General features: G+C 58.6%; 54 protein-coding genes and 1 tRNA gene. 29 read left to right on the plus strand and 26 right to left on the minus strand.

Features of this window, described 5'->3' with window-relative positions:
* Positions 1-27: 27 nt before the first annotated feature.
* From D8U61_RS01385 to puuE, 5 genes are all read right to left on the minus strand, one after another.
* A complete protein-coding gene (locus D8U61_RS01385) occupies positions 28-1,341 on the minus strand; it encodes a urate hydroxylase PuuD (protein ID WP_130902538.1) in 1,314 nt (437 codons plus the stop codon).
* A 51-nt stretch (positions 1,342-1,392) separates the two neighbouring features.
* On the minus strand, positions 1,393-1,896 hold the full coding sequence (locus tag D8U61_RS01390) for an ureidoglycolate lyase (protein ID WP_016773758.1): 504 nt from the start codon (positions 1,894-1,896) through the stop codon (positions 1,393-1,395).
* A 141-nt stretch (positions 1,897-2,037) separates the two neighbouring features.
* Positions 2,038-3,033 (minus strand): allantoicase, encoded by a 996-nt coding sequence (alc, locus tag D8U61_RS01400; protein WP_071171520.1) that lies wholly within the window; start codon positions 3,031-3,033, stop codon positions 2,038-2,040.
* A gap of 87 nt (positions 3,034-3,120) precedes the next feature.
* Positions 3,121-3,636 carry a 2-oxo-4-hydroxy-4-carboxy-5-ureidoimidazoline decarboxylase gene (gene uraD, locus D8U61_RS01405; protein ID WP_016773760.1) on the minus strand — a complete coding sequence of 172 codons (516 nt, stop codon included), beginning with the start codon at positions 3,634-3,636 and terminating at the stop codon, positions 3,121-3,123.
* Positions 3,633-4,559: an allantoinase PuuE gene (gene puuE, locus D8U61_RS01410; RefSeq protein WP_130926296.1), complete on the minus strand. Its 927-nt coding sequence runs from the start codon at positions 4,557-4,559 to the stop codon at positions 3,633-3,635. The genes uraD and puuE overlap by 4 nt, the downstream gene beginning before the upstream one ends.
* A 420-nt stretch (positions 4,560-4,979) precedes the next feature.
* On the opposite strand from puuE, the gene uraH reads away from it, so the two are divergent.
* Positions 4,980-5,333, plus strand: coding sequence for a hydroxyisourate hydrolase (gene uraH, locus D8U61_RS01420; protein ID WP_024012214.1), 354 nt, complete (start codon positions 4,980-4,982; stop codon positions 5,331-5,333).
* 127 nt (positions 5,334-5,460) lie between these two features.
* On the opposite strand, the gene D8U61_RS01425 is transcribed toward uraH, so the two are convergent.
* From D8U61_RS01425 to D8U61_RS01445, 5 genes are all read right to left on the minus strand, one after another.
* Complete coding sequence (locus D8U61_RS01425) at positions 5,461-7,314, minus strand: hypothetical protein (protein ID WP_130926298.1); 1,854 nt, start codon at positions 7,312-7,314, stop codon at positions 5,461-5,463.
* 95 nt (positions 7,315-7,409) lie between these two features.
* The gene (locus D8U61_RS01430; RefSeq protein ID WP_130926299.1) at positions 7,410-10,934 is read right to left on the minus strand and encodes a calcium-binding protein; all 3,525 of its coding nucleotides are present in this window, start codon (positions 10,932-10,934) and stop codon (positions 7,410-7,412) included.
* Between the two features lie 192 nt (positions 10,935-11,126).
* Complete coding sequence (locus D8U61_RS01435) at positions 11,127-11,756, minus strand: LysE family translocator (protein WP_016773765.1); 630 nt, start codon at positions 11,754-11,756, stop codon at positions 11,127-11,129.
* 85 nt (positions 11,757-11,841) lie between these two features.
* Positions 11,842-13,191, minus strand: a complete 1,350-nt coding sequence (locus tag D8U61_RS01440; RefSeq protein ID WP_024012217.1) for an NCS2 family permease — start codon at positions 13,189-13,191, stop codon at positions 11,842-11,844.
* Positions 13,192-13,482: 291 nt separating this feature from the next.
* Positions 13,483-13,929, minus strand: coding sequence for a MarR family transcriptional regulator (locus D8U61_RS01445; protein ID WP_130926300.1), 447 nt, complete (start codon positions 13,927-13,929; stop codon positions 13,483-13,485).
* A gap of 81 nt (positions 13,930-14,010) precedes the next feature.
* On the opposite strand from D8U61_RS01445, the gene D8U61_RS01450 reads away from it, so the two are divergent.
* Positions 14,011-15,177 (plus strand): PLP-dependent aminotransferase family protein, encoded by a 1,167-nt coding sequence (locus tag D8U61_RS01450; RefSeq protein ID WP_122747070.1) that lies wholly within the window; start codon positions 14,011-14,013, stop codon positions 15,175-15,177.
* A 137-nt stretch (positions 15,178-15,314) separates the two neighbouring features.
* Here the strand turns inward: D8U61_RS01450 and D8U61_RS01455 are convergent, their stop codons facing one another.
* From D8U61_RS01455 to D8U61_RS01475, 5 genes are all read right to left on the minus strand, one after another.
* Entirely contained in the window at positions 15,315-15,686 is a 372-nt protein-coding gene (locus D8U61_RS01455; protein WP_016773768.1) for a glutathione S-transferase N-terminal domain-containing protein, read from the minus strand.
* A 103-nt stretch (positions 15,687-15,789) separates the two neighbouring features.
* Positions 15,790-16,335 carry a GTP cyclohydrolase I FolE gene (folE, locus tag D8U61_RS01460; protein WP_016773769.1) on the minus strand — a complete coding sequence of 182 codons (546 nt, stop codon included), beginning with the start codon at positions 16,333-16,335 and terminating at the stop codon, positions 15,790-15,792.
* A 77-nt stretch (positions 16,336-16,412) separates the two neighbouring features.
* On the minus strand, positions 16,413-16,970 hold the full coding sequence (locus tag D8U61_RS01465) for a Smr/MutS family protein (protein WP_016773770.1): 558 nt from the start codon (positions 16,968-16,970) through the stop codon (positions 16,413-16,415).
* 74 nt (positions 16,971-17,044) lie between these two features.
* Complete coding sequence (locus D8U61_RS01470) at positions 17,045-17,365, minus strand: hypothetical protein (protein ID WP_016773771.1); 321 nt, start codon at positions 17,363-17,365, stop codon at positions 17,045-17,047.
* 131 nt (positions 17,366-17,496) lie between these two features.
* A complete protein-coding gene (locus tag D8U61_RS01475; protein ID WP_016773772.1) occupies positions 17,497-18,087 on the minus strand; it encodes a cysteine hydrolase family protein in 591 nt (196 codons plus the stop codon).
* A gap of 239 nt (positions 18,088-18,326) precedes the next feature.
* On the opposite strand from D8U61_RS01475, the gene prmB reads away from it, so the two are divergent.
* Positions 18,327-19,235, plus strand: coding sequence for a 50S ribosomal protein L3 N(5)-glutamine methyltransferase (gene prmB / locus D8U61_RS01480; protein WP_056784046.1), 909 nt, complete (start codon positions 18,327-18,329; stop codon positions 19,233-19,235).
* Positions 19,236-19,293: 58 nt separating this feature from the next.
* Here prmB and D8U61_RS01485 read toward each other — a convergent pair whose 3' ends face one another.
* Positions 19,294-20,085, minus strand: a complete 792-nt coding sequence (locus D8U61_RS01485) for a hypothetical protein (protein ID WP_110601262.1) — start codon at positions 20,083-20,085, stop codon at positions 19,294-19,296.
* A 99-nt stretch (positions 20,086-20,184) separates the two neighbouring features.
* Positions 20,185-21,138, minus strand: coding sequence for an alpha/beta fold hydrolase (locus D8U61_RS01490; RefSeq protein ID WP_130926301.1), 954 nt, complete (start codon positions 21,136-21,138; stop codon positions 20,185-20,187).
* Between the two features lie 130 nt (positions 21,139-21,268).
* Here D8U61_RS01490 and aroC point away from each other — a divergent pair, with 130 nt between their 5' ends.
* The 5 genes from aroC (at position 21,269) to mtnC (ending at position 25,489) form a co-directional block, all read left to right on the plus strand.
* Entirely contained in the window at positions 21,269-22,360 is a 1,092-nt protein-coding gene (aroC, locus tag D8U61_RS01495) for a chorismate synthase (RefSeq protein ID WP_024012223.1), read from the plus strand.
* Between the two features lie 34 nt (positions 22,361-22,394).
* Positions 22,395-23,540 carry an MFS transporter gene (locus D8U61_RS01500; protein ID WP_073472596.1) on the plus strand — a complete coding sequence of 382 codons (1,146 nt, stop codon included), beginning with the start codon at positions 22,395-22,397 and terminating at the stop codon, positions 23,538-23,540.
* Entirely contained in the window at positions 23,537-24,163 is a 627-nt protein-coding gene (locus D8U61_RS01505; RefSeq protein WP_016773777.1) for a methylthioribulose 1-phosphate dehydratase, read from the plus strand. The genes D8U61_RS01500 and D8U61_RS01505 overlap by 4 nt, the downstream gene beginning before the upstream one ends.
* A 92-nt stretch (positions 24,164-24,255) precedes the next feature.
* Positions 24,256-24,801, plus strand: coding sequence for an acireductone dioxygenase (locus D8U61_RS01510; protein WP_038861971.1), 546 nt, complete (start codon positions 24,256-24,258; stop codon positions 24,799-24,801).
* A gap of 4 nt (positions 24,802-24,805) precedes the next feature.
* Positions 24,806-25,489 (plus strand): acireductone synthase, encoded by a 684-nt coding sequence (mtnC, locus tag D8U61_RS01515; RefSeq protein WP_130926302.1) that lies wholly within the window; start codon positions 24,806-24,808, stop codon positions 25,487-25,489.
* 80 nt (positions 25,490-25,569) lie between these two features.
* On the opposite strand, the gene D8U61_RS01520 is transcribed toward mtnC, so the two are convergent.
* Positions 25,570-25,848 carry a DUF3509 domain-containing protein gene (locus tag D8U61_RS01520; RefSeq protein ID WP_016773780.1) on the minus strand — a complete coding sequence of 93 codons (279 nt, stop codon included), beginning with the start codon at positions 25,846-25,848 and terminating at the stop codon, positions 25,570-25,572.
* A gap of 385 nt (positions 25,849-26,233) precedes the next feature.
* On the opposite strand from D8U61_RS01520, the gene D8U61_RS01525 reads away from it, so the two are divergent.
* The 10 genes from D8U61_RS01525 (at position 26,234) to D8U61_RS01570 (ending at position 35,405) form a co-directional block, all read left to right on the plus strand.
* Positions 26,234-28,072: a long-chain-acyl-CoA synthetase gene (locus D8U61_RS01525; protein WP_130926303.1), complete on the plus strand. Its 1,839-nt coding sequence runs from the start codon at positions 26,234-26,236 to the stop codon at positions 28,070-28,072.
* Positions 28,073-28,167: 95 nt separating this feature from the next.
* Positions 28,168-28,686: an ankyrin repeat domain-containing protein gene (locus D8U61_RS01530; protein WP_016773782.1), complete on the plus strand. Its 519-nt coding sequence runs from the start codon at positions 28,168-28,170 to the stop codon at positions 28,684-28,686.
* 80 nt (positions 28,687-28,766) lie between these two features.
* Positions 28,767-29,297 carry a hypothetical protein gene (locus D8U61_RS01535; protein ID WP_122699014.1) on the plus strand — a complete coding sequence of 177 codons (531 nt, stop codon included), beginning with the start codon at positions 28,767-28,769 and terminating at the stop codon, positions 29,295-29,297.
* A gap of 71 nt (positions 29,298-29,368) precedes the next feature.
* The gene (locus D8U61_RS01540) at positions 29,369-29,560 is read left to right on the plus strand and encodes a PLDc N-terminal domain-containing protein (RefSeq protein ID WP_016773784.1); all 192 of its coding nucleotides are present in this window, start codon (positions 29,369-29,371) and stop codon (positions 29,558-29,560) included.
* A gap of 241 nt (positions 29,561-29,801) precedes the next feature.
* Positions 29,802-30,677, plus strand: a complete 876-nt coding sequence (gene speE, locus D8U61_RS01545) for a polyamine aminopropyltransferase (protein WP_016773785.1) — start codon at positions 29,802-29,804, stop codon at positions 30,675-30,677.
* A 288-nt stretch (positions 30,678-30,965) separates the two neighbouring features.
* On the plus strand, positions 30,966-31,199 hold the full coding sequence (locus D8U61_RS01550) for a hypothetical protein (RefSeq protein WP_024012230.1): 234 nt from the start codon (positions 30,966-30,968) through the stop codon (positions 31,197-31,199).
* Between the two features lie 209 nt (positions 31,200-31,408).
* Positions 31,409-31,756, plus strand: a complete 348-nt coding sequence (locus D8U61_RS01555) for a ribonuclease E inhibitor RraB (RefSeq protein ID WP_130926304.1) — start codon at positions 31,409-31,411, stop codon at positions 31,754-31,756.
* 476 nt (positions 31,757-32,232) lie between these two features.
* Positions 32,233-33,642 carry a circularly permuted type 2 ATP-grasp protein gene (locus D8U61_RS01560; RefSeq protein WP_130926305.1) on the plus strand — a complete coding sequence of 470 codons (1,410 nt, stop codon included), beginning with the start codon at positions 32,233-32,235 and terminating at the stop codon, positions 33,640-33,642.
* Positions 33,643-33,654: 12 nt separating this feature from the next.
* A complete protein-coding gene (locus tag D8U61_RS01565) occupies positions 33,655-34,605 on the plus strand; it encodes an alpha-E domain-containing protein (RefSeq protein WP_016773788.1) in 951 nt (316 codons plus the stop codon).
* A complete protein-coding gene (locus D8U61_RS01570; RefSeq protein WP_016773789.1) occupies positions 34,602-35,405 on the plus strand; it encodes a transglutaminase family protein in 804 nt (267 codons plus the stop codon). The genes D8U61_RS01565 and D8U61_RS01570 overlap by 4 nt, the downstream gene beginning before the upstream one ends.
* A gap of 120 nt (positions 35,406-35,525) precedes the next feature.
* On the opposite strand, the gene D8U61_RS01575 is transcribed toward D8U61_RS01570, so the two are convergent.
* Positions 35,526-36,347 (minus strand): cytochrome c, encoded by an 822-nt coding sequence (locus tag D8U61_RS01575; RefSeq protein ID WP_130926309.1) that lies wholly within the window; start codon positions 36,345-36,347, stop codon positions 35,526-35,528.
* Positions 36,348-36,924: 577 nt separating this feature from the next.
* On the opposite strand from D8U61_RS01575, the gene D8U61_RS01580 reads away from it, so the two are divergent.
* From D8U61_RS01580 to D8U61_RS01590, 3 genes are all read left to right on the plus strand, one after another.
* On the plus strand, positions 36,925-38,130 hold the full coding sequence (locus D8U61_RS01580) for an acetyl-CoA C-acetyltransferase (RefSeq protein ID WP_130926306.1): 1,206 nt from the start codon (positions 36,925-36,927) through the stop codon (positions 38,128-38,130).
* Positions 38,131-38,154: 24 nt separating this feature from the next.
* Positions 38,155-40,299, plus strand: coding sequence for a 3-hydroxyacyl-CoA dehydrogenase NAD-binding domain-containing protein (locus D8U61_RS01585; protein WP_130926307.1), 2,145 nt, complete (start codon positions 38,155-38,157; stop codon positions 40,297-40,299).
* Positions 40,300-40,391: 92 nt separating this feature from the next.
* A complete protein-coding gene (locus D8U61_RS01590) occupies positions 40,392-41,120 on the plus strand; it encodes an amidotransferase (protein WP_130926308.1) in 729 nt (242 codons plus the stop codon).
* Positions 41,121-41,189: 69 nt separating this feature from the next.
* Here D8U61_RS01590 and D8U61_RS01595 read toward each other — a convergent pair whose 3' ends face one another.
* The 3 genes from D8U61_RS01595 to D8U61_RS01605 form a co-directional block, all read right to left on the minus strand.
* A complete protein-coding gene (locus tag D8U61_RS01595; protein WP_016773794.1) occupies positions 41,190-42,161 on the minus strand; it encodes a magnesium and cobalt transport protein CorA in 972 nt (323 codons plus the stop codon).
* A 132-nt stretch (positions 42,162-42,293) separates the two neighbouring features.
* Positions 42,294-43,016 carry a 1-acylglycerol-3-phosphate O-acyltransferase gene (locus tag D8U61_RS01600; protein ID WP_024012238.1) on the minus strand — a complete coding sequence of 241 codons (723 nt, stop codon included), beginning with the start codon at positions 43,014-43,016 and terminating at the stop codon, positions 42,294-42,296.
* 220 nt (positions 43,017-43,236) lie between these two features.
* Positions 43,237-43,926 carry a crotonase/enoyl-CoA hydratase family protein gene (locus tag D8U61_RS01605; RefSeq protein ID WP_065615173.1) on the minus strand — a complete coding sequence of 230 codons (690 nt, stop codon included), beginning with the start codon at positions 43,924-43,926 and terminating at the stop codon, positions 43,237-43,239.
* Positions 43,927-44,222: 296 nt separating this feature from the next.
* Here D8U61_RS01605 and D8U61_RS01610 point away from each other — a divergent pair.
* The 4 genes from D8U61_RS01610 to D8U61_RS01625 all read left to right on the plus strand — a co-directional run bounded on the left by D8U61_RS01610 (position 44,223) and on the right by D8U61_RS01625 (position 46,650).
* Positions 44,223-44,312: transfer RNA gene (locus tag D8U61_RS01610), tRNA-Ser, on the plus strand.
* 250 nt (positions 44,313-44,562) lie between these two features.
* Positions 44,563-44,994 (plus strand): translesion error-prone DNA polymerase V autoproteolytic subunit, encoded by a 432-nt coding sequence (gene umuD, locus D8U61_RS01615; RefSeq protein WP_130887521.1) that lies wholly within the window; start codon positions 44,563-44,565, stop codon positions 44,992-44,994.
* A complete protein-coding gene (locus D8U61_RS01620) occupies positions 44,981-46,261 on the plus strand; it encodes a Y-family DNA polymerase (RefSeq protein WP_130902528.1) in 1,281 nt (426 codons plus the stop codon). The genes umuD and D8U61_RS01620 overlap by 14 nt, the downstream gene beginning before the upstream one ends.
* A 68-nt stretch (positions 46,262-46,329) precedes the next feature.
* The gene (locus D8U61_RS01625; protein ID WP_016773801.1) at positions 46,330-46,650 is read left to right on the plus strand and encodes a YbjQ family protein; all 321 of its coding nucleotides are present in this window, start codon (positions 46,330-46,332) and stop codon (positions 46,648-46,650) included.
* A gap of 57 nt (positions 46,651-46,707) precedes the next feature.
* Here D8U61_RS01625 and D8U61_RS01630 read toward each other — a convergent pair whose 3' ends face one another.
* The gene (locus D8U61_RS01630; protein WP_056784095.1) at positions 46,708-46,986 is read right to left on the minus strand and encodes a hypothetical protein; all 279 of its coding nucleotides are present in this window, start codon (positions 46,984-46,986) and stop codon (positions 46,708-46,710) included.
* 221 nt (positions 46,987-47,207) lie between these two features.
* Between D8U61_RS01630 and D8U61_RS01635 the strand changes: the two genes are divergently transcribed.
* The 4 genes from D8U61_RS01635 (at position 47,208) to D8U61_RS27735 (ending at position 48,909) form a co-directional block, all read left to right on the plus strand.
* Positions 47,208-47,396: a hypothetical protein gene (locus tag D8U61_RS01635; RefSeq protein ID WP_024012286.1), complete on the plus strand. Its 189-nt coding sequence runs from the start codon at positions 47,208-47,210 to the stop codon at positions 47,394-47,396.
* Between the two features lie 300 nt (positions 47,397-47,696).
* A complete protein-coding gene (locus D8U61_RS01640; protein ID WP_016773803.1) occupies positions 47,697-48,068 on the plus strand; it encodes a hypothetical protein in 372 nt (123 codons plus the stop codon).
* A 135-nt stretch (positions 48,069-48,203) separates the two neighbouring features.
* Complete coding sequence (locus D8U61_RS01645) at positions 48,204-48,623, plus strand: YMGG-like glycine zipper-containing protein (RefSeq protein ID WP_024012287.1); 420 nt, start codon at positions 48,204-48,206, stop codon at positions 48,621-48,623.
* 118 nt (positions 48,624-48,741) lie between these two features.
* The gene (locus D8U61_RS27735; RefSeq protein WP_016773805.1) at positions 48,742-48,909 is read left to right on the plus strand and encodes a hypothetical protein; all 168 of its coding nucleotides are present in this window, start codon (positions 48,742-48,744) and stop codon (positions 48,907-48,909) included.
* 52 nt (positions 48,910-48,961) lie between these two features.
* Here D8U61_RS27735 and D8U61_RS01650 read toward each other — a convergent pair whose 3' ends face one another.
* From D8U61_RS01650 to D8U61_RS01665, 3 genes are all read right to left on the minus strand, one after another.
* Positions 48,962-49,354, minus strand: coding sequence for a hypothetical protein (locus D8U61_RS01650; protein WP_130887520.1), 393 nt, complete (start codon positions 49,352-49,354; stop codon positions 48,962-48,964).
* A 473-nt stretch (positions 49,355-49,827) separates the two neighbouring features.
* On the minus strand, positions 49,828-50,223 hold the full coding sequence (locus D8U61_RS01660; RefSeq protein WP_130887519.1) for an Imm50 family immunity protein: 396 nt from the start codon (positions 50,221-50,223) through the stop codon (positions 49,828-49,830).
* On the minus strand, positions 50,220-53,281 hold a 3,062-nt coding region (locus D8U61_RS01665), incomplete at its 5' end, for an RHS repeat-associated core domain-containing protein (RefSeq protein WP_177433296.1). The genes D8U61_RS01665 and D8U61_RS01660, both read right to left, overlap by 4 nt.

The raw sequence follows: 53,281 nt of genomic DNA on the forward strand, positions 1-53,281 counted from the left end.
AGCGAGGTTGTTAGCGAAGGTGTGGGCTTAGTTGGTCTGCGCTCCCTGGGCAATCCAGGCACCGATCAGGTCACGTTCCTGCTGGGTCATCTGGGTGATGTTGCCCAGTGGCATGATCTGCGTAGTGATGGCTTGCGCCTGAATGCGCGCGGCGTTCTGGCGGATCTGCTCGGGGGTGTCGAACATCACACCGGCCGGGGCTGCGCTGAACAACGGGCTGGTCGGCTTGGACGAATGGCACACCGTGCAACGCTCTTGAATCACGTTGTGCACTTTGTCGAAACCGGGGCCGGCATTCGAGGCTTGCGCGGATGCCGCCGCAGGGGCTGCGGGTGCCGCAGGTTGCGCCGCTTCGGCCGGTTTCGCGCCACCGCCCAGTGCCGTCTCCGGCAGCGGTTGGTACTCGATTTTCGCCGGTGCCTTGGCCACTTCAGGTGCAGTCGACATCGGCGTCGGGCCGGTGACGTAGGCCAGGCAGATCATGCCCACCGCTGCCACCGGCAGGGTCCAGGCAAACTTGTGGCTGTCGTGACGGGTGTTGAAGTAGTGACGCACCAATACCGCCAACACCGCGATCCCGGCCAGGATCAACCAGTTGTACTGGCTGCCGTAAGTGCTCGGGAAGTGGTTGCTGATCATGATGAACAGCACTGGCAGGGTGAAGTAGTTGTTGTGACGCGAACGCAGCAGACCCTTGGCCGGCAGGGCCGGATCCGGCGTGCGGTTCTCGGCGATCGCCGCGACCAGTGCCCGTTGCGCCGGCATGATGATGCGGAACACGTTGCCGACCATGATGGTGCCGATGATCGCGCCGACGTGCAGGTACGCACCACGACCGCTGAACACTTTGCTGAAGCCATAGGCGGCGGCAATGATCAGGACGAACAGGATGAAGCCGAGCAGGGCGGGTTTCTTGCCCAGGGCCGAATCGCAGAGGAAGTCGTAGACGAACCAGCCGACGATCAGCGAGCCGATACCGATGGCCACGCCTTCAGGACCGCTGAGGCCACTGCCGGGTGCCACGAGGTAGAGCACGGGATTTGAGTAGAACACCACGCACAGCAGCGCGATCCCCGACATCCAGGTGAAGTAGGCTTCCCACTTGAACCAGTGCAGGTTGTCCGGCATGGACGGTGGGGCCAGTTTGTATTTTTCCAGGTGGTAGATGCCGCCGCCGTGGATTGCCCACAGATCACCGGCCAGACCGGTTTTCGGGTTGACGCGGTTGAGGTTGTTCTCCAGCCAGACGAAGTAGAACGACGCGCCGATCCAGGCCACGCCAGTGATCATGTGAACCCAGCGCACGCTCAGGTTCAGCCATTCCAACAGATGTGCTTCCACAGTCTTTACCTCTCGCCTGTCACTCTTGTTGTCGAGTGATCAGACCTTCTCTTATTGGTGGGGGGCGAGGATCAACCGCTCATCCTCTTTGAAAAAATGCTCATCGCAGTTATTGCCTGTGCCACTGCGATCAACCACCAGGAAGTCATCCCGCTTTTCGATCGTCAGCACCGGGTGGTGCCAGACGCCGCGATGGTAATTGATGCCCTGCCTGCCGTTGGTGACGAAGGCGCGGACCAAGCCTGATACAGGTTCATCGCCAACTGGCGCGACCACGATCAGAAAGGGGTTGCCGAGCAGCGGAATGAAAGCCTGGCTGCCCAGCGGATGGCGTTCCAGCATGCAAACGGTCAGCGGCATGTCCTGCGCGTCGGCGCGGAAAATACTGATGATTGCGTTGTCCTCAGGCGTCGCGGTTTCGACCGTCGCCAGTTTGTGGAAGCGCATGGTCGAACCGTTGTTGATCATGAAGTGATCGCTGCCGTCGGTTTCGATCACGTCACCGAAAGGGGCGAAGGCTTCTTTGGTCAGCGGTTCAATCGTCAGTGTGCGCATGCTGTTCTTCTTTTCGTTGAGTGATCGTTCCCACGCTCTGCGTGGGAGTGCAGCCCGTGACGCTCCGCGTCACATCCAAAGCGGACGCAGAGCGTCCATTGATGCATTCCCACGCAGAGCGTGGGAACGATCAGTGCGGTGTTATTTAGCAACCTTGCCCAATACACGCAGACGACTCACACCACCATCCGGGAACACGTTCAGGCGGATGTGGGTGATCGGGCCGAGTGCCTTGATCTGCTCGACGAAGGTGTGTTCGGCGTGCATTTCCAGCTTCTGGCTTGGCAGCAGTTCGCGCCAGAACAGCGACTGGGTTTCGATCTGGCTGTCGGTGCCGCCCTTGACGAACGCGCCCTGGATCGAGCAGGTGTCCGGGTAGTTGCCTTTGAAGTGCAGGGTGTCGACGACGATTTTTTCGATCTCGCCCGGATGACCCAGCGCGACGATCACCCAGTCATTGCCCGGTGTGCGACGACGCGCGGTTTCCCAGCCGTCGCCCATATTGATGCCACGGCCCGGGTTGAGGATGTTGCTCATGCGGCCGAAGTGTTCGTCGGAGCAGGCGAGGGCGCGGCCACCATTGAGGGCTGCTGCCAAGTCCACTTGCTCGTTGTCGCCCACAGCGGACCAGTCGCGGAACGGAATGCCGTATACGCGCAGACGGGCAACACCACCGTCCGGGTAGATGTTGAAGCGCAGGTGGCTGAACGCTTTGTCGTTGCTGATTTCGTGGTAGTGGTGGCTGTTGCCCTGCAACTCGACGGCCGACAGCACTTCGGTCCACTGGGTGTTTTCATCCGGCTCGCCCGAGGCCAGGAAGCACGCTTCCAGCGAGGCCGACGGCGGATAGTTGCCGGTGAAGAATGAAGTGTCGATGTCCACGCCTTTGATCGAACCCGGCACGCCCAGACGGATCACCGCGCTGTCGTAACCTTCGAAGCGCTTGCGGCGCGACTCCCAGCCGTCCATCCACTTGCCGTTGTCATCGAACACGCCCTCCTTCCATACGGCCGGGGTCGGTTGGAACAGACGATTGGCGTCTGCGAACCAGTCATCGGTGACCGAAATGATCTTGGTGCCCAGACGGGCGTCGGCCAGGTTGACGTATTTTTCGAAAGGTACGGCGTAAGCTTTCATTCTTCTTGTCTGCCTTTGATAAGTTGGCTGGGGATGCTCGCAGGGCCCTGGGCGTTTGCGCGTTCATTCACGCTCGGGCCAAGCTTGCTAAAGAGTCAGTAAACGGAACAGGGCAATCTTGTTGATCTCCGCCAGCGCGCATTTGAACTCGGCTTCCACCGAATTGTTGATGCGCGTTTCGAACGCCGCGAGGATCTGATGCCGGTTGCTGCCTTTTACCGCCATGATGAAGGGAAACTTGAACTTGGCTTTGTAGGCGTCGTTCAGCTCGGTGAAGCGCTGGAACTCTTCGGCCGTGCATTGGTGAATACCGGCGCCAGCCTGTTCATTGGTGCTGGCTTCGGTCAGTTGGCCCTGGACGGCAGCTTTGCCGGCCAGGTCCGGGTGAGCGTTGATCAGGGCCAGCTGGCTGGCATGATCGGCGCTCAACAGGATATCGCTCATGCGCTGATGCAGGGTTTCGATCTCGTCGATCGAAGCGTCCGCACCGAGGTCGTAGGCCTTTTCGGCCACCCATGGCGAATGTTCGTAGATGTCGGCGAAGGCTTTGACGAAAGCGTCGCGGCTCAGGGTCGACGGTTGCAGGGTTTGAAAGCGGCTCATTTTGCAGTCCCTTGGTACGGGTGGGTTTCTTGCCAGTGACGCGCGATGTCGACGCGACGGCTGAACCACACCTGTTCATGACTTTTGGCGTATTCGATAAAGCGCTTGAGCGAAGCGAGGCGACCAGGACGGCCGATCAGGCGGCAGTGCAGACCGATCGAAAGCATTTTCGGCGCTTCGGCACCTTCGGCGTAAAGCACGTCGAAGGCGTCTTTGAGGTATTCGAAGAAATCGTCACCCTTGTTGAAACCCTGCACTTGCGTGAAGCGCATGTCGTTGGTGTCGAGGGTGTAGGGGATCACCAGATGCGGCTTGCCGGTCGGGTTGTTCGGTTCCCAGTAGGGCAGGTCGTCGTCGTAGGTGTCGCAGTCGTAGAGGAAACCGCCTTCTTCCATGACCAGGCGACGGGTGTTCGGCCCGGTGCGGCCGGTGTACCAGCCCAGCGGACGTTCGCCGGTCAGTTCGGTGAGGATGCGGATCGCTTCGAGCATGTGCTCGCGTTCCTGCGCTTCATCCATGTACTGATAGTCGATCCAGCGGTAGCCATGGCTGCAGATTTCATGGCCGGCCTCGACCATCGCACGGATCACGTCCGGGTGACGCTGGGCGGCCATGGCCACGGCGAAGATGGTCAGCGGAATATCGAATTCCTTGAACAGCTTCAGAATCCGCCAGACGCCGGCGCGGCTGCCATACTCGTAAAGCGATTCCATGCTCATGTTGCGCGCGCCTTGCAGCGGCTGGGCAGCGACCATTTCGGAGAGGAAGGCTTCGGATTCCTTGTCGCCGTGCAGAATGTTGCGCTCGCCGCCTTCTTCGTAATTGAGCACGAAGGACAGGGCGATCCGGGCATTGCCCGGCCAGTGTGGGCGAGGAGGGTTACTGCCGTAACCGATCAGGTCGCGTGGGTAGTCAGCGCTCACTGCAGTCTTCCTTCTTGTACGTTGACAGATTGGTGTGGCGGCCTGGCAGGCTGGCGTCACAGCGATGGGCTGATTGTATACAACTTTATTTACATTTTGTAAGCCTGAATTTTCGCATTTTTCACCGGCTGTCATCTTTTTCTGCTAACGGTTCCAGCCTGCAAGAAACCTGCCTGACCAGTCAGCTAATGAATAGAAGGTTCAATGATCAGGCGCTTTGCCTGCGAATTGACGACAAAGGCCCGGATGGCGGGGGTGAAGCGAAAAATGTCGTTTTTATTGTGTACAATTTTTTTGAAAAGTGTCTTAATCAGTCGCTCGCCGCAGCGTTTCGTGCTCTGAAACGGTGCGGTCTCCTTTTCAACTGACTTCGGGAGGCGCGAAGTCTGACCGCTTGTTGCGGCCAGGCGCGCAGAATCAATGGGACGTTTGACAACACACGTTTTGGACGCTGCACACGGTTGCCCGGGCAGCTCGATCAAGGTCGAGCTGTACCGCGTTGAAGGATCGCAGCTGGAATTGGTCGCCAGTGCGACAACCAACAGTGATGGCCGGGTCGATGCGCCGTTGCTGCAAGGCGACGATTATCGCACTGGCGTTTATCAGGTGCAGTTCCATGCCGGCGATTACTACCGCGCCCGTGGCGTACAACTGCCCGAGCCGGCGTTTCTCGATGTCGTCGTACTGCGTTTCGGCATTTCCGCCGAGCAGGAGCACTATCACGTGCCCCTGCTGATTTCGCCTTACAGCTATTCCACGTATCGGGGCAGCTGACCCCCAAGCAGCTGCCCCCACCGGGAAGCGACTGCGCATATAGCTTCTTTGGTCTTTCGCCCGCTCACACTGCGGGCTTTTTTTATGCGTTTTTACGGCGCAACTGCCGGCGCAGTCGAGTCTCGGGTCAACGCTCGCGAATAATGAACACCGAGTCTGGCGTGGACGCGACCTTCAATACGCCTCCTATCAGCCATACCACCTTGTTCCGCGTCGCTGCATCGGTCAGTGCGGTGAAGGCGTCCTGACCGATTCTGGCGGGCAAGCTCGGTTCTGTCAGTTCGTTGCCAGGAACGTGAGTCAGGCCGGCTTGACTGATTGCCCCCAGTTTCAAAAAGAAGATTTGATCGTGACCGGCTCGTTTGAATACCAGCGTCGGCATTCTGTGTTCATAGGTCAGTGGAAACAGCTCGTAACCACAGCCGACCAGCAACGCGCCGAGCAATCGCCGCAGATTCAGATCCGATGGATAGGTCTTGTAATGATTCCAGGCGGAGGAGAAGTGCTGTGGATCAAAGGTCAGGCGTTGCAATTCGCTGTCGGTCTGGGAAGGCATCGGGATAAGCCGCTTGCCCCCCAGGTCGATGTCTGGCGCTATGGCGAGCATATTCAGCGGGTCGGCAAAATCAGGTGCTGTGGAAAATGGCAATTGCTTCCATTGATGCAAGACGGCCTGAACGTTGATCAGACCGGTGCCGGTAATCGTCGGGGAATGATCGGCGAGTTCGAATAACCTGCGGGCAACGGCTGTCGTTGTCGCTTGCGAAAAATCAGGGAACGCGCGAGCGACGGACGTTGCTATCGGCTCTTCGAAAAAGCGTTTGCCCGGATGGACTTCACCTGGATCGCTGCCGATTCGAAACGTCGCCACCGGCTGTTGCTCGGGGGCGTTTGTCAGCATGTTCTCGAAAGCGTCGAAACCGCTCGGGAAAAACTCGGGATGACATACGAAATACACGGTGGGCGCCGTATTCGAGCCAACCGGAACGATTGGATAATGCAGCCAGCCAAGCTGTACCGATTCGGTGTGCGCAGGTTTGTTCAGATGCCCCCAGGGAAGCCAGAAATACGGCGTCTGGTCGTTGTCAGAGGACGGATTGGCTGTCGCCGCGGTTAGCGTTTCTACGGCTTCGGCAAGTCGGGGACGCTTGCTCGGGCCAGGTGTTGCCTGATCGGTCTGTTCGCCTGGCTGGCTGGATTGGGCTGGCGTTTGCGATGGCTTCGCCCCTGGCGGTTTTTGTCGCCAGAAAACAGTGCCGGGGATTTGCTCGAAGAAAACGTCGGGTGCATTGCTCGTCGAGGCAAACGCTTGTTGGTATTCGCCATCCTTGTTTTTGCGCACCATGACCGTGCCGTCCACCGTCGTTACGAAGGTCTGCCTGAGTCTGTTGTATCGAAGGCCCTCCGTTGCCAGCTCAGGCTTGCTCAGCGTCATGGCGTCGGCAGGTGAGATGTATGAGGGCAGGTTGGGGGTGGCGGATGCAGGCCGGTTGGATAGCCTCTCGGGCCGCCGGATCTGCCAAGTCGTCTGACCCTCGAGGCGCGTCAGGGGCAGGCCGGGCACACCGGGTGCGAAGGTCAGAGGCACATGATAATTGCCTTGCGCGTCCTGCTCGACGACGAACTGGCCTTCATTAGCGATCTGAGCGTACGTGCGCTGATCCGGTCCGGTGAACAAACCTTCGTTCTGCGCCACGGGTACCAGTTCGTGGAAACGCTCTTGCGGCCAAGCGATTGCGTTACGAGTGGCGCTGAAGTTCTCCGTTGCATCCGGCAAGGCGTGAACAGTAACCGTGGGCAGTGTGCTGGCTGCGGCAGATGTGCTTGCCGCTTGACTGACGGCCGGTGAATCGATGCCCAGAAGCAGGGCGTCAGGCATGTCCAGGCCCATACGGCTGACGAGAGGCGGTGAGCCGGAATGTCCAGCATCGGGGGCATTGGGTGATTTTACTGCAGGGACTTTCTTGGGTGACTTGGCCATGGGGAATGCTCGGTAAAAGAGCGCGCAGACGCGTGCAAGTGCCGCGTAGACAGCAACGCTCGAAAAAATGGGTTTATTGACGAACGACCGGCGAATTACGCGGGAGGCACTTTCATCACAGAAACGGGGCCGAAAATGTTGGTTTGGTGGTTGCAGCGATTCACGACCCTTAAAGCAGACTTTTCGATGCGGGATTTGTCGGCACGCAATACCCAGCCATGCGCGGCAAAGTTGTAGCCCACGCGCGCGGTCTGGTCGTTAAGGCAGATAATGTTCCAGACTTTGACTTCGTCATTGGCCAATGCGGCAAGAGCTGGCGGGAGTGCTTTCGAGGCGTCGGGCTCTTCGAAAAAACGAGCATCGAGACCATCCAGATAGACACGGTCAAAGACCAGATCGACCGTATGCACAACTCCACCGGTGGTAATAACGCGGATCTGGTCTATCAAGTCCTCGCTTTCATAGACAGGCAGATAAAAAGTGGTAGTGCCGATGGAAAGCCGGTTTTCTTCGAGTTTTATATCGACCTCGCCGAGCTGCGTTGCATCAAGTTCCCAAGTGGATGAGTAGGGAAGCCGCTCTTTGGCATTGGCGAGCGCGCCAGGAGTCGAGAGTCTGATAGTCATGTCAGGCAGTACGTGGATGAGATAACTCGCACCCACTCCTTCATAGGCGTCCATGCTGGTTTGCACGGCCAGTGGTATCGGCATTGCGCAACTCCTCGTAGTGCCAAGCGAGTAACCCGCTTTCTCAGGCAGCGCATAAAAGCACTGTCGAGAACGACCCGTGAGTGGCACTTTCATCTGGGTTACCCAATGCCTCGAGACCGAGAAGTCAGTAAAGGCTGGCGGGATGTCGGTTTCCGTTGTAAGACCAGCGTTTGCAACGACACCGTCCCTGAAAATCAACACATAACGGCCGAACGGTCGAACGGCCATGGTTCGCAGGATCTTGGTGATATTGTCGTGATCGTCCTCGTTACGCGCAGCCGAGTAATAATTCAGCTTGATGGTCTTCGCGCCGAAGTGATAGACGAGATGGCAACCGACAGTCAGTCGGTATGACTTGGGTTTCTCGGAGAAAAAATGCGCCTCGGCTTTTGTCAGCTCATCACTGGTGAAGTCCAGATATATCCGGGTTATGACATCCGGACGTAAAACCGCGTAGAAAGTGTTGGCCTTGCCGGTTCTCGGTACGTAATAGCTCGCTTCCTTGCGATGTCGGATCCAGCATTCCGGCGCATAAATAATGATCGGTGTTACCGGTTTGCCACGTTTGACGAAAATTTCCGGTATATCAGCGGTGTGGCCATCCGGGATTGTTTCAGGCAGGTCAAGCCTGAAATGGCAATCATCACTGGTTATGAAAATCAGATTTTTGTTGCTCAGCTTTCTCGTGCCTTCGTATTTCTTGTAAACGTCATGAATGGTCAATACGTTTTTGGGATTGTCTTGAATTTCGAAGCCTGAGCGGATGACCAGGTCATTGCCCTCGATAGCCCAGGACTCAATCAGGTCCTTGCGCCAATTCATGACGATATAACTGGTCTGTTCACCATCATCGATGATGGAAAAACGACCAGCCACATGCGCAATGTAATATTGATCCGCACCGGCGCCTCCCGACGCTTTTGCTTTTTCGTGGGAGAGGAATATCTGATCGTCTCCGGCGCCAGCTTCAATGATGTCGCTGCCTCGTGATTTGATGACGTTGTTTTGCGCAGTGCCGGTTACTACGCTTGCTGCGCGATGGACTGTTTCAATATTTTCGATACTGTCCAGCAAACTGTGCAGGATGGATATCTTGTTATTCTCGGCATCGACATCGCTGGTGAGGATCTGCAATGTTCCGGCCAGCAAATCTATGTCATAGCCAGTTCTGTTCGTATCACGAGAGGAGTAATTGCCGCCAAGTACCAGTGTGTCATTTCCTGCGCCGCCGCTCAGCGTTGAATATTCTGCAACATGGCTGTCCTTTTCGAGGAAAGCGGCTGCGTTCTCAAACAGGAACTGGTCATTGCCTTCACCGCCCGACAGTTGTTTTTTTCCTGACTTGTAATAGAACGTGTTGGGCTTTTTTTCTACACCTTTGATCGAGTCGTTACCCTCGCTGAGAAACCAGAGAATGTTTTTGCCCTCTGCCGCAACTCCCAGTTCCGCGCCGGGTGTATCTTTTGTAACCCCTGCGCTTGCATCAATGATGTCATCGGTGCCTACCACTTCAGGGACATTGACCGACTCCCACGCATCCTGTTTGGTCCACCAGTTTCGTTTCCAGACCCGCGTCGGTTTCAGGCGTACATCAAACTTGCCATTGACGATGGCTTCGGTGCTCTCTTTCAAGGGGCCATCGAGTAGCGTTCTCGCGGTCTTTTTTAACTGCAATGAGTGTTGAAGTAGTGTTTTGGCCTTGATATAGCGGTTTTGAACGCTTTCGTCGACGTCCATCATGCAGAACGAAAACCATCCGCTACGCCACCGCTCATCAACGGTTAATTCGATGTAGTCATCTATGTCGTCAACGATCCGTACCGCACCGTAGACCTGCGAGCCAATGGCGAGAATCGCGCCGGCTGCAAGCCCGACGGGGCCGGCAAACGAGAAACCGGCCATCGCGGCAGTGCCGAGAATGACGGTCATGGCTGCACTGGTAATGCTCAGGCCAGCGCTGACGTAATGATCCATAGCCTCTTTGCCGGTGGCATTCTCAGCGGCGTTCATGGATCTCACGGCGGTAAAGATGTCGAAGGGCAGCGTCAGCATGCCGCCGACCAGACCGCCCGATCGACCCAGTCTGAGTGCGAAGCGTGTTCTGGCGAAGTCCCGGTAAGCATTCTGTCCGGCTGTGAGCATCTGCGTGGCTATTTTACTGACCGTGACATCGGCCGCGATGGAGGCCAGTTCCGATGCAATGCCCGCGCTGTTTATTGCTACTTCAGCACGGTTATCGGCTTTGATCGCATCGATTACGCCACGAATCCCCATGAAAATGCCGAAACCCTGGATGCCCAGGCTGGAGCCCAGCGTCGCGTAGCTTTTGGTCAATGCCGCCCAGCGGGGATGATGTCTGGGGACGTGCACATGTTGCAGATCGAGCGACTGTGCTGCGCTCAGAAGTTTTACCAGTTTGTCGCGGTAATTGCCGGCTACCTTTTCATTGGCATTGTTTTCCCTCAAGAGCTGAGGGGCGCCAAGCGGGCGCTGGCTGGCCATTTCAAACAGGAGCGTGGGTAACAAGTAGCTATCGCTGCCCGTTGAAGTTTTCAGAAAATGTTCAACTTTATTGGCGTCGAACTGCAGGCTATTGATAAAAGAAAGTTTGGGTCGGCGAAAGAAGCTGTTCTGGCCATTCAATGGCTGACCGTCAATCGTTGCGCCTAGTCCGTCGAGTGCGGTACGGGTAATCGAAATATCGCCAATTTCCAAAGGGCCGAACACTTCGTCCACCATTTGCAATTGACTCGATTTTCCATTGGTTTGGCCATGGTCGATGGTTGAAGGCTTGTATTCGTTGGACTCATAGCCCAAATCCATAATTATGACGGTATCGGAAACAGGTTGCGTGTCCGCATGTATTGCAGGGTCGGTTTGTGCAGTTGCTTCGCGTATGAGTGTGGCCATTAGAACTTCCTTGTTCCGGCAATTGTTGTTAAGGCCAAGGATATTACGTTGGCCTTTCGAGACCTGTATATCGATGGGTTGTTGCTATCTATTGCGTATCAGTGATTGGATGTTGCACTTAATTTATTCATGAACAACATGATCCTGCCCGAGATCCATTCCGGCAGGATAATCAATAGTGGCGCTTTTCAGTCAATGGCTGCCAAGCAAAGACGCCGCGCCAGCACCACCAAACAGTCCGGCACTCACCCGATTGAACCAACTCTGGCCTTTGCCGCTGCGCAAATAACGTGCGGCACCATTGGCACCCAGACCGTAAGCCAGTTTGCAGCACAGATCGAGCACTACCCAGGTCGCGATCATGATCAGTAATTGCGGCAGAAACGGTTGGTCTGCGCGGAGGAACTGTGGCAAAAACGCGGCGAAAAACAGTATGTCCTTAGGGTTGCTCGCGCCCAGTACAAAAGCGCGTCCGAACAATGTGCGAAAACGCGGCACCGGTGCGGCTTCGGGTACTTCGGCGCCCGTCGATGGCTGACGCGACTGTTGCCAGCTCTGCCAGGCGAGGTAAAAAAGGTACAGCGCACCGATGATTTTCAGCGCGCTGAACAACTGTTCCGAGGCCAGCAACAGAGCGCCAAGCCCCAGTGCCGAAGCGCTGAGCAGGCAGATCGAGGCGATCACGCCACCCAGGAACGCGGGGTACGACCGGCGCAAACCGTAATTCAGACTGTTGCTGATCATCAGCAATGACAGCGGTCCCGGGATCAGGATCACCACCAGCGCAGCGCCACTGAACAGCAGCCAGGTTTCCAGACTCATTGTATTGCTCCTTTGTTGTTATCGGGATGTGCAAAAGCCCCACCCGTGAGGGTGAGGCTGGTTTGAAGCTTGAACCGCGCAGCGTTTACAGGAAAATGAACTTGGCGATGAAGATCGCGCAGAGCACCCACAGGCTGACGGAAATTTCCTTGTACTTGCCGGTGCCGGCCTTCAACGCGACGTAGGTAATAAAGCCCAGCGCGATGCCGTCGGCGACGGAGAAGGTCAGCGGCATCATGATCGCCGTGACAATCGCCGGAATGGCGTCGGTCGCCTCGTCCCATTCGATGTGGGCCATGCCGCCCATCATCAGCATCGCCACGTAAATCAGGGCACCTGCCGTGGCATAAGCGGGAATCATGCCAGCCAGTGGTGCGAAAAACATGGCCGCTATAAATAGCACACCCACGGTGACGGCGGTAAGACCAGTCCGACCACCAGCGGCTACGCCGGCGGCGCTTTCCACGTAACTTGTGACCGGGGGCACGCCAACCACGGCGCCGAATACGCTGGAGGCGCTGTCGGCCTTCATGGCTCGTGAAAGGTTCTCGATGCGACCGTCAGCGGCGACAAGGTTGGCGCGCTGGGCCACGCCCATCAGCGTGCCGGCGGTGTCGAACATGTGCACGAAGAGGAACGCCAGCACTACGCTGATCATGCTGACGTTGAACACGCCGGCGACGTTCATTGCCATCCAGGTCGGCGCCAGGCTCGGCGGCGCGGACATGATGCCCTCGTAGTGGACGAGACCCAGGCCCCAACCGGCGAGGGTGACGGTGATGATGCTGATCAGGATCGCGCCGAATACGCGGTGGTAACTGAGGATCGCGATCATGAGGAAGCAGATCGCGGCGAGCAACGGGCCGGGTTCGCGCAGCGAGCCAAGTTTGATCAGCGTTGCCGGGCTGTCGACGACGATGCCGGCAGTCTTCAGCCCGATCAGGCCCAGAAACAGACCGACACCGGCGCCCATGGCAAACCGCAGGCTGACCGGAATGCTGTTGAGCAGCCACTCGCGAATCCGCGAAAAGGTCAGGAACATGAACAGCACGCCCGAGACGAACACTGCGCCGAGCGCGGTTTCCCAGTTGTAGCCCATGGTGCCGACCACGGTGTAAGTGAAGAAAGCATTGAGGCCCATGCCCGGCGCCAGGCCGACCGGCCAGTTGGCGTAGAGCCCCATCAACAGGCAGCCGAGCGCGGCGGCGATGCAGGTGGCGACGAAGGCTGCACCGTGATCGATGCCGGCATCGGCCATGATGTTCGGGTTGACGAAAATGATGTAAGCCATGGTGATGAAGGTTGTCAGACCGGCAATCAGCTCGGTCTTCACCGTGGTGCCATGCAAGCTGAGTTTGAACAGACGCTCCAGCAGGCCATTGCGTAATGGCGGCGTGAGCTCGAGCGGCGGTGCTTCGGATTTGCGGCTTTCCACAGCGAGTACTCCTCAAGAGTTTTATTGTTATTTCCAGGGCCGGACCCATGAGGGGTGGCAGCGGCCCTTTGAGGCATACGCGAATTTGTTGACCGTGTAGTCAGGAACTCGCACGCAGTGGATTATGCTTTTGTGTACAAATAAAGCAAATATTGTTTTGGTTTTTGTCGCCGATTTTTTTGCTGATAGGGATATATGGCCATCCTGGATGGCTTCGCGAGCAGGCTCGCTCCCACCTTTGTAAAGCGTTCCCATGTGGGAGCGAGCCTGCTCGCGAAGAGGACGGTCCTGTCAATCGAGATGCGTCTGGCTACCCCCGAGCGCCAGATTCACCGCCAACCACCCATTTACCGCCGCTTCCCCAGCCTCGGTAAACACCCGCTCAAGCAATTTCACCTGCTCACGGCGCAACGCCTGCTCGAACTTCGCGCCTTCCGCCGTCAGCTCAAGCAGACGCTTACGCTTGTCCGTCTGTGAAGCGACGCTGTCGACCAGATACATTTCCTGCAACTGGCGCAGGGGCATGTTCAACGCTTGTTTGCTCACGCCCAGCAGGGCCAGCAACTCTTTCACACTCAGGTTCGGATAGCGCGCGATGAAAAACACGATGCGCTGATGTACCCGCGAGAGTCCGCGGCGCTCGAGCATTTCATCCGCCTTGGCCGTGAACGCCTGATAGCCGAAGAAGAACGCTTCCATGGCCTGTTGCTGACTTGCGGGGTTTTTAAGGTCAAGCATGTTGACGTACTCGCTCAAGCTGTCGTAGTTTCAGTCAACCAGTTTGACTCATTTTTTACCTGCCTCGCTACGGTGACCACCATGGCTTTTTCCGAACGTGTCTCGCGCCTGAAAAGTTCTTTGATCCGAGAAATCCTCGCCGCCGCCCAGCGTCCAGAGGTGATGTCGTTTGCCGGCGGTTTGCCCGCTGAGACGATGTTGCCGAAGGTGGAATGGGACGAGATGCCGCTGTCGCTGGGGCAGTACGGCATGAGCGAAGGCGAGCCGGCCTTACGCGAGGCGCTGGCGGCAGAGGCGAGGGCGCTGGGCCTTGAATGCGAGGCGAGTCAGGTGCTGGTGGTCAGCGGCTCGCAGCAAACCCTGGATCTGGCGGCCAAGCTGTACATCGACAAGGGCACGGAAATTCTGTTGGAGGCGCCGACTTATCTGGCCGCGCTGCAAATCTTCCAGCTGTTCGGCGCCGACTGCCTGACTGTGGCGCAGGAAGCCGACGGCCCAAATCTGGCGCAATTGCGTAATCGTTTAGAGCAGCATCGCCCGGCGTTTATCTACCTGATCCCGACTTTCCAGAATCCTTCCGCCGTGCGCTACAGCGAGGCCAAGCGCGCCGCAGTCGCGGCATTGCTCGATGAATTTGGCGTCACGCTGATTGAAGATGAGCCATACCGCGAACTGACTTTCGATGGTGGCAGTGCCAAACCGATTGCCGCGCGTCTGAGAAAAGCCAGCTGGATCTACACCGGCACCGTCTCGAAAACCTTGCTCCCGGGTTTGCGTGTCGGTTACTTGATCGCCAGTCCGGATCTGTTCCCGCACCTGCTCAAACTCAAGCAATCGGCGGACCTGCACACCAATCGCATCGGCCAGTGGCAGGCGCTGCAATGGATCGGCTCGCAGAAGTATCAACAGCATTTGAGCGAGTTGCGGGATTTCTATCGGCAGCGGCGCGATGCGTTTCAGTTGGCGCTGGAAGAGCATTTTGCCGATCTGGCTGAGTGGAACATGCCCCAGGGCGGGCTGTTTTTTTGGCTGACGTTGAAACAACCGCTGGACACCCGGTCATTGCTCAATGAGGCGTTGGCCAATGATGTGGCATTCATGCCCGGTGAGCCGTTCTTTCCTGAGCCGGACAAGCATCATGGGCATTTGCGCTTGAACTTCAGCCACATTGATCCGGCGCGGCTGGATGAGGGGTTGAAGCGGTTGGCGGCGGTGGTGCGGCGGGCGCAGATGGAGAGGGCGGCCTAGCAAAAACGCCGGCTCAAGGGCCGGCGTTGTCAGTGCGGGCCTCTTCGCGAGCAGGCTCGCTCCCACAGGACGGGATGCGTTTCAAGGGTGGGAGCGAGCCTGCTCGCGAAAGCGGCTAGCGCTCCAACCCATTAACATCAGACCGCCGCAAACCGCTTATCCAGGTAATCGATAATCACCTTGGATTCATACATCCAGGTGGTTTGCCCATTCTCGTCGATACGCAGGCAAGGCACTTTGATTCGGCCACCCTGTTCCAGCAGAGTCTGGCGATCCTGCTCGTTGTTCTTCGCGTCTTTCAGTGCCACCGGCACATTCAGACGATGCAGGGCGCGGCGGGTTTTCACGCAGAAGGGGCAGGCGTGAAACTGATACAGCGTCAGATCTTTCGCGGCAGCGTCGACTTGCGCCTGAGCAGCAGCGGGGCGTTTTTTCTTGCCCGGGCGGGTGATGAAATCGATGAAGATAACCAGTTGGCCGAGGCCGACACGAAGCGCTTTGACGAACACGTTGAAAGCCTCACGGTGCAAATGAAGAAAGGCGCGCAGCTTACCCGATTTTTCACAGGCGAAAAAAAACCGGCGATCAACGCCGGTTCTTTTCTGTTGCGAATTACTTGATGAGGCTGAGGAATTCGCTACGGGTCGCCGCGTTTTCACGGAATTCACCGAGCATCACCGAAGTGATCATCGACGAATTCTGCTTTTCGACGCCGCGCATCATCATGCACATGTGCTTGGCTTCGATCACCACGGCCACGCCCAGCGCGCCGGTCACTTGCATCACGGCATCGGCGATCTGACGGCTGAGGTTTTCCTGAATCTGCAGGCGGCGCGCGTACATATCGACGATCCGCGCAACCTTCGACAGGCCCAGCACTTTGCCGCTCGGGATATAGGCGACATGCGCCTTGCCGATGAACGGCAGCAGGTGGTGTTCGCACAACGAATACAGCTCGATGTCCTTGACCAGCACCATTTCGCTGTTGTCGGAGCTGAACAGGGCACCATTGGTGACCTCTTCGAGCGTCTGTGCATAACCACGGCAGAGGTACTGCATGGCTTTGGCGGCACGCTTTGGCGTGTCGAGCAGGCCCTCGCGGGACACGTCCTCGCCCAATTGGCCGAGAATCGCGGTGTAATTCTGTTCCAGGGACATGAAACTACCTGTGGGGATTTTCGCAAAGGGCAAGGGTACGGTGGCGGACACAACCCTGCAAGTTCGGTGTGACGGCTTTATTCGTCGCGGCCTTCCATCATCGTCCGTTTCAGCATCACATAAACCGCGCCGGCGCCGCCGTGGCGGGCCTGGCAGGAGCAGAAACCGAGCACTTGCGCATGCTGGCGCAGCCAGGTGTTGACGTGGCTTTTGATCATCGGCCGCTTGCCATCCAGGCGCACAGCCTTGCCGTGCGTCACGCGCACGCAGCGGATTTCGAATTTGGTCGCTTCGGCGAGAAAGGCCCAAAGTGTTTCCCGGGCTTTTTCTACGCTCATGCCATGCAGGTCGAGGCTGCCTTCGAACGGGATCTGCCCGACCTTGAGCTTGCGCATCTGGCTTTCCTGCACGCCATCGCGGGACCACATCAGCTCGTCTTCCGGGCCGACGTCGATCACGAACTGGTCGGACAAGCCGTCAATGATGGTGGTGTCGCTGCGCACGGTGGCGGACTGACGCAGCTTGGCGATCTGCGCGCGGTCAGCCTTGGGTTTGCCGGTGTCGGCGCGGTCGTGCTTGATCGGCTTGACGCCCTGGATGGCACTTTTGAACAGAGAAAAATCGTCGTCTTGCATGTCAGCCTCCGCGAAGGGCGGCCAGTTTACCCAAGTCGACAGAAAACGGCCCGGCAAAAAGCCAGGCCGTTGGGTCAGTCGTGTTTTTTCATCAGATGCGGGGACATGTTCAGTTCCCGCGATTGCCGTGCGCGACGGCGGCAGCGGCGCCACAGAGCAACGCCGAAGTACAGAAACAGCAAGCCGACGGCAAGCATGATTGCCGAGCCCAGCGGTGATGCGTTCAGGTCACCCAGCGCCGGCGGGCGGCCGAGCAGGCTGGCGGCGCCGGCCATCGCCAGCAGCACGCCGAACGTCGCCAGAATGGCCGAGATCGCCGCGCCAAATCGAAAACGCCAGTTGCTTTGGCCTTTGGGCCGCAAACGGCGTGCGTCAAATCCATCGGATAACTTCATTCCGACCTTCCTCAATGGTATCGGCCCTTCGACCGGGAGTTGACCGGGTTGTTCCTGAGGCTATTGCATTTGCGGCAAATCAGCGGATATAGCGGATGAGCGGCGCCAACGCACCGCTCACAAGGGCAGGATCAGATCAGGTCCTGAGTCTTGGCCAGCGTGGCGAAGTTGTCGGCCATGATCGCCATTTCCGCTTCCTGCACGCGTTCGGCGCTGAGCACGCCGCCCTTGAACGGCAGATCGCGGGTCGCGCAGGCGTCTTCGACCAGGGTGCAGCGGAAACCGAGGTTCTTTGCCGCGCGCACGGTGGTGCTGACGCTGGAGTGACTCATGAAGCCGCAAACGATCAGGTCCAGCGAGCCGAGGTTCTGCAGGCGCTCGAGCAGTTCGGTGCCATGGAACGCGCTCGGCAGCAGTTTGCCGATAATGGTTTCATCGCCTTGCGGTTCGAGACCGGGGATGAATTCGCCGCGTTCGCCCTGCGGGTCGAACAGGCCACCAACGGTGCCGAGATGACGCACGTGCACGATCGGCCGACCGGCGGCACGGGCTGCGGCAACCACTTGTTTGATGTTCGCGACGGCCGCGTCCATGCCGCTCAGGGCCAGCGGGCCACTGAGGTATTCCTTCTGGGCATCGATGATGACCACGGTGGCATGGCTCAGGGTGGCCGCTGCGTAACCGCGACCGCTGAGTTGAAACATCGTTTTTGGAACGGACATTCTGGGGCTCCTCGGGGTGGGGCTTTTGCGACATTGTCCTCTGGCTGAGCGGTTCTGTGAATCGCTACCATCGTAGGCGCCGTCGTTCTTGACCTGCAGCCTTGTCAAGTTACACGTTCCGTTCAATGCCTGATGCAAAAAAAAGAAAACTCCTACCGGAACCGCGTGGTTTTTCCTGCGTCGTCGTCGCGCGTTTTGGCTGCTAGAATCGCCAGTCGTTTTTTCTGGAGTTCTACGCCGTGATCACTTCCCGACTTCGTACCCTGCGCGACCACATCCGTTGGGCCGTCAGCCGCTTCCATGGGGAGGATCTGTTTTTCGGTCATGGCACCGACAACGCCTGGGACGAGGCGCGCCAGTTGGTGCTGGGCGCTTTGCACCTGCCTTGGGAAATCGCCGACAGCTATCTTGATTGCGCGCTGGAAGATGACGAACTGGTCAATCTGCAGCGCTTGCTCAAGCGCCGCATCGAGGATCGCGTTCCCACCGCCTATCTGCTCGGCGAGGCGTGGTTCTGCGGCATGTCGTTCATCGTCGACCAGCGCGTGTTGATCCCGCGTTCGCCGATTGGTGAACTGATCGAAAACCGCTTTGCGCCATGGATCGGCAACGAACCGGCGCGGATTCTCGACCTGTGCACGGGTTCCGGCTGCATCGGCATTGCCTGTGCTTACGAGTTTCAGAATGCCGAGGTAGTGCTCGCGGACCTGTCGTTCGAAGCGCTGGAAGTGGCCAACCAGAACATCGAGCGCCATGGCGTCGATGAGCGCGTCTATACCGTGCAGGGTGATGGCTTCGATGGCTTGCCGGGTCAGCGTTTCGACCTGATCGTGTCGAACCCGCCCTACGTCGATGCGGAAGATTTCGCCGACATGCCGGACGAGTATCAGCACGAGCCTGAACTCGGTCTTGCCTGCGGTGATGATGGTCTGAATCTGGTCCGGCGCATGCTCGCCGAAGCGGCGGATCACCTGACCGAGAAAGGTTTGTTGATTGTCGAGGTAGGCAACAGCCAGGTGCACGTCGAGGCGTTGTACCCGGAAGTCGATTTCGCCTGGCTGGAGTTCCAGCGCGGCGGGCATGGCGTGTTCATGCTGACAGCCGAGCAGTGCCGCGCGCATCAGGCCCTGTTCGCGTCCCGCGTCTAAGGTTGTGACAGATCGTTCCCACGCAGAGCATGGGAACGATCAGTACGCGCTCAAGCCCTCAGCGGTGCGTAGCAATCCAGATCAACAACCCCGCCTGAAACACCGCAAACGCCACCAGACACGTAATGGTGAAACGCAACCCGGCATCTTCGCGCTTGAACTTGCTGACTTTTTCTTCCTGCTTCTTCAGCTTCACTTCCTGCTCGGCGAGATTCTGTTCGGCCTGCTGCAGCATCTGCGCGGCTTCAAGAATTTCGACGATCTGCAGCTTTTCGCTGTTCCAGTCACCGAGCAGATCACCGACCTGCACCGCCTTGATGCTGCCTTTCAAATGCTGGGCATCGGCGTAAGCCACATCGAAACCGTGCACGCGCAGGAAATGGTCGCGGCGCAAGCGAGTGTCTTCGTTGAGCGCATCCTTGTTGTTCAGGTCCATGCCTTCAACGGTGTAGCCGGGCCAGCGCTTTTTCGCCCAATTGATGCCTTGCGCAGCCATGAAGCGGCCGATACCGCGATTCAGCGGTTCGATCTGCAAGCCACTGTCGGGACCGAAACTCACTCGTTTGCTCGCGTGGTCGACCCACACATCGAGATGATTCTGCTCTTTGCGCACGCGCTGGTTGGGCAGCTTGATCGCCATGCGCATCAGGCTGCGCTCTTTGCTGTTGCGCTCGGCGTAACCGAATTCGACAAAGCGCAACGGCCGGCCGCCGGTGTTGCGGTCGGTCTGCAGCGGCGCCAGGCGGAGCATCTTGTGGTGCTCGGCCTGAACATCCGCCCACGGCAGTTCGACCGCTGGCGGTGCGTCTTTTTCAGCGCTGGTGTCGGGTGAAGTCTGGGTTTCAGTCATAACGGCGAGATCCTGTCCAAGCCCTGCTTGCCGCCAGACGTTGCGCTGGCGACAAAGGCTTATCGGCCGTTTTCCGTGAGGCTGGAGGGTAAAACGCAGTTAACTTGCACGAATTCCGTCAATAAATTCGATGACGGCGGCGCCCAGTTCGGCGGCCAGGGGCAAATTCGGGTCCTTGTAGGAGGCCAATTGCCGCTTCATGTCGTTGTGGACGATGCGCAGCACGTGATTCATACCGTCGATCACCGTCAGTTGCGCGTCCGGTTTCGCCGCCTTGAGCAGCTTCGCGTCCTCGGTGCCGACCTGAATGTCGTTGCTGCCCTGGACGATCAGTGCCGGCATTTTCAGCTGGGCAAAGGCTTGCGCCGGGTCCTGACGGAACAGCGAAATCAGGTACGGCTGCACGCTCGGGCGAAAGATCACCTGCAACGGCTGTGGCACGTTGTCATCGGTATGGCCGGCCTTGAGGCTGTCGAGCAGTTCGTTGCTGCGCAGCATCAGTGGCGGCGGCAGGCTGCGCGCCAACTGTTCGCGGATCACTTCATCGACCGGCCGCGCGCTGCCAGACAGCGAGATCACCGCCGCTGCGTCCAGCTTCGGCGCAGCGAGGCTGGCAATCAGCGCGCCTTCGCTGTGGCCGAGCAGAATCAGTTTGCCGAAACGCGGATCGGCCTTGAGCTTCTGCCCCCACGCCACCGCGTCCGCCGCATAGCCTTCTACTGACAGATCACGTTCATCGGGAGCGGCCGCCAGGCTCGCCGCAACGCCACGCTTGTCATAGCGCACGCTGGCGATGTTGTGTTTGGCCAGTACCCAGGCCAAGCGCTTGAGGCTGTCATTGCGCCCGCCGTCGGGATTGTTTCCGTCGCGATCTGTAGGACCCGAGCCAGAAATCATCAGAACAATCGGCACCGGGCTGTCGGACTTGGGCAGCAACAGCGAGCCGAAAAGTTCGCCACTGCCGGTGTCCAGAGTGACCGGGCGCTGTAGGACTGTCGCTTGGGCAAAGCCGGTAAAGAGGGTAAGACTCAAGATCAGAACTCGCAGCATCATCACGCCATCATTGGTCAAGGTGCCGGTTGGACTCGCCAGCACCACTAAGGTTCGAGGATGAACTACTCGGTTAGCCTGCGTATACTGGCGCGCATCAAGAATTCGGGTTTGATTTCACGGAGCGTCCTGCATGTCCGGCAATACCTACGGCAAGTTGTTCACTGTCACCACCGCTGGCGAAAGCCATGGTCCGGCGTTGGTCGCCATTGTCGACGGCTGCCCGCCGGGTCTGGAGATTTCCCTGGAAGATCTGCAGCGCGACCTCGATCGCCGCAAGCCTGGCACCAGCCGCCACACCACCCAGCGCCAGGAAGCCGATGAAGTCGAAATCCTCTCCGGCGTGTTCGAGGGCCGCACCACGGGTTGCTCGATCGGCCTGCTGATTCGCAACACCGACCAGAAGTCCAAGGACTACTCGGCGATCAAGGACCTGTTCCGCCCGGCCCACGCCGACTACACCTATCACCATAAATACGGCGAGCGCGATTATCGCGGCGGTGGCCGCAGTTCGGCGCGGGAAACCGCCATGCGCGTAGCGGCCGGTGCGATCGCCAAGAAGTATCTGGCCAGTCAGGGCATCGTCATTCGCGGTTACATGAGCCAGCTCGGCCCGATCGAAATTCCGTTCAAGACCTGGGATTCGGTCGAAGAAAACGCCTTTTTCAGCCCTGACCCGGACAAGGTCCCGGAGCTGGAAGCGTACATGGACCAGTTGCGCCGCGATCAGGACTCGGTCGGGGCGAAGATCACCGTGGTCGCCGAAGGCGTGATGCCGGGTCTTGGCGAGCCGATTTTCGATCGCCTCGACGCCGAACTGGCCCACGCGCTGATGAGCATCAACGCGGTCAAAGGCGTGGAGATCGGCGCCGGTTTCGCCTGTGTCGCCCAGCGTGGTACCGAACACCGCGATGAACTGACGCCGGAGGGTTTCCTCAGCAACAACGCCGGCGGCATCCTCGGCGGCATCTCGTCCGGCCAGCCAATCGTTGCGCATCTGGCATTGAAACCGACCTCGAGCATCACCACCCCGGGGCGTTCGATCGACGTGAATGGCAACCCGGTCGACGTGATCACCAAGGGGCGTCACGATCCTTGTGTCGGCATCCGCGCGACGCCGATCGCCGAAGCGATGATGGCCATCGTGCTGATGGATCATCTGCTGCGCCACCGTGGGCAGAACGCCGATGTGCGCGTGAGCACGCCGGTGCTGGGCCAGCTCTGATGGCTGCGCTCAAAGCCGTCGCGGCATAACCGGCGTGGCGGCGCTTCCTTACTGGCGGCTGTCCAGTTTCTATCTGTTCTATTTCGCCTTGCTCGGTTCGACAGCGCCGTTTCTGGCGCTGTACTTCGATCACCTCGGCTTCAGCGCCGCGCGCATCGGCGAGCTGGTGGCGATTCCGATGCTGATGCGCTGTGTGGCGCCGAACATCTGGGGCTGGCTCGGCGATTACACCGGCAGGCGTCTGGCCATCGTGCGCTTTGGCGCGGTCTGTACGTTGCTGACCTTTTCGCTGATTTTCGTCAGCCAGACCTACGCCTGGCTGGCGATGGTCATGGCCCTGCATGCGTTCTTCTGGCACGCGGTGCTGCCGCAGTTCGAAGTCATCACCCTCGCGCATCTGCAGGGGCAAACATCGCGCTACAGCCAGATTCGCCTGTGGGGCTCGATCGGTTTCATCATCACTGTGGTAGTGCTGGGTCGGCTGTTCGAATGGCTGAGTCTGGACATCTACCCGGCGGCACTGGTGCTGATCATGGCCGGTATCGTTCTCAGCAGCCTGTGGGTGCCGAATGCGCAGCCGGCGCAAGGCAATCGGCCGGCGGGCGAGGGCTTTCTCAAGCAATTGCGCCATCCCGGCGTGTTGGCGTTTTATGCCTGCGTCGCGCTGATGCAGGTCAGCCACGGGCCGTATTACACCTTTCTGACTCTGCACCTTGAACGCCTCGGTTACAGCCGTGGCGTCATCGGCATGCTTTGGGCCGTGGGTGTGGTGGCGGAAGTGCTGATGTTCATGGCCATGAGCCGCATTCTGGCGCGCTTTTCCCTGCGCCGGGTGCTGCTGGCGAGTTTCCTGCTGGCGGCGTTGCGTTGGGTGCTGCTCGGTTCGTTTGCGGAGTTTCTCTGGGTGCTGTTGTTCGCCCAAGTGCTGCACGCAGCGACTTTCGGCAGCTTTCATGCGGCTGCCATCGCTTTCGTGCAACGTAGTTTCGGCGCCCGCCAGCAAGGCCAGGGCCAGGCGCTGTATGCGGCACTGGCCGGCACCGGCGGGGCGCTCGGCGCGCTGTATTCCGGCTACAGCTGGAACGCCCTCGGCGCGACATTGACCTTTAGTATTGCCAGTCTCGCAGCGCTTGCCGCTGCCGTTATCATTGCCACATGTATGCAAGAGGACAGGCCATGAGCCTTAGCCGTGAACAGCTCGCCCAGCAGATCGTTGACGCCGGACGTTTTCTATATGGCCGTGGCTGGTCACCAGCCACCAGCAGCAACTATTCGACGCGCCTGTCGCCGAGCGAAGCGCTGTTGACCGTATCGGGCAAGCACAAGGGCCAGTTGGGTGTGGATGACGTACTCGCTACCGATCTGTCCGGCAATAGCCTGGAACCAGGCAAGAAACCCTCCGCCGAAACCTTGCTGCACACCCAGCTCTATAGCTGGCGCGCGGAGATCGGTGCGGTGCTGCACACCCATTCGGTGAATGCCACGGTGCTGTCGCGTCTGACTCCGCAAGACTTCATCGAGTTCGAAGACTACGAATTGCAGAAAGCCTTCAGCGGCATCTCGACTCATGAATCGCGGGTGCGTGTGCCGATTTTTGACAACGATCAGGACATTGCGCGCCTCGCCGCCAAGGTGCAGCCTTGGCTCGACGCCCATCCCGATTGCGTCGGTTATCTGATTCGCGGCCATGGCCTCTACACCTGGGGCGCGCAGATGAGCGACGCGCTGCGGCAGATCGAGGCTTTTGAATTCCTGTTTGAATGCGAGTTGAAAACCCGCAGCGTCATGAACCGCCAAGGCTGAGTTCATCTGAAACAGCCCGTTTGCCTGATGCCATGCGGCGCCCGACCGGTCTGCAAGAGCCGGACGGCGCCGCCGCTACCGAGGAATTGCCCATGAGCAGCCTGTCCGTTTATCACGTTTCCAGCCCTGAGATTCCCAACAAGGTGCTGACCCATTTCGAAGACATCGCCTCGACGCTGGCCGAGCAGGGCGTGCGTTTCGACCGCTGGCAAGCTGCCGCGAAAATTCAGCCCGGCGCCAGTCAGGAAGAAGTCATCAGTGCCTATAAAGAGCAGATCGACAAATTGATGACCGAGCGCGGCTACATCACCGTCGATGTGATCAGCCTCAACAGCGATCACCCGCAAAAAGCCGAGCTGCGCGCCAAGTTCCTCGAAGAGCACCGCCATGGCGAAGACGAAGTGCGATTTTTCGTTGCCGGTCGTGGCTTGTTTACCCTGCACATCGACGATTACGTCTATGCCGTTCTCTGTGAGAAGAACGACCTGATCTCGGTTCCGGCCGGCACCAAGCACTGGTTCGACATGGGCGAACATCCGCACTTCGTGGCGATCCGTCTGTTCAACAACCCGGAAGGCTGGGTTGCCAATTTCACCGGCGAAGACATCGCCGGCCGCTTCCCGCGTCTGGAGGACTGAAACCGTGTCGATCAAAGCCATCCTCACCGACATCGAAGGCACCACCAGCGCGGTGAGTTTCGTCTTCGACGTGCTGTTTCCCTACGCCGCCAAACATTTGCCCGACTTTGTGCGGCAGAACGCTTCGCGTGCTGATGTCGCCGAACAGCTCGACGCTGTGCGCCGAGACAGCAATGAGCCGCAGGCCGATGTTGAACGGGTTGTTGAAATCCTCTTGAGCTGGATCGCCGAGGACCGCAAGGCCACGCCGCTCAAGGCATTGCAAGGCATAGTCTGGGCGCAGGGCTATCAGGCAGGGCAGTTGAAAGGACATGTTTATCCGGATGCCGTTGAAGCGCTGCAACACTGGCATGCGGCCGGTTATCAACTGTTTGTTTACTCGTCCGGCTCGATCCAGGCGCAGAAACTGATTTTCGGTTGCTCGGAGGCGGGGGATCTGACACCGCTGTTCAGCGGCTATTTCGACACCACATCAGGGCCGAAGCGTGAAGCGCAGTCCTACCGCAACATTCAGCAGGCGGTGGGTGTTGAAGCCGATGAAGTCCTGTTCCTCTCGGACATCGTCGAAGAGCTCGACGCTGCCCAGTCGGCCGGCATGAAAACCTGCGGTCTGGCGCGTGAAGGCGGGGAGTTGGCAGGGCACGTGACGGTGGACAGCTTTACCGGAATCGAACCGGAAGCGTTCTGACCCCACAGTAAATATGTGGCAGACATAAACAAACAGGCCGTGAAGCACATGCTCCACGGCCTGTTTTTGTTTAAAGCAAATTACAGCGAATGATAGGTCGGCAGAGCAAAACGCTGCTGGCTCTGCAGCATTGCAATTTGCGGCAGCTCGCTGGCTTGTTCGGCCAGGTCGCGGCGGATCGCGCTGATCGCCCACGACAGTTGGTCACCGGCATGCAGTTGCTGATACGAGAGGGCGCGTTTGAAGACTTTGCCGTCGCTGCTACGCAGAGTGAGCAGGATGCCACCGTCAGGACGTGGGGCAGTGCTGACTTCGTAGTTGGAGAACAGCGATGTAAATTTTTCTTGAATCAGGCTCATGTCATCAGCTCCGTATGTACTTGAATGGCAAGCATGCGGAGGTAGTTGCAGCGTTTGTGCCAGTATTGATGCGAATAAAATCCCTTTAAAATCAATAAGTTGAAGGCATTGCATTTTGCAGGCGTCGTGCAATCTGCATGAATGGCCATCGTGCATCCTGCATTTTGCGTGATTTTTCTCCGTACAACGGAACCAAACGTCCGTACCAGAATCCGCTCTTCCCCGAAGGCGCGACGGGATACAAATCATTGCAAAAACCGCGTGTACAGCCCCGCGAGCACTGACGTACTTTCCTTCTCGACCCACGGCGTAAACGCGTCGGTCGCAGTCATTACCCGATAACAAGAACAGCGGTCTGCACGTCAAGATCGAACGGGGAGCTTTCATGCGTCACGCACCAAGCGACACGATTACCTGGGGCATGATGCTCCGCAAACTGCCGATGATCGCCAAGGCCATCCCCCGGGTGGTCAAAGGGATGAAGGTGGCCAACGTCACGGATCCGACCCAAACGTGCGGCCTGGGCTGGACGTTCGAGCAGGCGACGCTGCGCAATCCCGATGGTGTGGCGTTGTTGCAGGGCGACGTGGCGTTGACCTATACACAGGTCAATCAGTGGGCCAATCGCATTGCGCATTATCTGAGCGAGCAAGGCATCGGCAAGGGCGATGTGGTCGCGGTGTTCATCGAGAACCGTGCGGAATTGCTGGTGACGATTCTGGCGCTGGCCAAGCTCGGCGCGGTGAGTGCGCTGCTCAATACCTCGTCGATGCGCGACACGCTTGTTCACAGCATCAATCTGGTTGCGCCGGTGGCTATTGTGGTTGGCGAAGAACTGACCGCTGCCTATGCCGGCGTGCGTGATCAGGTTGCGATCGCAGCGCCGCGCACCTGGTTCGTCGCCGATCAGGACACCTACAGCCATCCGGGCATCGCGCCTGAGGGCTACGTCAATCTGATCAGCGCCAGTGCTGACGCCAGCAGCGATAACCCGCCGAGCAGCGCGCAAGTATTCTTCGACGATCCGTGTTTCTACATCTACACCTCCGGCACCACCGGCCTGCCCAAGGCCGGGGTGTTCAAGCATGGACGCTGGATGCGCAGTTCGGCGAGCTTCGGCATGATCGCCCTCGATATGCGCCCGGATGATGTCGTTTACTGCACCTTGCCGCTGTATCACGCCACAGGCCTCTGCGTGTGTTGGGGATCGGCGATCAACGGCGCCTCGGGTTTCGCCATCCGCCGCAAGTTCAGCGCCAGCCAGTTCTGGGGTGACGTGCGCCGCTATCGCGCAACCACCATCGGCTATGTCGGTGAGCTGTGTCGCTACCTGGTCGAGCAACCGGTCAGCGCCGATGACAGCCGGCACGACGTGCGCAAGATGATCGGCAATGGTTTGCGCCCCGGCGCCTGGGCCGAGTTCAAGACGCGTTTTGCCGTCGAGTACATTTGTGAGCTGTACGCGGCGAGTGACGGCAACATCGGTTTCACCAACATCCTCAATTTCGACAACACCGTCGGGTTTTCGCTGATGGCGTGGGAACTGGTCGCTTACGACCATGACAGTGGCGAGCCATTGCGCGGCGATGATGGTTTCATGCGCAAGGTCGGCAAGGGCGAGCAGGGCCTGCTGCTGGCGCGGATCGACGACAAGGCACCGCTGGACGGTTACACCGACCCGCAGAAAACCGCCCGCGTCGTCCTCCACGATGTGTTCAACAAGGGCGATCGCTTTTTCAACACCGGCGACCTGCTGCGCAATATCGGTTTCGGCCATGCGCAATTTGTTGATCGCCTCGGCGATACCTATCGCTGGAAGGGTGAAAACGTGTCGACCACCGAAGTCGAAAACCTGTTGCTGCAACATCCATTGATTGCTGAAGCCGTGGCCTACGGTGTGGAAATCCCCAACACCAACGGGCGTGCGGGGATGGCCGCAATCACTCCCGCCGAATCGTTGGCCACGCTGGATTTCGCTGAATTGCTGAGTTTCGTCCGGCAACGTATGCCGGCTTATGCCGTGCCGTTGTTCTTGCGGGTGAAAGTGAAAATGGAAACCACCGGGACCTTCAAATACCAGAAAACTCGCCTGAAAACGGAAGGCTTTGACCCCGGGCTCACCGGCGATGACCCGATCTTCGCCTGGCTGCCCGGCAGCGAAACTTACGTGCATGTCAGTGAGCAAATCCTCGCTGAAATTCAACAGGGCAAACATCGATATTGAGTGTGGCTATCGTGACGCTCGGAAAAAACCGAGTGACAGCCACCGTCGCGCTCGGGAAACTGTCGGCTTTCCGATAGACCGAAATGGAGTGCCCCATGTCCGACCAAAGCCGCCAGATGACCCCTGAAGAAGCTGCCGAATTCACCGAGCAGGTTTTCAACAAGGCGCGCGACGGTGATGCCGAGATGCTTGATCGCCTGGTCAGCGCCGGGCTGCCGGTGAACCTGAAAAACAGCAAGGGCGACACCTTGTTGATGCTCGCCAGCTACTACGGCCATGTCGATGCGGTGAAGGTCCTGCTTAAACACAAGGCCGATCCGGAAATGCGCAATGGCAACGGCCAGAGCCCGATTGCCGGCGCTGCGTTCAAGGGCGATCTGGCGGTGGTCAAGGCGCTGGTCGAGGCGGGCGCCGAGATTGAAGGTTCTTCCTTCGACGGCCGTACCGCGCTGATGATGGCGGCAATGTTCAACCGCGTTGAAATCGTCGACTACCTGATCGGCCAGGGCGCTGACCCGAAAGCCAAGGACGCCAACGGCGTGACCGCGCTGGATGCGGCGCGGACCATGGGCGCAGTCGATACCACCGCGCAGCTGGAAAAGTTGCTGGCGTAAAGTCCACGGACTGTGGCGAAGGGCAGAATGCGCTATCCTTCGCGCCCTGAAAATTCACCTCCGCCACAGGATCCGCTCTCATGAAAGCCGCACTCGTCGAACTCATCAGCAAAATCAGCTCCGGCTGCATGGGCGAGGACGAGATCCTGAAGGTGGCCGACGAAGCCGCTCAGGCCTACGCCGACGCCGAGGCTTTTCTGGCCGCCAATCCGGACATCAACTACGACGACACTTTCCCGATCCCGCTGGGTGAGTGGGTAGTGGTCGGTAGCCTGCCGGAAACCGTGTTGTTCCAGGCGGACACCTATGTCGACCTGTTCGCACAAATCGTTGCCTCGTTTGGTCCGGGCGTGGATTTCAATCTCAAGCCCAAGCAACTGGCCAAGACCGAAGCACTGACCGCACTCAACCGCATCCAGGTGCAGATGAGCAGCCTGAACAAGGAGAACGGCGGTTACACGTTGATGAACTTCAGCCAGTTGCTCGACGATGAGCTGCAAATGGTCCTGGTCTACGGCAACGATGTGCCCCGCGTGCTGGAGTTGTGCGCCGAGGTTGGCATCGCCGCCGCGCCAGCGCTGGAAGCCTTGAAGGTCGCCGTTCACGTCTGAACGCAATAAAAGGGAACCCTGCGCGCGACCGTCTATCCTAAAAGTGCATGCCACTATTCTGGAGCGACACCATGGGTTCCACGTTCAACGGTCTGATTGGCCTGATCATCCTTGCCCTCGACATCTGGGCCATCATCAACGTGCTGAAAAGCGGCGCCTCCACCGGGATGAAAATCGTCTGGGTGTTGCTGATCATCCTCCTGCCGGTGCTGGGCCTGATCATCTGGGCGATTGCCGGGCCACGGGGCAACGTCCGGATCTGAGCTGATTTTCGATCACACGGTCATCCCTGTGGGAGCGAGCCTGCTCGCGAAGACGTTGGGTCAGTTGCCATCACCGGCAACTGATGCTGCGCTTTCGCGAGCAGGCTCGCTCCCACAGTGGTTTGCGCTGGTAAAAAACAACCGGAGGTTCGACCTGTCATCTTCGGCAACGTAGAATGCGCGCCTTTCCCGGGCAATCGTCCCCACGATGGCGCCCGCGCATTTATCGGAGCACTTGACCATGACCGTCACCAAGACCAGCGAGTACCTGGAAACCCTCTACGAAGGCTACGGCCAGCGTTTTCGCATGGAAAAACTGCTGCACGAAGTGCGCACCGAACACCAGCATCTGGTGATCTTCCAGAACCCGCGCATGGGCCGGGTGATGGCGCTGGACGGCGTGATCCAGACCACCGAAGCCGACGAATTCATCTACCACGAGATGCTCACCCACGTGCCGATCCTCGCCCATGGCACTGCCAAGCGCGTGCTGATCATCGGCGGTGGTGACGGCGGCATGCTGCGCGAAGTGACCAAGCACGCCGGCGTCGAGCACATCACCATGGTTGAAATCGACGGCACCGTGGTCGACATGTGCAAGGAATTCCTGCCGAACCATTCCGCCGGAGCCTACGACGATCCGCGCCTGAACCTGGTGATCGATGACGGCATGCGTTTCGTCGCCACCACCACTGAAAAATTCGACGTGATCATCTCCGACTCCACCGACCCGATCGGCCCGGGCGAAGTGCTGTTCTCGGAGAACTTCTACCAGGCATGTCACCGCTGCCTGAACGAAGGCGGCATTCTCGTCACTCAGAACGGCACGCCGTTCATGCAGATCGACGAAGTCAAAACCACCGCCGGTCGCCTGCGCAGCCTGTTCCCGGACTGGCATTTCTATCAGGCCGCCGTGCCGACCTACATCGGCGGTTCGATGACCTTCGCCTGGGGCTCGACCAACCCGGCGTACCGCAAGCTCAGCCGTGAAACCCTGCAACAGCGCTTCATCGGCAGCGGCATCGTCACCCGCTACTACAACCCGGAAATCCACATCGGCGCGTTCGCTTTGCCGCAATACGTGCTGCAAGCGGTCAACAAGCCGAGCAACGACTGATCACGCTGACGTCGCTCTACAAGGGAGCTTATGTGGTGAGGGGATTTATCCCCGTTGGGATGCGCAGCATCCCTGAACCGGCCTGCGCGGTGTCTCCGTCAAACCGCAATGGACGGTCTTACGACTGCTGCGCAGCCGGACGGGGATAAATCCCCTCGCCACAGAGCCCGCACTATCGATCGGATGGTTATTTTCACCGTTGTCGGCTGTAATCCTTTTGAACCAACTATCGCGGAAAAAAGTCGAGATAGAGGTAAGCCCATTTACGGGTTGATCGAGGAGGCACTGATGCAAAAGTGGAAAGTCACTTTCGTGGATGATCACGGTGAAATTGTCGATGAAGTCTTCGAACGTGAGGAATGCCCGTCCGATGATGAAGCCGCACGGCTCGTCAAAGAGCGGCTTCTTCCGGTCGCCGCCAAGCTGGATCTCAACGATCTGGAAGGGCGCACCGCCGATGCCGGGGTGAAAAACCTCAAGACCCAGAACGGCATCGAAATCCGCAGCATCACCCCTGTCTGAACACTTCCTGTCATCTCGTAAACCAGGCCTTGGCAGCGGCGCTCTCTTGGGGCTACTCTGCAAGCGAGATCAGCGAATGGATCGCTAAGGTCTGGTCTTGTCAGCTACATGCTTGTTTCCCGCGCGCAACCACGTTGCCGTAGTACTTAGGCCAAAAGGCCCGGGGCGGGAATACGGAAAGTCTATCCATCAATCGAGGGGGACGATTCATGAGCACAGCCTATCAAGAAGACATCAGCGGCAACGTTCTGCGCCGCATGAAAGAAGGCGGTTTCGATTTTTCCCGGTTCCATCCCATCGAGTTCTACGCGATTTTCCCGGACGAGGAGCGTGCGCGCAGGGCAGCAGGCAAATTTCGCGGTGAATCCATCAATGCCCAGGTCAGTGCGCGCGACGACGGCGCCTGGTCGCTGGAATTGAGCAAAGTGATGTACGCAACCTATGACGACATCGGCGATTTCGAGCAAGGCTTTTCAGCCGTGGTCGAACCGCTGGGCGGCATTATCGAGGGTTGGGGCGTGAAGCAGGAGGTGCGCAATCGTTACCGGTTGAATTGATATTGCGCATTGTTTGTCGGGCAACGGCTGACCTTCGGGTCGGCCGTTGTCGTTTCTGGCTCTGCACATCGCAGTGGCAAAACCCTGAAACAAGAATCCAGGACAAAAAAAAGCCACCGGAGAGGGTGGCTAAAAGGGAAGACGGGTATGCAATAAAGTCCTGTCGGGACGGGGCTGCCAAGGCAGTTCAGATCAGTTGAGCTGTCTACTTCGCGGCGGCGTGCCGGGGAAGTTTTGCAGCGAATGCGCGGATTATCCGCAGTCGTGGCCGGGCAGTGAAATCAACTCTGACTATGCTGGTGATAGGCGATGCAGTGCGTCGCAATGAAGCGGGGGCAATCGGGCCGGGGCATTTGCCGCACAGGAATGGTGCGCAGCCTTCGGCGTGGATCTACAACCGATTGAAATCAAAGCGTTTATGCCGATGGCACGGGCCTTGCGAAGGCCTGTATGTCCGGAGTGACAAGGAGTACGGCATGATCCGCACCTATTTTGACGAGATGTACGATGCCGGCGGCCTGGTCCGCCCGCATTACCGGGAATTTGCCCGCTGGCTGGCCGAGACGCCCGACGAGCTGCTCGCGCAGCGCCGCCGCGAGGCCGATCTGTTGTTTCACCGGGCCGGGATCACCTTCACGCTCTATGGCGACGAGCAGGGCACCGAGCGCCTGATTCCGTTCGATACCATTCCCCGCAGCATCCCCGCCAGTGAATGGCGGATTGTCGAGCGCGGCTGCATCCAGCGGGTCAAAGCGTTGAACATGTTTCTCGCTGACCTCTACCACGAGCAGCGCATCATCAAGGCCGGGATCATTCCCGCCGAACAGGTGCTGGCCAACGAGCAATACCAATTGGCGATGCAAGGTCTGGATCTGCACCGCGATATCTATTCGCACATCTCCGGCGTCGATCTGGTGCGCGATGGTGATGGCACTTATTACGTTCTCGAAGACAACCTGCGCACACCCAGCGGCGTCAGCTACATGCTCGAAGACCGCAAGATGATGATGCGCCTGTTCCCCGAACTGTTCTCCGCCCAGCGCATCGCCCCGATCGATCACTATCCCAATCTGCTGCTCGACACCCTGAAAAGCTCAAGCCCGATCGACAACCCGAGCGTGGTGGTGTTGACGCCGGGACGCTTCAATAGCGCGTTCTTCGAACATGCGTTTCTGGCGCGGGAGATGGGCGTGGAACTGGTCGAAGGTGCGGATCTGTTCGTGCGTGACGACAAAGTCTTCATGCGCACCACTGACGGCCCGAAAGCGGTCGACGTGATCTACCGCCGCCTCGACGACGCCTTCCTCGACCCGCTGGCATTCAACCCGGACTCAATGCTCGGCGTGCCGGGGCTGCTGTCCTCCTACCGTTCCGGCAACGTGGTGCTGGCGAATGCCATCGGCACCGGAGTGGCGGACGATAAATCGGTGTATCCGTTTGTCACCGATATGATCCGCTTCTACCTTGACGAAGAACCGATTCTGAAAAACGTGCCGACCTGGCAGTGCCGCAACCCGTCCGAGCTGTCCCACGTGCTGGCCAATCTTCCGGAACTGGTGGTCAAGGAAACCCAAGGCTCCGGCGGTTACGGGATGCTGGTCGGGCCGGCCGCGACGACGGAGGAAATCGATGCCTTTCGTGAGCGCATCAAAGCCAAACCCCATGCCTACATCGCGCAGCCGACGCTATCGCTGTCGACCTGTCCGACCTTTGTCGAAAACGGCATTGCACCGCGCCATATCGATTTGCGTCCGTTTGTGTTGTCCGGTCGCGAAACCCGTGTGGTGCCTGGCGGTTTGACCCGTGTCGCGTTGCGTGAAGGCTCCCTGGTGGTGAATTCCTCCCAGGGCGGCGGCACCAAGGACACCTGGGTAGTCGAGGATTGAAGGAAGCTTGCCATGTTAAGTAGAACTGCCTCGGATCTGTACTGGATGTCGCGTTACCTGGAGCGTGCGGAGAATCTCGCGCGCATGCTCGACATCAGTTATTCGCTGTCGCTGATGCCGCAGGATGGGCGCGGCGACGGTCTGCACGAACTCGCCATGCCGTTGCTGATCACCGGCACCCTGGACGATTACCTTGAACGCCACGGCGACCTCCACGCAGAGCGCCTGCTGCATTTCTTCGCACTGGATGCGGCCAACCCGGCCAGTATCTACAGCTGCCTTGGTGCAGCGCGGGCCAGTGCTCATGCGGTACGCGGGCGAATCACTGCGGACATGTGGGAAAACATCAACGCGACCTGGCTGGAAATTCGCGGCATCGCCGAACAGGGACTGAGTCGTTATGGCATGAGCCGGTTTTGCGAATGGATCAAGGAACGTTCGCACCTGTTTCGTGGCGCCTCATACGGCACGATCATGCGCAACGACGCGTTTCGCTTCATTCGTCTGGGCACGTTTATCGAGCGCGCGGACAACACGCTGCGCCTGCTCGATGCCCGTTACGAAATGGCCGGCGATCAGGCCGAAGCAGTCAGCGACGGCACGGCGCACGCCTATTACCAATGGAGTGCGCTGCTGCGCGCCTTGTCCTCATTCGAGGCCTACACCGAAATCTACCGCGACGCGCCCGGCGCCCGGCATGTCGCCGAACTGCTGCTGTTACGCGCCGATGTGCCGCGTTCGCTGCGTGCCTGTACCGAAGAGATCGACCAGATCCTCGCGCAACTGCCAGGCGCCAACGGCCGACCGGCACAACGCCTGGCGGCGGAAATGGACGCGCGCCTGCGCTACACCGGCATCAACGAAATCCTCGAGGAAGGCCTGCACGCCTGGCTGACCGAATTCATCCCGCTGGTGCGCCAGTTGGGCAACGCCATTCACAGTTCCTACCTGGAGGCTGCATGAGACTTTCCATAAGCCACGAGACCACCTATCACTACGAAGATCAGGTGCGCGCGAGCATCCAGTACCTGCGCTTGACGCCCCACGACAGCGAGCGCCAGCATGTCCTCAGTTGGCAACTGGACCTGCCGCGTCCGGTGCGTGCGCAGCTCGATCCGTTCGGCAACATCCTGCATGTGCTGACCATGGACGAGCCCCACGAAGCGATCATCATCGGCGCCCGTGGTCAGGTCGATATCGATGAATTGCGCGAGGCCGAACATGAGAGCCAGTCGGCGCTGCCGTTCCTGCGCTTCACGCGCCTGACCGAAGCCGATGAAGCCTTGCGCGAATTTGCCGCGAAGAACTGCAAGCAACGGCGAGATCGCACCGCGCTGATCGACTTGATGCACGGTCTGAATCAGCACATGACCTACACGCCGGGCTCGACTGAAGTCGACACCAGCGCCGCCGAAGCTTTCGCCGGTCGCGCCGGGGTTTGTCAGGATCATACCCATGCGTTTCTCGCCTGCGCCCGCAGCCTCGGCGTGCCGTCGCGTTACGTGTCGGGTTATCTGTACAGCGAAGATTGCGAGCATCTGGCCAGTCATGCCTGGGCAGAAGCGTGGCTGGATGACGCGTGGTACAGCTTCGACGTGACCAACCAACTGGCGCGCCCGGAGCGACACCTGAAGCTGGCGGTGGGTCTGGATTATCTCGACGCCTGCCCGGTCCGTGGCATGCGCCGGGGCGGCGGCTGCGAGCAGATGCATGCGAAGGTGTTCGTCTCGCCGACGCCGGTTATTTCCGTGCAGCAACAATAGCTCGACGCACGCAAAGCCCTGTGGGAGCGAGCCTGCTCGCGAAAGCGGTTCATCAGCCAGCCAACCAGCGACTGACACTCCGCCTTCGCGAGCAGGCTCGCTCCCACAAGGGAGACTGCATCAAGGCTTGGCTTTGCGGCCGGCCATGTGCTTGAGATAGCCCACCAGCATTTCCAGGTCTCCATCCGGCAACACCTGCGCGGAAAACCCGGGCATCTTCGCCTGCGGCCACTGACGCAAACTCTGCGGATCGCGGATGTAGCGCTTCAAGAAATCCGCCCCAAAATACTCGGTCGGGCTATACGGAATATTCAAATCCGGACCGAACTGCGCGTCTCCGGCACCATTCAACCGGTGGCAGGCCAGGCAGTTTTTCTGAAACAGGGCAAAACCCTTGTTCACCGGATCATCGGCCTTCAAGGCAGGATCGGGCAGCAGGGCAGGGAAGCGTTGGGCCACCGGCGCCATCAGCTTGATGCTGGCGACTTCGAACGGCCACTGTTCGGGGCTGATATTGCCGGCCTGCGGATCGGTCCAGACCAGATAGAACGGCCCGGCGCTGTGCTTGCCGGCAGACAGCGGTCGCCACGGCCGCGCCGGGTCCTCGATTGCCAGCCATGCGCGTGCGCCGTCCTTGTTCAGCAAGGGCGCGGCGGCCAACTCTGCGGCAAAGCCATCCAGCGCCACCGCCTGCAAGTGATCCTCCGGCTTGACCCCCGTCAGCAATGCGGCCAGCGGCACCGCCTGATAGGTCATGTCCTTCTTGTAGGAAACATCATTGTTGATCGCGAGCGTTTGCAGCTGAGGATGCTTGAGCAGCTCTTCGGTCTGCCAGGTGCGGCTGTTTGCGCCCAACTGCAGATCCAGTTGTGCGGCAGACAAGGGCAAGCTCAGCAGCAAGGCACCGAGCGCAATGAGCGTTTTCAAATGATCGCCGTCCATGTCGTGGGAGTGCGCAAAGGTTGGCACAACCGCGCTGGCCCGGGTAGCGGGCCAGTCACATTTTCAGTGGCGATATACAGCACGCGACGTTTGAATCAGCCGATGACCTTGGTCAGATTCGGCAAGATCAACAACAGCGTCGTGGCGAAAAGAATGAGTCCTGCTTGACGTACTTTCGGTTGTTTGAACATGGCTTGACCGCCTTTATTGTTATTTCCTGATGCATGCCTGACTGCATATCCCTGACGGCACGCGTTGCACTTCCTGTTGGAGGACGCCCGTCTCGGCAAAACCCGACGACGATGGCGTACATCTTCACCTTAGAGCCCGCGTCTGCCTTCGCTTAGATCCATTTCATATGGAGTTCTTTGCAAAAGCTCTTAAAGCGGCATGAGGCGTATTGCCAGCTTCTTTGCCGCCCGCTGGCTAGACAACTCGGTGACCTGAACCGGTTCACCTGATGTCGGATGACCGTCCGTCTGAGCGTGTGCGTCAAGCGCTTTGAGCAATGTGGTCATTGCTTGCCAGTCGGCGCAGGGCGAAAGTGAAGTGACAATAAATCAGGTTCGAGGACGTCATGACTGAAGCTTTGATTTTCGATGCGTTGCGCACCCCGCGTGGCAAAGGCAAGGCCGATGGCGCGCTGCACAGCGTGAAGCCGGTCAACCTGGTGGCCGGTTTGCTGAGCGCCTTGCAGGCGCGCACCGCGCTGGACACCAGTCAGGTCGATGATGTCGTCCTCGGCTGCGTCACGCCGATCGGCGATCAAGGCTCGGACATCGCCAAGACGGCGGTGCAAGTGGCCGACTGGGACGTCTGCGTCGCCGGTGTGCAGATCAACCGTTTCTGCGCTTCCGGTCTGGAAGCCGTCAATCTTGGCGCGATGAAAGTGCGCTCGGGCTTCGAGGATCTGGTGGTGGTTGGCGGCGTCGAGTCGATGTCGCGGGTGCCAATGGGCAGCGATGGCGGCGCCTGGGCGCTGGACCCGCAGACCAACCTGCACAGCCATTTCACCCCGCAAGGTGTTGGCGCCGATCTCATCGCTACCCTCGAAGGCTTCAGCCGGCAGGACGTCGATGCCTACGCGCTGCACTCGCAGCAAAAAGCCGCACGAGCGCGGGCCGACGGCTCCTTCAACAAGTCGCTGGTGCCAGTGCAGGATCAGAACGGCATCATCCTGCTTGATCACGATGAGTTCATCCGCGCCGAATCGACCCTCGAAGGCCTGGGCAAGCTCAAGCCAAGTTTCGAAATGATCGGGCAGATGGGCTTTGACGCCACGGCGCTGCGGGTCTACAGCCATGTCGAGCGGATCAACCATGTGCACACGCCGGGCAACAGTTCCGGCATTGTCGACGGTGCGGCGCTGATGCTCATCGGCTCCGAAGCCAAGGGCCGCGCGCTGGGGCTGCAGCCACGCGCGCGTATCGTCGCCACGGCCGTCACCAGCACAGATCCGACCATCATGCTCACCGGCCCGGCGCCGGCGACTCGCAAAGCGCTGGCCAAGGCCGGACTGCGCGTGCAGGACATCGATCTGTTCGAGGTCAACGAAGCGTTTGCTTCGGTGGTGTTGAAATTCATCAAGGACATGGCCGTCGATCCCGGCAAGGTCAACGTCAACGGCGGCTCGATCGCCATGGGCCACCCGCTGGGCGCCACCGGTTGCGCGATCCTCGGCACCCTGCTTGATGAACTGGAAGCGCGGCATCTGCGCTACGGCCTGGCGACGCTGTGTGTCGGCGGCGGCATGGGCATTGCCACCATCATCGAACGCCTCTGAGCCCCGACTTCAAGGAACCCTGTTATGAGCGAAGCCATTCGTTACGAAAAAGGCCAGGACGGTATCGTCGTGCTGACCATGGATATGCCGGGCCAGAGCGCCAACACCATGAACGCCGTGTACCGCGAGGCCATGGCCGCTTGCGTTGCCCGCTTGCTGGCCGAGAAAGACAGCATTGCCGGAGTGATCATCACCTCGGCGAAGAAAACCTTTTTTGCCGGCGGCGACCTCAATGAACTGATCAAGGTCGGCAAGCCCGAAGCCAAAGCTTTCTACGACATGGTGCTGACCCTCAAGGCGCAATTGCGCAGCCTGGAAACCCTCGGCAAACCGGTGGTCGCGGCGATCAACGGCGCTGCGCTGGGCGGCGGCTGGGAGATCTGTCTGGCCTGTCACCACCGCATTGGTGTTGATGACGCCTCGGTGCAACTCGGTCTACCGGAAGTGACCTTGGGTCTTTTGCCGGGCGGCGGCGGGGTGGTGCGCATGGTGCGCATGCTCGGCATCGAAAAAGCCCTGCCGTACTTGCTTGAAGGCAAAAAAGTGCGCCCGCAACTGGCGTTGCAGGCCGGGCTGATTGATGAATTGGCAGCGGATCGCGATGAGCTGCTGGCCAAGGCGCGCGCCTGGATTCTCGCCAATCCGGCGGCAGTGCAGCGCTGGGACGTCAAGGGTTACCAGATTCCCGGCGGTACGCCATCGAACCCGAAAGTGGCGCAGATGCTGGCGATTGCGCCGTCGATCCTGCGCGCGAAAACCCAGGGCACTCTGCCGGCGCCGGAGAAGATTCTGTGCGCGGCGGTGGAGGGCGCTCAGGTCGATTTCGACACCGCGCACCTGATCGAAACCCGCTACTTCACCGAGCTGACGACCGGGCAAATCTCGAAAAACCTGATCGGTACGTTCTGGTTCCAGTTGAACGAGATCAACGCCGGCGGTTCAAGACCGCAAGGTTTTGCGCCCTATAAAACCCGCAAAGTCGGTGTGCTCGGCGCCGGAATGATGGGCGCAGGCATCGCGTTCGTCAGCGCCTCGGCCGGTATCGACGTCGTCCTCAAGGACATCAACCTTGCCGCTGCCGAGAAGGGCAAAGCGCATTCCGCAGCGCTGCTGGACAAGAAAGTTGCCCGTGGCCAAATGACTGCCGAACAGCGTGAAGCGGTGCTGGCGCGAATCGTTGCGAGCGAAAGTGATGCCGATCTGGCCGGTTGCGATCTGATCATCGAAGCGGTGTTCGAGGATCGCCAACTCAAAGCCAGGGTGTCCGCCGCCGCGCAACAGGTGGTGGGCGGCGAAGCGGTGATTGCTTCCAATACGTCGACGCTGCCGATCACCGGTCTGGCGACGGCAGTGCCCGATCAAAGCAAATTCATCGGCCTGCATTTCTTCAGTCCGGTAGAAAAAATGCCGCTGGTGGAAATCATCAAAGGTGCGCAGACCAGCGCCGAAACTCTCGCTCGCGGTTTCGATTTCGTTCTGCAAATCAAGAAAACTCCGATCGTGGTCAACGACAGTCGCGGCTTCTTTACCTCGCGGGTGTTCGGCACGTTCACCAACGAAGGCATTGCCATGCTCGGCGAGGGCGTCAGTGCGCCGATGATCGAGACCGAAGCGCGCAAGGCCGGGATGCCGGTCGGGCCTCTGGCAATCTCCGACGAAGTTTCCCTCAGCCTGATGAGCCATATCCGTCAACAGACGGCCAAGGACCTACAGGCTGAAGGGAAACCGCTGATTGAGCACCCGGCCTTTGCCGTGATTGACTTGATGCTCAATGAATTCAAGCGACCGGGTAAAGCTGCCGGAGGCGGTTTTTATGAGTATCCAGCCGGTGCCCAGAAGCATTTATGGCCGGAGCTGAAAACGCGCTTCGAGAAGGCAGACGGACAGATCTCTGCGAAGGATGTGCGTGATCGGCTGTTGTTTGTGCAGGCCATCGAAACCGTGCGCTGTGTGGAGGAGGGCGTGCTGACCTCGACGGCGGATGCCAACGTCGGCTCGATCTTCGGCATCGGTTTCGCCGCGTGGACCGGCGGGGCGCTGCAGTTCATCAACCAGTATGGCCTGAAGGACTTCATCGCCCGCGCGCAGTATCTGGCCGAGCAGTACGGCGAGCGCTTTACTCCGCCAGCGCTGCTGCTGGACAAAGCGGCGAAAGGTGAAATGTTCTAAGGCCAGCGAGCATTTCGGGGCTTGCCTTGGCCACGTGTTTCAAGGCAGGCTCTGGGGTGTTCATTATTCCCATCACGTGTCAGGTATTTTTTATGTCGCTGCGCATCTGCATTCTCGAAACCGACATCCTGCGGCCCGAATTGATTGACCAATATCAGGGCTATGGGCAGATGTTCCAGCGCCTGTTCTCGCAGCAACCGATCGCCGCTGAGTTCACTGTCTATAACGTGGTGAAGGGTGAATATCCAAGCGACGACGAGATTTTCGATGCGTATCTGGTCACTGGCAGCAAGGCCGATTCGTTCGGCACGGATCCGTGGATCCAGACCCTCAAGACCTATCTTCTGAATCGCTACGAACGCGGCGACAAATTGCTCGGCGTGTGCTTCGGCCATCAATTGCTGGCGCTATTGCTTGGTGGCAAGAGTGAGCGTGCGTCCCAAGGCTGGGGCGTCGGCACTCACAGCTACCAGCTGGCAGCCAAGGCGCCGTGGATGAGCCCGGTGCGCGAAGAGCTGACACTGCTGATCAGCCACCAGGACCAGGTCACCGAACTACCGGAAAACGCGACTGTGATCGCCTCCAGCGATTTCTGCCCGTTCGCGGCTTATCACATCAACGACCAGGTGCTGTGCTTCCAGGGCCACCCGGAATTCATTCACGATTACTCCCGCGCGCTCCTTGATCTGCGCCAGGAAGCGCTGGGCTCGCAGATTTACAGCAAAGGCATGGCCAGCCTTGAGCAGGAACATCATGGCGCTACGGTTGCGGAGTGGATGATGCGCTTCGTGGCGCACAAACCGGAAGCGGCTCAACGCTAAAAGGGTCTGCTTCCACAATCCCTGTGGGAGCGAGCCTGCTCGCGAATATCCGGGGCAACGCGGTCCCGGCTACAGCCACCCGGACCGCTTGAAACTCGCCCACAAACTCACACAGCCCACCGCGATAAACCCCAGCACCGCAAAATAACCGTAATGCCAGGTCAATTCCGGCATGTTCTGGAAGTTCATCCCGTAAATCCCCGCCACCGCCGTCGGGAACGCCAGAATCGCCGCCCACGCCGCAAACTTGCGCTGCACCACGCTCTGCCGTGATGCCTCGAGCAACACGCCAATCTCGATGGTCTGGCTGGCAATGTCCGCCAGCGTGCTCAGGTCTTCCATCTGCCGCGTCACGTGAATCTGCACATCGCGAAAGTACGGGCGCATGTTCTTGTCGATAAACGGGAAACTGAGCTTTTGCAGCTCTTCGCCGATTTCCACCATCGGCGCCGCATATCGACGCAAGCGCACCACATCACGGCGCAAACCGTGCAGCTTCTGGATGTCTCGCTCGTTGAGGGCGCTGCACAGCACGTTGCGCTCCAACTCATCGATCTCGGCGTGGATCGCTTCGCCCACCGGCTGATAGTTCTCGATGACGAAATCGAGCAGCGCATACAGGACGAAATCCTCCCCGTGCTCGAGCAACAACGGGCGCGCTTCACAGCGCTGGCGCACATAGGCGTACGACGCAGAGTGGCCGTTGCGTGCAGTGATGATGTAACCCCTGCCGGCGAAGATATGCGTTTCGATAAATTGCAAAACGCCGTTTTCGCGGACCGGCGAGTAGGTGACGATAAACAGAGCGTCACCAAAGGTTTCCAGTTTCGGTCGGCTGTGTTTTTCCAGCGCGTCTTCGATCGCCAGTTCATGCAGGTTGAACTGACGTTGCAGGTTGGATAATTCCTGTGCATCCGGTTCTTCCAGACCGATCCACACGAAGTGCCCGGGTTTGGCCGCCCACGCAGCACCTTCGTCCAGCGCAATATTGGTGACTTTCTTACCCTCGCTGTACACCGCAGCAGCAACAACTCGACCCATGGTGGTGATTCACTTCTTCTTGGCAGATGGCAGGGGAACAAGGCTTCAGCTTAGCCGTGTCGCTGCTTGAGAGTCAGTGAAACTTCTACAGTTCACCCGGCAAAAGAAAACCCGCACAGGGCGGGTCTTGTTTCATGCGGCTTGCAGTTGCCGATCCATCGACTCGATACACTCGCGCATCTGCTCGCGGCATCGCTCAATCAGCATAGGCATGTCGTCCATGGTCAATCCGACTGTAGGAATCGCCGGCAAGGAACGTATGAGAACGTTGCCGCTGCGCCAGCGATTCAGGCGCATGTGCTTTATATAGCTGCTCACGCACACCGGAACGATCGGCACGCCGGCGGCAATTGCCATCTGGAACGCGCCTTTCTTGAACGGCAGCAAATCTTCACCGAGGTTGCGGGTGCCTTCCGGAAACACCCAGATCGAGGTGTCTTCATTCTGCAAGGTGTGGGTGGTCGTCAGCATCGACTGCCGCGCCTTGTGCGCATTGCCACGGTCGATCAACACATTGCCGGCCAGCCAGAACAACTGGCCGAACAACGGCACCCACTTCAGGCTTTTCTTGCCGATACACACGGTGCGGCGGGGGACGACATTGCCGAACACGAACAGATCGTAGTTGGACTGATGGTTGGCAATGATCACGCAACTGTCGGGCTTGTTCATCAAGCCGTTGACCTCGGACCTGACCCGCAAACGCAAGATACACATCGCCGGCAAAGCGTAGAGACGGGCGCAGAGTCGGCTGTTGTCCGGGTTGAACGGGCGGCACAGTCCAAGGATCACGCCGAGCACGCCGGCCAGAATAAAGTGCAGGCCCATCAACAACATACGAAACACAAACAGCATTTTTGCAGGCCCACCGGGACAAAAGGTGGCGCAGTGTACGGATGTGCACTGTTTTCGGCAATTGCCGCTATAGAGTCCGGAGATGGCCGATGTTTAAGCGCATGTTTCAGTATTGCCTGTCAGGCGCGTCCTAGAGCTTTCCGCGAATCTTCGACGTGTGACGTAAGAAAAAGCCCGACACGAGGGTCGGGCTTTTTCTTACCGGCAGATCCTGGACGAGTCAGCCCAGATGTTGCTGATCCTGCAGGATCGCGTCGTCGAGGGTTTCCAGCAGTTGCTTGCGCACTTTCAGCTTGGTGTTCTTGTGCGCGAGCATGTTGATCTTCTTCAACTGCCGCGCGGCAGCCAGCGCGGCGCCCTGCAATTCTTCGGCAGTGACGACTTTGTCGAGGAAGCCTGCATCAACGGCACTTTTCGGATCGAACATCTCGCCATTGATCACCGACCGATGGAAAGCCGAACGCCGCAAACGGTCGCGTGCCAGCTCAATACCGGCGTGGTGCATGGTCATGCCGATCTGCACTTCGTTCAGGCCGATGCTGAACGGCCCGTCGACACCGATGCGGTAATCGGCGGACAACAGCAGGAAAGCGCCCTTGGCCACAGCGTGCCCCGGGCAAGCAACGATCACCGGGAACGGGTGAGAGAGCAGGCGGCGGGCCAGGGTCGAACCGGCCGTCACCAGCGCAACGGCTTCTTTCGGGCCGGCGGTCATCACCTTCAGGTCATAGCCACCCGAAAGAATCCCCGGCTGCCCGGTAATGATCACCACGGCGCGATCCGCCACCGCCTGATCCAGCGCCGCGTTAAACGCCGCAATCACATCCGGAGAAATCGCGTTGACCTTGCCATTGTTCAGGGTCAGGGTCGCGATACCGTCTTCGAGGTGGTAGGCAATCAACTCGCTCATGACGCTATTCCTTATTAGAAAGATGGGCAGACGTTACCCACCGCCGCAGGCCAGGTAAAGCGCCGTGACTGACCTGCCAGTCACCGTTTTGCGCTTCGGCCAGCGCGCCACGCGTGTTGCCCCCTATAAAGGAAGCGCGTCGATAACCTGAGATTGGCGGGTTTGCCATCGCTCCTCTCGGATGAAAGCATCGCGCTCTCTTAAGCGCATGAAAATTCTGAAAAAAAGTTTGCCATCGCAAAAGCTTTCGACTACATTAGCGCGCCTCGACAGACAGAACATGTCTGCAGAGATACGGTGAAGTGTCCGAGTGGCTTAAGGAGCACGCCTGGAAAGTGTGTATACAGGAAACTGTATCGAGAGTTCGAATCTCTCCTTCACCGCCACATTCAGTAAACACAAACCCCTGATTTTCCTAGAGAAAGTCGGGGGTTTGTGGTTTTTGGTGTCTGGAAAATGGTCACATGGGACCGTTGGTGCTCGGCATCCATGAAATGTGTTTTGGTGATCATTCTCTCTCCAAAGCTATACAAACCCCTGTCACCCGTCGAAATCTCCTACACGCCTCATTGACCCCCCGAACCGTCCCGAGTTTACTGTATGCGCATACAGTAAATTCACTATCAGGTTCGTATCATGAGCGTCACCATCCTCGGCCCTTTGTCAGGCGCGGGCGAAAAGCTTGCGCTGTATTCTTTTCGGATTCCCGCCGGTTTTCCTTCGCCGGCGGCTGATCACATTGAAAAGCACATCTCTCTGGACGAGGTTTTTGATATTCGTGCACCGCACGTTTATCTGGCGAAGATCGAAGGCGAGAGCATGCAGGACGCGGGGATATTTTGCGGTGATCTGGTGATCGTCGATCGCAGCCTGAATGCCGAGCACGGCGATATCGTCATCGCCGGTCTCAACTCCGAACCCATCTGCAAGCGTCTGCATATGCGCGACAACACCATCATCCTTCTTTCGGCCAACAGCAAATATCCGCCTCGCTACGTGATGGAAGGGGATGAGCTGGTGATCTGGGGTGTGGTGACTTACAGCGTGCGCGACCATGGCAAACCGTGAGCAGGTCTTCGCGCTGATCGATTGCAACAGCTTCTATGCCAGCTGTGAGCGAGTGTTCCGGCCCGATCTGGCGAAGACGCCGATTGTCGTGCTGAGCAATAACGATGGCTGCGTGATTGCCCGGAGTTATGACGCCAAGCCCTTTGTGAAAATGGGCGCGCCGTATTTCCAGATTCGCGATGATTTGCGCCGCCATGGCATTCAGGTGTTCAGCAGTAATTACGCCTTGTACGGCGACATGAGCGAACGGGTGATGACGATCATCGAATCCATGGTGCCGGCGGTCGAGGTGTACAGCATTGATGAGGCGTTCGCCGATCTCAGCGGCATCCCTGGGGACCTGACCGCGTTTGGCCGAACCATCCGCTCTGCTGTTTATAAGCGCACGGGCATCCCTGTGGGCGTCGGCATCGCCCCGACGAAAACGCTGGCCAAGCTCGCCAACCACACTGCCAAACGCTTGCAAGCGCATACCGGCGGCGTGGTCGACATCTGCGATCCGTCCAAACGCGACTGGGTGCTGCGCAATACCGATGTCGGTGAAGTGTGGGGCGTCGGGCGGCGGATGAAAGCTCATCTGGAAAGCATGCAGATCAGAAGCGCAATGGACCTGGCGAAGGCCGATCCGTGGACGCTGCGGCGCAAGTTCAGCGTGGTGATCGAGAAGACCGCGCGCGAACTGGGTGGCACATCCTGTCTGGAACTGTCGGAAACAGAACCGCCGAAGCAGGAAATTTGCAGCAGCCGCATGTTTGGCAATCGTTTGACTACCATCGAACCGATCAAGGAAGCCGTGGCGACTTATGTGCACCGAGCGGCGGAAAAGCTGCGTGCGCAGAATTCGCTGTGCAAGAAGATCCGCGTGAGTATCCGCACCGGCATGTTTAATCCCGAGGAGGCGAAGTACGCCAATGGCGCGCTGATCGAGTTGCCTTATCCGACCAATGATGTGCGATTGCTGAGCAAGGTCGCGAGCGAGGCGGTTGATCGATTGTTCCGGCCGGGCTTCAAGTACAGCAAGGCTGAAGTGTTATTGATGGATCTTCGGCAGCCCGGAGAGTTTACCGACGACTTGTTTGCCCAGTCGCAACCGCAGACGGCGGAGAAGGTGATGGGGGTGCTCGACCAGATCAATCAGCGCTGGGGGCATGGAACGTTGCGAGCGGGAAGTGTGCCGGCGGATCCGGCCTGGGGCATGCGGCGGGAGATGATGAGTTCGAGTTTTACGACGAAGCTGGATCAATTGTGGGTCGTTAAATCCAATTGAGGCACGGGCCAGATCTGGTGCCGCGTTACAATCGCTGCCTTCACTTATGCAGTAAAGGGACGACTTTCATGATCATTTCCACCACTCATTCCGTCGAGGGGCGGCAGATCACGGCCTATCTGGACATTGTCAGCGCCGAGTCTGTGCAAGGGGTCAACGTGATCCGCGATATGTTCGCCGGCATGCGCGACTTCTTTGGCGGGCGCTCGCAGACGTTGGAGCGGGCTCTTAAAGAAGCACGCATTCAGGCAACCGACGAACTGAAGGATCGGGCGCGGGCATTGCAGGCTGACGCGGTGGTCGGCGTGGACTTCGAGATCAGTATGCCGGCAGGCAAGGGTGGCATGGTTGTCGTGTTTGTGACCGGAACGGCGGTGAAGCTGCGCTGATCATTGCGTTCAAGGCAAAGCCCACTCGCACAACGAATGGGCTTTTTTCCGCGTCAATCAGCCCTGAGGCTTGAGCAACACAGCGCCTCTTGAGTCATAGGTCAGCGGTGTATCGATGGCAACGAGGGGCGGTGTCCCGTCAGGCTGCGCCGATGGTGCGGGCTCGCTGGGATGGTAGACGACGCCCGGCTGCAGAAGCGGTTTGTCCGGGTATTTGATGGTGATTTCACCCGAGGCGATCTTTTCCTTGAGTTTTTCCGCACCGGCCTTGCCGGCAGCGATCTGCTCGTCCGTGAGTTTTACGACTGGCATGTTCGGGAATCCATTGATTTGCATGACCTCTCCTTGAGATTCATTTGTAGGAGTAAGGGCAGCGGCCGTTCGATGGAAATCTTTAGCGAATGATCGCTCGCGACACTTTTTTCCATTCGTCGGTGATCAGCCTTTCTGAACAGCAAGTCCAGTAGTGACCAGCTAGTCTAAAAAGCGCTGAGGGACGATATTTTCCAGGCAAAACTGTTTTGCCGGTGTCGGCCCGGTTGCGTAGGGGAGAGTCTATGTCAGGTCCATTTATCGAAGATGATGGCGCTGAGTTTTCATTCAACAACTGTGTGCGCTGCGGTCAGTCGGAGTATCAGTCGGGGTTTGGCGAGGATCCGGTCAGCATCGGCAAAATCAAATCCACGGCCCCAAAAGGGCCGAAAGCAAAATTCCTGCCCAAGGTCACGGCAAGGACCAGAAAGTGATTTCATCCCGCACCCCGTCACTGAACGGGGTTTTTTATGTGCGCAAGAATGAGGGGGCGGGCATTGACATTAATGTCGGTTTTTTTTCACAAACTTTTCACGTTGGCGAACGTAGTGTGAAGCCATCCGTTAGAAAGCAAGTCTCCAGCCCGTCTCCCCAGCGGGCTTTTTTTTGCCCGGCATAAAACCTTTTCCCTGATCGCGGTCCAATCGACGCTGTCGCCTGCGTCTGGACTTTCCTGCGCCGAGCGCATTAAATCCCGCTCCTTTTCGTCATCCCGTTTATTTGAGGTTTTCGTCATGCGTTTAACACTGCCTGCTCTGGTTCTTGGCCTTCTGGTTGCTCAAGGTGCGATGGCTGCCGGTGATGGCACCGCGGCGCTGGGCGGTGGCCTGGGTGGCGCGCTGGGTAACGTGGTCGGTCAGAAAATGGGCGGCAGCACCGGTGCCGCCATTGGTGCTGGCGTCGCGGGCGCAGCAGGCAGTGCCGTCGCGGCACGCAAGGGCAGCCGTACCAAAGCGGCGATCGGCGGCGGTGTCGGTGCAGCCGGTGGTTCGGTGATCGGCAACAGCCTGGGCGGCCGCAACGGCGCCACCATCGGTGCAGGTCTGGGCGGCGCGGCCGGCGGTGCCGTCGGCAGCAACCTGGGCAAAGGTCACAAGCGCCACTGAGACTGATGGCCTGTCAGAAAAAGCCCGACTCGATGTCGGGCTTTTTCATGGCTGAACGTTTCGTGCGAAATCATCTCCAATCTGCATACGCCCCGCTTGGGCGGACTGTCCCGATTCGGGAACTGCGAGGTTCATATGCGATTGTCATTATCTGCACTGTTTTTTGGCTTGGTCGTGGCGCAGGGCGCGATGGCGGCCGGAGACGGCACCGCTGCCGTAGGCGGTGGTCTCGGCGGTGCGCTGGGTAATGTGGTTGGCGGACAACTTGGCGGCAGCACGGGCGCAGCGGTCGGCGCAGGTGTTGGCGGCGCGGCGGGCAGTGCCGTCGGCGCGAACAAACGCAACCGCACCGAAGCCGCGATCGGCGGCGGTCTTGGCGCAGCAGGCGGCTCGGTCGTCGGCAACAGCCTCGGCGGCTCCACCGGCTCCGCCATTGGCGCAGGCCTTGGCGGCGCAGCAGGCGGCGCGGTAGGTAACAATCTTGGCGACGACGACGGCGGATCTCATTCAGGCGGCCACAAGCACAAGAACAAACACAAAAATAAACATCGCTGATTGATCAACGGAAACCCGGTCTGGCGCCGGGTTTTTCGTGTCTGGCAGTCAGAAAGAGGAACGTTTGGCCGTAGGGCTTTTCGAACGTCATACATCCCACGCGATCAAGAGGTTCGCCATGACTCCTGAAACCGAAGGCAAAGAAGAGAAGGGTCCGAGTGGATTGCCGTTTATCAATGATCCGGGCAATGAAGATCCGGGCTCGCTGATGGATGATGCGACGGTGCCGTTGAATGATGCGGATGAGGCGGATATGGAGTATGAGGAGGATGGGGATGAGCAGTGAATGGGGTGTTGAAAATTTGAGTTATCGCTTAAGGGCCTGACTCAGCAGGCCCCTACAGAGGCCCAGTTCCTCGGAACGAAACGTCGATTCTGTGTGCTGTAATTTTCACAAACTGCCCGTTGAGATGCGGAAAATCGAAGTGAATATCTTGATCCGCAAATTCGACGAATGACTTAAAGGTATCGCCTTCTAAGCGCCCATGAATCTCACATGAGAAACCATCGTCAAGCATCTCGACACGTGTTTCGATGCTTTCACATATTGAGATGTCTATTTCGTCCGGCAGTACCATTTCGAACTCGGCTGAGTAGTTCTCACCTACTTCAATGACTGAGGGGCAGTGGCCTGCGAAACATCTCACAGTCACACCGTTGACGCTGAGCAGTAGCATTTCCTCAATGATTGGGTCGATCTCGACAATACGCGCGGAATATTTGTTAGTCATCTGCGAGCCATGCTCTCGTTTTCAGAGGTTTTGCGGCGGGTCGATTAGTTCATAGAGGTCATCGGAGGGCGATATTTTTTTGATTCTGCCTGAGCCTAGATAAGTCTTGAACTCGCTCTCAAGAAAACTGATGTCAGTGTATTTTTGTACTCTTCAGACCTGTCGGCGGCGTACATATAAAGACGCCACACGTCAAAGCCGTCGATCCTGTTGTTTGGCCCGTAATCGAAATCTACTAACTCTGTGGGAAAATGGATAGCACATCCTACACCATGTAACCCATACTCCAGTCCATCAATAATTTCTCCGCAACGCTCTATCTGGAAACTTTGTCAGAGCCTAAGAATGTTTCGTGTACCAAATTTTTTTCTGCAGCAGCGTTGTTCCTTCTTCGACTTTACTGAGGAAACCTTTGATTAAGTCCTCAAGAGACAAAATGTCACCTGCAAAAGAGCGCTTGATTATTGAATGGTCTAGAAAGGTGTTTCTGTTAAGTACACACTTGGCTCTCTCAATCTTAATGATGATGTAGTGAATTTTAACTCTGACGACATGGATGTGGCGGAAACAGAGTACCTATCCCCAATGAGTTGGATGGATAGGTTTAATGTTTCTTGCGTTGGAATGTTTGATGTTGTCAAGCCTCGAACTTCACTGCACGTTATTCCGATACGGCAAGCATTGTATCCTATTAGATCCCATTTCTTTGGAGGAGTGTCTGGTGTTTCCCTGATGTCAAATGCCAAGGTCAGTGTTGAAAGGTTATTGTCTATGTTCAGGGCGAATAGCTTAATCTCTGAGATAGGTATATGTCTGCTGAATACCATATTGAAAAGTTTGCTGCCCTCTATTTCGTTCCAGTTTTTCATGGTGATCTCCTGAATGGGTAATGATCGCTTGTGTTTTTTACCTTGCCATTCCGCCTGTCATCCGCAGGTCGCACATTTATGTGAGGGCCTTGATCTCCCCGGTTATTTATATCTCCGTATTTATGGCCTGCGGAATGATCTTGGAGGATCAATATAAAGCCATCCTCTCTGGTGTATTTATATTCCCGAGTTATGATTGGCATTCCACTACTGTCCAAGATGTTATTGCCCTTCCTATCTGTCATGTTGGCATAAGTGAATTGCTTCTGCTTGCCGCTAACCTCATCGACTTGAATGTCGGGCTGTTGCCCTTTTGGTATTCCCGAGTCAAGTTTTGCCTTTCTGAACGCGCCTCGCCGAGAAACCAGTGGGGGCTCGATTTCATTAGGTTTTGGACAGCCGGTCGTTTTTCGGCCTTTTGGCGGGCAGTTCGACGTCAACCCCAACGGATCCACCCACCCCGTCGGATTCGGCACGTACTGGTACTGATTCAACCCACCGGCCAGCTTCACCGGATCCGGCGTCAGATACCGCCCTAACCTAGGGTCGTAATACCGATGGCGGTTGTAATGCAGCCCACTTTCAACATCGAAATACTGCCCCTGAAAGCGCAGCGGTTGATCCAGATAGTCTTCGCCGGCCAGGGTGACGGCGGCGACTTTGCCGTAGGCGTCGTATTGGGCGGACCAGACGATTTCGCCGCTGTAGTCGGTGAGTTCCTGTGGGGTGCCTAGGTGGTCGAGTTGGTAGTAGAACGGGCAGGCCTTTTTCGGGCCTTTGCCGTCGAGCATCGCCAGTGGGCGGAAGGTGCCGGGTTCGTAGAGGAAGCTGCGGTATTGCGTGGCGCTGCTTTCGGCGACGAGGTGTTCGCCTTGCCAGAAGAATTCGGTGACGGCGCTGTCGACGGTTTTGCGGATGCGCCGGCCGAAGGCGTCGTAGTGATAAGTGGCGGTCTGGCCGTCAGGGCGGGTCAGGCCGATCAGGCGGTGCTGGCAGTCGTAGCGGTATTCGGTGACCAGGGTCTGGCCGTGGCCACGGCGTTCGCGGATCAGGTTGCCGAAGGCGTCGTAGTCGTAATGGCGGTCGCCCTGCATCAGCAGGCGGTTGCCTTTGATCTGCGCGGGACCGGGGCGGTCCTGCATCAGCAGGTTGCCGGCCGGGTCGTGGGCGAAGGATTCGGGCAGTTCGTCGCGTGAGTGACGTACGCGGATCAACCGGTCGAGGGCGTCGTAGCCGTAGGTGCGCTGGCCGTGGCGGCTGTCAGCAATGTGCTCAAGATTGCCGTTGGCGCTGTAGGCATAATCGCGGCGGTACAGCGAGGCGTGGCGATGGCCTACAGCGTGGGCGAGCAAGCGGCCCTGATCGTCGTAGGAGTATTCGCTGAGCAGCAGACCTTGCTGGCGTTGCTGTTCGCGACCCGACTGATACACATGCCGGGTCAGCGGCGTACCGTTGAGGTCGATGGCGCTCAGCGCACCGCCCTTGGCGTAGTGATAGTCGAGCTTGCTGTTGTCCGGCAGGCGCAGGCGTTTGAGCTGGCCGCAGGCGTCATAGGCGTAGCGCAAGGTGCCCCAGCCCTGATGCTCGGTGATCAGCCGATCCTGACGGTCGTACTCGAACGCCAGCGGATGGTTCTGGCCGTCATCGACACCGATCAACCGACCGAGGCGGTCGTAGTCATAGCGGATCTTGGCGCCATCGGGCAGGGTCTTGACCAGCAAACGTCCAGCCGCGTCGCGCTCGTACCGGGTGACCAGACTTGGACCGAAATCACCAAACTCGGTCTTCTCCAGCAGATGCCCATTGAGATCGTAGGCATACGCAGTCCGGCGTCCATCAAACCCGGTTTCCTGTCGGATCAATCCGGTCGGCGTGTAATCCAGTCGGTATTTTTCGCCCGATTCGTTTTCAATCTCGGTCAGCAACAGCCGCGCATGGTCATAGCGATACTGCACGCGGGTGCCGTCAGGATTGATCCGCCGCGAGACCAGGTGCAAATCATCGTCATATTCATAGCGGGTGATGCGCCCGAGTTCATCGCGCTCAGCGGTGATCTGCCCGTAGGCGCCATAGCTGTAGGCGCGCGTGCTGCCCGTAGGAGAAGTCGTCAGGATCAGTCGGCCGGCCGCGTCCCACTGCTGACGACTGACGACACCAAATTCGTCCTGGGTGGTAATCCGCCGGCCCAGCGCATCGTAGGAAAAGCGCCGCACGCCGCCATCGGGCAGGGTTTCTTCGATGAGCTGGCCGAGCTCGTTCCACACCCAGCGGTGGCGGCTGCTGTCCGGATAACGCAGCGACAGCAATTGCCCGCGCAGGTTGTAGTAGTAATGGGTGACCTGGCCGTCGGGATCGACCGCTTCGGTGACGGCGCCTTCAGCGTTGCGCCGGTAGATCCACACCGCCTCACCACGGCAACGCTTGTAGAGAAAACCGTTGCGGTACTCGTAGGACGTTGGTGCATCGTCCGGCGGAATCAGCGCGATCAGCCGTCCAAGTTCGTCGTAGCGGTATTCGGTAACCGCGCCCAACGCATCCTGCTCGGCGATCAAGCGCCCCTGCTGGTCATAGGCCTTGAGCTGCTCGCCGCCATCGGCCGCAACCTGGCGCACCAGCCGCGCCCGCTCGTCGTGGACGTAGACTTCTTCGGTGCCGTCGACGTAATGCACGGTCACGCTGGCGTCGTCATCGTTCCAGACGTAACGGGTGTTCATCTGCGAGAACGAAGCCCAGTGCCTCACGCAGCGGGCGGCTTTGCCCTCACGCTGCCACTCCCAGAAGAAGCTCGCACCGCCAGTCAGCTGGCGCTGGAGGATGACGTGGTGATCGTCGTAGTCGTAGCGCTCGCTGTCGCGGACCGCGTTGGTCGCAACCAGCAGGCGTTGCCGGGCATCGAAGCTGTAGGTGGCGAGGTTTTGCTCGGTGATCCACTCGCCCTGAACAAACACCTGATAATCGACCGCCACCAGTTGCGCGCGGTCATACCGCAACAGCAGCGCGCGGCCGGCGCCGTTGTCCAGACGCTGAATGCGGTCGGAGCGATCGCGTTGCAGGGTCA

The organism is Pseudomonas sp. Sample_14 (assembly GCF_004307515.1).
GTDB classification, from domain to species: domain Bacteria; phylum Pseudomonadota; class Gammaproteobacteria; order Pseudomonadales; family Pseudomonadaceae; genus Aquipseudomonas; species Aquipseudomonas atacamensis.

What these genes read in the sequence shown, in the direction of transcription:
- umuD (WP_130887521.1), top strand. Translation starts at nt 44,563, where the DNA reads ATGAGCGTCACCATCCTCGGCCCTTTGTCAGGCGCGGGCGAAAAGCTT.
- D8U61_RS01470 (WP_016773771.1), bottom strand. Translation starts at nt 17,365, where the DNA reads ATGAAGTTATCCGATGGATTTGACGCACGCCGTTTGCGGCCCAAAGGC.
- uraH (WP_024012214.1), top strand. Translation starts at nt 4,980, where the DNA reads ATGGGACGTTTGACAACACACGTTTTGGACGCTGCACACGGTTGCCCG.
- D8U61_RS01540 (WP_016773784.1), top strand. Translation starts at nt 29,369, where the DNA reads ATGGGTTCCACGTTCAACGGTCTGATTGGCCTGATCATCCTTGCCCTC.
- D8U61_RS01475 (WP_016773772.1), bottom strand. Translation starts at nt 18,087, where the DNA reads ATGTCCGTTCCAAAAACGATGTTTCAACTCAGCGGTCGCGGTTACGCA.
- D8U61_RS01530 (WP_016773782.1), top strand. Translation starts at nt 28,168, where the DNA reads ATGTCCGACCAAAGCCGCCAGATGACCCCTGAAGAAGCTGCCGAATTC.
- D8U61_RS01565 (WP_016773788.1), top strand. Translation starts at nt 33,655, where the DNA reads ATGTTAAGTAGAACTGCCTCGGATCTGTACTGGATGTCGCGTTACCTG.
- D8U61_RS01650 (WP_130887520.1), bottom strand. Translation starts at nt 49,354, where the DNA reads ATGACTAACAAATATTCCGCGCGTATTGTCGAGATCGACCCAATCATT.
- uraD (WP_016773760.1), bottom strand. Translation starts at nt 3,636, where the DNA reads ATGAGCCGCTTTCAAACCCTGCAACCGTCGACCCTGAGCCGCGACGCT.
- D8U61_RS01445 (WP_130926300.1), bottom strand. Translation starts at nt 13,929, where the DNA reads ATGCTTGACCTTAAAAACCCCGCAAGTCAGCAACAGGCCATGGAAGCG.
- D8U61_RS01570 (WP_016773789.1), top strand. Translation starts at nt 34,602, where the DNA reads ATGAGACTTTCCATAAGCCACGAGACCACCTATCACTACGAAGATCAG.
- D8U61_RS01630 (WP_056784095.1), bottom strand. Translation starts at nt 46,986, where the DNA reads ATGCAAATCAATGGATTCCCGAACATGCCAGTCGTAAAACTCACGGAC.
- D8U61_RS01450 (WP_122747070.1), top strand. Translation starts at nt 14,011, where the DNA reads ATGGCTTTTTCCGAACGTGTCTCGCGCCTGAAAAGTTCTTTGATCCGA.
- D8U61_RS01430 (WP_130926299.1), bottom strand. Translation starts at nt 10,934, where the DNA reads ATGGCCACACTCATACGCGAAGCAACTGCACAAACCGACCCTGCAATA.
- D8U61_RS01435 (WP_016773765.1), bottom strand. Translation starts at nt 11,756, where the DNA reads ATGAGTCTGGAAACCTGGCTGCTGTTCAGTGGCGCTGCGCTGGTGGTG.
- D8U61_RS01465 (WP_016773770.1), bottom strand. Translation starts at nt 16,970, where the DNA reads ATGCAAGACGACGATTTTTCTCTGTTCAAAAGTGCCATCCAGGGCGTC.
- D8U61_RS01560 (WP_130926305.1), top strand. Translation starts at nt 32,233, where the DNA reads ATGATCCGCACCTATTTTGACGAGATGTACGATGCCGGCGGCCTGGTC.
- D8U61_RS01585 (WP_130926307.1), top strand. Translation starts at nt 38,155, where the DNA reads ATGAGCGAAGCCATTCGTTACGAAAAAGGCCAGGACGGTATCGTCGTG.
- alc (WP_071171520.1), bottom strand. Translation starts at nt 3,033, where the DNA reads ATGAAAGCTTACGCCGTACCTTTCGAAAAATACGTCAACCTGGCCGAC.
- D8U61_RS01595 (WP_016773794.1), bottom strand. Translation starts at nt 42,161, where the DNA reads ATGGGTCGAGTTGTTGCTGCTGCGGTGTACAGCGAGGGTAAGAAAGTC.
- D8U61_RS01490 (WP_130926301.1), bottom strand. Translation starts at nt 21,138, where the DNA reads ATGATGCTGCGAGTTCTGATCTTGAGTCTTACCCTCTTTACCGGCTTT.
- D8U61_RS01425 (WP_130926298.1), bottom strand. Translation starts at nt 7,314, where the DNA reads ATGGCCAAGTCACCCAAGAAAGTCCCTGCAGTAAAATCACCCAATGCC.
- folE (WP_016773769.1), bottom strand. Translation starts at nt 16,335, where the DNA reads ATGTCCCTGGAACAGAATTACACCGCGATTCTCGGCCAATTGGGCGAG.
- D8U61_RS01390 (WP_016773758.1), bottom strand. Translation starts at nt 1,896, where the DNA reads ATGCGCACACTGACGATTGAACCGCTGACCAAAGAAGCCTTCGCCCCT.
- aroC (WP_024012223.1), top strand. Translation starts at nt 21,269, where the DNA reads ATGTCCGGCAATACCTACGGCAAGTTGTTCACTGTCACCACCGCTGGC.
- D8U61_RS01640 (WP_016773803.1), top strand. Translation starts at nt 47,697, where the DNA reads ATGCGTTTAACACTGCCTGCTCTGGTTCTTGGCCTTCTGGTTGCTCAA.
- D8U61_RS01580 (WP_130926306.1), top strand. Translation starts at nt 36,925, where the DNA reads ATGACTGAAGCTTTGATTTTCGATGCGTTGCGCACCCCGCGTGGCAAA.
- D8U61_RS01520 (WP_016773780.1), bottom strand. Translation starts at nt 25,848, where the DNA reads ATGAGCCTGATTCAAGAAAAATTTACATCGCTGTTCTCCAACTACGAA.
- D8U61_RS01645 (WP_024012287.1), top strand. Translation starts at nt 48,204, where the DNA reads ATGCGATTGTCATTATCTGCACTGTTTTTTGGCTTGGTCGTGGCGCAG.
- D8U61_RS01590 (WP_130926308.1), top strand. Translation starts at nt 40,392, where the DNA reads ATGTCGCTGCGCATCTGCATTCTCGAAACCGACATCCTGCGGCCCGAA.
- D8U61_RS01525 (WP_130926303.1), top strand. Translation starts at nt 26,234, where the DNA reads ATGCGTCACGCACCAAGCGACACGATTACCTGGGGCATGATGCTCCGC.
- D8U61_RS27735 (WP_016773805.1), top strand. Translation starts at nt 48,742, where the DNA reads ATGACTCCTGAAACCGAAGGCAAAGAAGAGAAGGGTCCGAGTGGATTG.
- D8U61_RS01600 (WP_024012238.1), bottom strand. Translation starts at nt 43,016, where the DNA reads ATGCTGTTTGTGTTTCGTATGTTGTTGATGGGCCTGCACTTTATTCTG.
- D8U61_RS01550 (WP_024012230.1), top strand. Translation starts at nt 30,966, where the DNA reads ATGCAAAAGTGGAAAGTCACTTTCGTGGATGATCACGGTGAAATTGTC.
- D8U61_RS01635 (WP_024012286.1), top strand. Translation starts at nt 47,208, where the DNA reads ATGTCAGGTCCATTTATCGAAGATGATGGCGCTGAGTTTTCATTCAAC.
- D8U61_RS01620 (WP_130902528.1), top strand. Translation starts at nt 44,981, where the DNA reads ATGGCAAACCGTGAGCAGGTCTTCGCGCTGATCGATTGCAACAGCTTC.
- D8U61_RS01505 (WP_016773777.1), top strand. Translation starts at nt 23,537, where the DNA reads ATGAGCCTTAGCCGTGAACAGCTCGCCCAGCAGATCGTTGACGCCGGA.
- D8U61_RS01575 (WP_130926309.1), bottom strand. Translation starts at nt 36,347, where the DNA reads ATGGACGGCGATCATTTGAAAACGCTCATTGCGCTCGGTGCCTTGCTG.
- D8U61_RS01510 (WP_038861971.1), top strand. Translation starts at nt 24,256, where the DNA reads ATGAGCAGCCTGTCCGTTTATCACGTTTCCAGCCCTGAGATTCCCAAC.
- speE (WP_016773785.1), top strand. Translation starts at nt 29,802, where the DNA reads ATGACCGTCACCAAGACCAGCGAGTACCTGGAAACCCTCTACGAAGGC.
- D8U61_RS01535 (WP_122699014.1), top strand. Translation starts at nt 28,767, where the DNA reads ATGAAAGCCGCACTCGTCGAACTCATCAGCAAAATCAGCTCCGGCTGC.
- D8U61_RS01485 (WP_110601262.1), bottom strand. Translation starts at nt 20,085, where the DNA reads ATGACTGAAACCCAGACTTCACCCGACACCAGCGCTGAAAAAGACGCA.
- D8U61_RS01625 (WP_016773801.1), top strand. Translation starts at nt 46,330, where the DNA reads ATGATCATTTCCACCACTCATTCCGTCGAGGGGCGGCAGATCACGGCC.
- D8U61_RS01555 (WP_130926304.1), top strand. Translation starts at nt 31,409, where the DNA reads ATGAGCACAGCCTATCAAGAAGACATCAGCGGCAACGTTCTGCGCCGC.
- D8U61_RS01660 (WP_130887519.1), bottom strand. Translation starts at nt 50,223, where the DNA reads ATGAAAAACTGGAACGAAATAGAGGGCAGCAAACTTTTCAATATGGTA.
- D8U61_RS01605 (WP_065615173.1), bottom strand. Translation starts at nt 43,926, where the DNA reads ATGAGCGAGTTGATTGCCTACCACCTCGAAGACGGTATCGCGACCCTG.